The sequence below is a fragment of the Georhizobium profundi genome, from assembly GCF_003952725.1.
In the GTDB taxonomy this organism is placed as follows: domain Bacteria; phylum Pseudomonadota; class Alphaproteobacteria; order Rhizobiales; family Rhizobiaceae; genus Georhizobium; species Georhizobium profundi.
On sequence record NZ_CP032509.1, the window covers coordinates 738,959 to 796,629 of the forward strand.

Annotated in this window: 47 protein-coding genes and 1 pseudogene (2 of these 48 running past the window's edge); 22 read left to right on the forward strand and 26 right to left on the reverse strand. The window is 59.6% G+C overall.

Going from position 1 to position 57,671, the window contains the following annotated elements:
• The 4 genes from D5400_RS03540 to D5400_RS03555 form a co-directional block, all read left to right on the forward strand.
• On the forward strand, nucleotides 1-409 hold the 3' end of the coding sequence (locus D5400_RS03540) for a bifunctional sugar phosphate isomerase/epimerase/4-hydroxyphenylpyruvate dioxygenase family protein (protein WP_126007711.1). 1,481 nt of this gene lie to the left of the window's left edge; the window shows 409 of its 1,890 coding nt (coding positions 1,482-1,890); its start codon lies beyond the left edge, outside the window; it ends in the stop codon at nucleotides 407-409.
• Nucleotides 410-1,208: 799 nt separating this feature from the next.
• Nucleotides 1,209-1,928, forward strand: a complete 720-nt coding sequence (locus D5400_RS03545) for an SDR family NAD(P)-dependent oxidoreductase (protein WP_164527770.1) — start codon at nucleotides 1,209-1,211, stop codon at nucleotides 1,926-1,928.
• The gene (locus tag D5400_RS03550; RefSeq protein WP_126007715.1) at nucleotides 1,925-2,701 is read left to right on the forward strand and encodes an SDR family NAD(P)-dependent oxidoreductase; all 777 of its coding nucleotides are present in this window, start codon (nucleotides 1,925-1,927) and stop codon (nucleotides 2,699-2,701) included. Before D5400_RS03545 ends, D5400_RS03550 begins: the two co-directional genes overlap by 4 nt.
• 54 nt (nucleotides 2,702-2,755) lie before the next feature.
• Complete coding sequence (locus tag D5400_RS03555) at nucleotides 2,756-3,442, forward strand: DUF3047 domain-containing protein (protein WP_126007717.1); 687 nt, start codon at nucleotides 2,756-2,758, stop codon at nucleotides 3,440-3,442.
• A gap of 100 nt (nucleotides 3,443-3,542) precedes the next feature.
• Here D5400_RS03555 and D5400_RS03560 read toward each other — a convergent pair whose 3' ends face one another.
• From D5400_RS03560 to D5400_RS03605, 10 genes are all read right to left on the reverse strand, one after another.
• On the reverse strand, nucleotides 3,543-4,010 hold the full coding sequence (locus tag D5400_RS03560) for a chemotaxis protein CheW (RefSeq protein ID WP_126007719.1): 468 nt from the start codon (nucleotides 4,008-4,010) through the stop codon (nucleotides 3,543-3,545).
• Nucleotides 4,010-5,971, reverse strand: a complete 1,962-nt coding sequence (locus tag D5400_RS03565) for a methyl-accepting chemotaxis protein (RefSeq protein WP_126007721.1) — start codon at nucleotides 5,969-5,971, stop codon at nucleotides 4,010-4,012. The genes D5400_RS03560 and D5400_RS03565 overlap by 1 nt, the downstream gene beginning before the upstream one ends.
• Nucleotides 5,972-7,433: 1,462 nt before the next feature.
• A complete protein-coding gene (locus tag D5400_RS03570; protein ID WP_126007723.1) occupies nucleotides 7,434-8,804 on the reverse strand; it encodes a M20/M25/M40 family metallo-hydrolase in 1,371 nt (456 codons plus the stop codon).
• Nucleotides 8,801-9,766, reverse strand: a complete 966-nt coding sequence (locus D5400_RS03575) for an ABC transporter ATP-binding protein (protein WP_126007726.1) — start codon at nucleotides 9,764-9,766, stop codon at nucleotides 8,801-8,803. The genes D5400_RS03570 and D5400_RS03575 overlap by 4 nt, the downstream gene beginning before the upstream one ends.
• Nucleotides 9,763-10,749 carry an ABC transporter ATP-binding protein gene (locus tag D5400_RS03580; protein ID WP_126007728.1) on the reverse strand — a complete coding sequence of 329 codons (987 nt, stop codon included), beginning with the start codon at nucleotides 10,747-10,749 and terminating at the stop codon, nucleotides 9,763-9,765. The genes D5400_RS03575 and D5400_RS03580 overlap by 4 nt, the downstream gene beginning before the upstream one ends.
• On the reverse strand, nucleotides 10,746-11,645 hold the full coding sequence (locus D5400_RS03585; protein WP_126007730.1) for an ABC transporter permease: 900 nt from the start codon (nucleotides 11,643-11,645) through the stop codon (nucleotides 10,746-10,748). The genes D5400_RS03580 and D5400_RS03585 overlap by 4 nt, the downstream gene beginning before the upstream one ends.
• Complete coding sequence (locus D5400_RS03590; RefSeq protein WP_126007732.1) at nucleotides 11,645-12,616, reverse strand: ABC transporter permease; 972 nt, start codon at nucleotides 12,614-12,616, stop codon at nucleotides 11,645-11,647. Before D5400_RS03590 ends, D5400_RS03585 begins: the two co-directional genes overlap by 1 nt.
• Nucleotides 12,613-13,764: an acetylornithine deacetylase gene (gene argE / locus D5400_RS03595; RefSeq protein WP_126007734.1), complete on the reverse strand. Its 1,152-nt coding sequence runs from the start codon at nucleotides 13,762-13,764 to the stop codon at nucleotides 12,613-12,615. The genes D5400_RS03590 and argE overlap by 4 nt, the downstream gene beginning before the upstream one ends.
• Nucleotides 13,761-15,353 (reverse strand): ABC transporter substrate-binding protein, encoded by a 1,593-nt coding sequence (locus tag D5400_RS03600; protein WP_126007736.1) that lies wholly within the window; start codon nucleotides 15,351-15,353, stop codon nucleotides 13,761-13,763. The genes argE and D5400_RS03600 overlap by 4 nt, the downstream gene beginning before the upstream one ends.
• 138 nt (nucleotides 15,354-15,491) lie before the next feature.
• The gene (locus tag D5400_RS03605) at nucleotides 15,492-16,208 is read right to left on the reverse strand and encodes a GntR family transcriptional regulator (protein WP_126007738.1); all 717 of its coding nucleotides are present in this window, start codon (nucleotides 16,206-16,208) and stop codon (nucleotides 15,492-15,494) included.
• A 271-nt stretch (nucleotides 16,209-16,479) separates the two neighbouring features.
• On the opposite strand from D5400_RS03605, the gene D5400_RS03610 reads away from it, so the two are divergent.
• Entirely contained in the window at nucleotides 16,480-17,667 is a 1,188-nt protein-coding gene (locus D5400_RS03610) for a pyridoxal phosphate-dependent aminotransferase (RefSeq protein WP_245451415.1), read from the forward strand.
• A 538-nt stretch (nucleotides 17,668-18,205) separates the two neighbouring features.
• The gene (locus D5400_RS03615; RefSeq protein WP_126007740.1) at nucleotides 18,206-20,545 is read left to right on the forward strand and encodes an AAA family ATPase; all 2,340 of its coding nucleotides are present in this window, start codon (nucleotides 18,206-18,208) and stop codon (nucleotides 20,543-20,545) included.
• 426 nt (nucleotides 20,546-20,971) lie between these two features.
• Here the strand turns inward: D5400_RS03615 and D5400_RS21455 are convergent.
• A pseudogene (locus D5400_RS21455) lies at nucleotides 20,972-21,145 on the reverse strand (M20 peptidase family dipeptidase); the annotation flags it as partial.
• Between the two features lie 162 nt (nucleotides 21,146-21,307).
• Here D5400_RS21455 and D5400_RS03625 point away from each other — a divergent pair.
• From D5400_RS03625 to D5400_RS03635, 3 genes are all read left to right on the forward strand, one after another.
• Nucleotides 21,308-22,249: a TAXI family TRAP transporter solute-binding subunit gene (locus tag D5400_RS03625; protein ID WP_245451515.1), complete on the forward strand. Its 942-nt coding sequence runs from the start codon at nucleotides 21,308-21,310 to the stop codon at nucleotides 22,247-22,249.
• The gene (locus D5400_RS03630) at nucleotides 22,246-24,156 is read left to right on the forward strand and encodes a TRAP transporter permease (RefSeq protein WP_126007744.1); all 1,911 of its coding nucleotides are present in this window, start codon (nucleotides 22,246-22,248) and stop codon (nucleotides 24,154-24,156) included. The genes D5400_RS03625 and D5400_RS03630 overlap by 4 nt, the downstream gene beginning before the upstream one ends.
• A 97-nt stretch (nucleotides 24,157-24,253) precedes the next feature.
• The gene (locus D5400_RS03635; protein WP_164527771.1) at nucleotides 24,254-25,165 is read left to right on the forward strand and encodes an EamA family transporter; all 912 of its coding nucleotides are present in this window, start codon (nucleotides 24,254-24,256) and stop codon (nucleotides 25,163-25,165) included.
• A gap of 9 nt (nucleotides 25,166-25,174) precedes the next feature.
• Here D5400_RS03635 and D5400_RS03640 read toward each other — a convergent pair whose 3' ends face one another.
• From D5400_RS03640 to D5400_RS03650, 3 genes are all read right to left on the reverse strand, one after another.
• A complete protein-coding gene (locus tag D5400_RS03640) occupies nucleotides 25,175-25,639 on the reverse strand; it encodes a MarR family winged helix-turn-helix transcriptional regulator (protein WP_126007749.1) in 465 nt (154 codons plus the stop codon).
• Between the two features lie 89 nt (nucleotides 25,640-25,728).
• The gene (locus tag D5400_RS03645) at nucleotides 25,729-26,646 is read right to left on the reverse strand and encodes a DMT family transporter (RefSeq protein WP_126007751.1); all 918 of its coding nucleotides are present in this window, start codon (nucleotides 26,644-26,646) and stop codon (nucleotides 25,729-25,731) included.
• A gap of 99 nt (nucleotides 26,647-26,745) precedes the next feature.
• The gene (locus tag D5400_RS03650; RefSeq protein ID WP_126007753.1) at nucleotides 26,746-28,029 is read right to left on the reverse strand and encodes a Rieske 2Fe-2S domain-containing protein; all 1,284 of its coding nucleotides are present in this window, start codon (nucleotides 28,027-28,029) and stop codon (nucleotides 26,746-26,748) included.
• A 180-nt stretch (nucleotides 28,030-28,209) separates the two neighbouring features.
• On the opposite strand from D5400_RS03650, the gene D5400_RS03655 reads away from it, so the two are divergent.
• Genes D5400_RS03655 through D5400_RS03670 form a run of 4 tightly spaced genes read left to right on the forward strand, consistent with a single transcriptional unit; the run spans nucleotide 28,210 to nucleotide 31,762 of the window.
• Nucleotides 28,210-29,133 (forward strand): PDR/VanB family oxidoreductase, encoded by a 924-nt coding sequence (locus D5400_RS03655; protein ID WP_245451416.1) that lies wholly within the window; start codon nucleotides 28,210-28,212, stop codon nucleotides 29,131-29,133.
• The gene (locus D5400_RS03660) at nucleotides 29,123-30,325 is read left to right on the forward strand and encodes a Gfo/Idh/MocA family protein (RefSeq protein ID WP_126007757.1); all 1,203 of its coding nucleotides are present in this window, start codon (nucleotides 29,123-29,125) and stop codon (nucleotides 30,323-30,325) included. The genes D5400_RS03655 and D5400_RS03660 overlap by 11 nt, the downstream gene beginning before the upstream one ends.
• On the forward strand, nucleotides 30,312-31,301 hold the full coding sequence (locus D5400_RS03665) for an ABC transporter substrate-binding protein (RefSeq protein WP_205665510.1): 990 nt from the start codon (nucleotides 30,312-30,314) through the stop codon (nucleotides 31,299-31,301). Before D5400_RS03660 ends, D5400_RS03665 begins: the two co-directional genes overlap by 14 nt.
• Nucleotides 31,302-31,324: 23 nt before the next feature.
• Nucleotides 31,325-31,762, forward strand: coding sequence for a hypothetical protein (locus D5400_RS03670; protein WP_126007760.1), 438 nt, complete (start codon nucleotides 31,325-31,327; stop codon nucleotides 31,760-31,762).
• Between the two features lie 65 nt (nucleotides 31,763-31,827).
• Here D5400_RS03670 and D5400_RS03675 read toward each other — a convergent pair whose 3' ends face one another.
• The 3 genes from D5400_RS03675 to D5400_RS03685 all read right to left on the reverse strand — a co-directional run bounded on the left by D5400_RS03675 (nucleotide 31,828) and on the right by D5400_RS03685 (nucleotide 35,534).
• On the reverse strand, nucleotides 31,828-33,741 hold the full coding sequence (locus D5400_RS03675) for a TRAP transporter permease (RefSeq protein WP_164527772.1): 1,914 nt from the start codon (nucleotides 33,739-33,741) through the stop codon (nucleotides 31,828-31,830).
• 31 nt (nucleotides 33,742-33,772) lie between these two features.
• The gene (locus D5400_RS03680) at nucleotides 33,773-34,669 is read right to left on the reverse strand and encodes a TAXI family TRAP transporter solute-binding subunit (protein ID WP_205665511.1); all 897 of its coding nucleotides are present in this window, start codon (nucleotides 34,667-34,669) and stop codon (nucleotides 33,773-33,775) included.
• Between the two features lie 118 nt (nucleotides 34,670-34,787).
• Nucleotides 34,788-35,534, reverse strand: a complete 747-nt coding sequence (locus D5400_RS03685; protein WP_126007766.1) for a class II aldolase/adducin family protein — start codon at nucleotides 35,532-35,534, stop codon at nucleotides 34,788-34,790.
• A 94-nt stretch (nucleotides 35,535-35,628) separates the two neighbouring features.
• Here D5400_RS03685 and D5400_RS03690 point away from each other — a divergent pair, with 94 nt between their 5' ends.
• Nucleotides 35,629-36,582, forward strand: a complete 954-nt coding sequence (locus D5400_RS03690; protein WP_126007768.1) for a LysR family transcriptional regulator — start codon at nucleotides 35,629-35,631, stop codon at nucleotides 36,580-36,582.
• Here D5400_RS03690 and D5400_RS03695 read toward each other — a convergent pair.
• From D5400_RS03695 to D5400_RS03720, 6 genes are all read right to left on the reverse strand, one after another.
• On the reverse strand, nucleotides 36,540-38,282 hold the full coding sequence (locus D5400_RS03695) for a thiamine pyrophosphate-binding protein (protein WP_126007770.1): 1,743 nt from the start codon (nucleotides 38,280-38,282) through the stop codon (nucleotides 36,540-36,542). The genes D5400_RS03690 and D5400_RS03695 overlap by 43 nt on opposite strands.
• A gap of 10 nt (nucleotides 38,283-38,292) precedes the next feature.
• Nucleotides 38,293-39,747: an aldehyde dehydrogenase family protein gene (locus D5400_RS03700; RefSeq protein WP_126007772.1), complete on the reverse strand. Its 1,455-nt coding sequence runs from the start codon at nucleotides 39,745-39,747 to the stop codon at nucleotides 38,293-38,295.
• 262 nt (nucleotides 39,748-40,009) lie between these two features.
• Nucleotides 40,010-41,308, reverse strand: coding sequence for a TRAP transporter large permease (locus tag D5400_RS03705; protein ID WP_126007774.1), 1,299 nt, complete (start codon nucleotides 41,306-41,308; stop codon nucleotides 40,010-40,012).
• Nucleotides 41,309-41,341: 33 nt separating this feature from the next.
• Nucleotides 41,342-41,872, reverse strand: a complete 531-nt coding sequence (locus D5400_RS03710; RefSeq protein ID WP_126007776.1) for a TRAP transporter small permease — start codon at nucleotides 41,870-41,872, stop codon at nucleotides 41,342-41,344.
• 7 nt (nucleotides 41,873-41,879) lie between these two features.
• Complete coding sequence (locus tag D5400_RS03715) at nucleotides 41,880-42,869, reverse strand: TRAP transporter substrate-binding protein (protein ID WP_164527773.1); 990 nt, start codon at nucleotides 42,867-42,869, stop codon at nucleotides 41,880-41,882.
• A gap of 196 nt (nucleotides 42,870-43,065) precedes the next feature.
• Nucleotides 43,066-43,995 (reverse strand): LysR family transcriptional regulator, encoded by a 930-nt coding sequence (locus D5400_RS03720; protein WP_126007781.1) that lies wholly within the window; start codon nucleotides 43,993-43,995, stop codon nucleotides 43,066-43,068.
• Nucleotides 43,996-44,114: 119 nt separating this feature from the next.
• Between D5400_RS03720 and D5400_RS03725 the strand changes: the two genes are divergently transcribed.
• Genes D5400_RS03725 through D5400_RS03755 form a run of 7 tightly spaced genes read left to right on the forward strand, consistent with a single transcriptional unit; the run spans nucleotide 44,115 to nucleotide 49,866 of the window.
• Complete coding sequence (locus D5400_RS03725; protein ID WP_126007784.1) at nucleotides 44,115-44,600, forward strand: nuclear transport factor 2 family protein; 486 nt, start codon at nucleotides 44,115-44,117, stop codon at nucleotides 44,598-44,600.
• Complete coding sequence (locus tag D5400_RS03730) at nucleotides 44,593-45,318, forward strand: SDR family NAD(P)-dependent oxidoreductase (protein WP_126007786.1); 726 nt, start codon at nucleotides 44,593-44,595, stop codon at nucleotides 45,316-45,318. Before D5400_RS03725 ends, D5400_RS03730 begins: the two co-directional genes overlap by 8 nt.
• A gap of 25 nt (nucleotides 45,319-45,343) precedes the next feature.
• Entirely contained in the window at nucleotides 45,344-45,841 is a 498-nt protein-coding gene (locus tag D5400_RS03735; RefSeq protein ID WP_126007788.1) for a nuclear transport factor 2 family protein, read from the forward strand.
• Complete coding sequence (locus tag D5400_RS03740; protein ID WP_245451417.1) at nucleotides 45,838-46,833, forward strand: thiamine pyrophosphate-dependent dehydrogenase E1 component subunit alpha; 996 nt, start codon at nucleotides 45,838-45,840, stop codon at nucleotides 46,831-46,833. The genes D5400_RS03735 and D5400_RS03740 overlap by 4 nt, the downstream gene beginning before the upstream one ends.
• Entirely contained in the window at nucleotides 46,826-47,848 is a 1,023-nt protein-coding gene (locus D5400_RS03745) for an alpha-ketoacid dehydrogenase subunit beta (protein ID WP_126007790.1), read from the forward strand. The genes D5400_RS03740 and D5400_RS03745 overlap by 8 nt, the downstream gene beginning before the upstream one ends.
• Nucleotides 47,845-48,879, forward strand: a complete 1,035-nt coding sequence (locus tag D5400_RS03750; protein WP_126007792.1) for a thiamine pyrophosphate-dependent dehydrogenase E1 component subunit alpha — start codon at nucleotides 47,845-47,847, stop codon at nucleotides 48,877-48,879. Before D5400_RS03745 ends, D5400_RS03750 begins: the two co-directional genes overlap by 4 nt.
• Nucleotides 48,880-49,866, forward strand: a complete 987-nt coding sequence (locus D5400_RS03755; protein ID WP_126007794.1) for an alpha-ketoacid dehydrogenase subunit beta — start codon at nucleotides 48,880-48,882, stop codon at nucleotides 49,864-49,866.
• A gap of 603 nt (nucleotides 49,867-50,469) precedes the next feature.
• Here D5400_RS03755 and D5400_RS03760 read toward each other — a convergent pair.
• The 3 genes from D5400_RS03760 to D5400_RS03770 form a co-directional block, all read right to left on the reverse strand.
• Nucleotides 50,470-50,715, reverse strand: a complete 246-nt coding sequence (locus tag D5400_RS03760; RefSeq protein ID WP_126007796.1) for a hypothetical protein — start codon at nucleotides 50,713-50,715, stop codon at nucleotides 50,470-50,472.
• 1,192 nt (nucleotides 50,716-51,907) lie between these two features.
• On the reverse strand, nucleotides 51,908-53,899 hold the full coding sequence (locus D5400_RS03765) for an AAA family ATPase (protein ID WP_164527774.1): 1,992 nt from the start codon (nucleotides 53,897-53,899) through the stop codon (nucleotides 51,908-51,910).
• Between the two features lie 524 nt (nucleotides 53,900-54,423).
• On the reverse strand, nucleotides 54,424-55,152 hold the full coding sequence (locus tag D5400_RS03770) for a hypothetical protein (RefSeq protein WP_126007800.1): 729 nt from the start codon (nucleotides 55,150-55,152) through the stop codon (nucleotides 54,424-54,426).
• A 1,620-nt stretch (nucleotides 55,153-56,772) separates the two neighbouring features.
• Between D5400_RS03770 and D5400_RS03775 the strand changes: the two genes are divergently transcribed.
• Nucleotides 56,773-57,671, forward strand: partial view of an alpha/beta fold hydrolase gene (locus D5400_RS03775; protein ID WP_126007802.1) — the 5' portion only. Its footprint extends 703 nt past the window's final position; the window shows 899 of its 1,602 coding nt (coding positions 1-899); it begins with the start codon at nucleotides 56,773-56,775; the stop codon falls past the right edge of the window.

The window sequence follows — 57,671 nt, forward strand, 5'->3', positions numbered from 1 at the left end:
GGCTGAGAACAGCCGAACACTGGCCGGGAAGTTTATCGCTGAAAATTTCGGATCTGCCATTCAGCATCTAGCCTTCAAGAGCGAAAATATTTTCGAAAGCGCCAGGCGGATGGCTGATCTCGGCTTCAAGCCGCTTCAGATACCAGAAAACTATTACAACGATCTGCAAGCGCGCTTCGGGCTGGATGACGGCCTGCTTAGCCAATTAAGAGAAAGCAACATTCTTTATGACCGTGAAGGTGAGGGAGAGTTTTTTCAGTTTTACAGTCACACCTTCGCGGAAGGCTTCTTCTTTGAGATCGTTGAACGACGTGGAGGTTATAATGGCTACGGCGGCACTAATGCGCCTGTTAGAATAGCTGCTCAAAAGCGTGCATTACGGCCAAAGGGCGTTCCAAAACTGGTCTGACCATCGCCGCTTTCAATTCTGAAGTTGCCCCCATGAAGAGCTTCAACGGGCGCTTCAGGCGCAATAGTGTCCCAGCTGCAGTGGCTATGAGCGCCTCACTGCAACAGTGGTTGTTCTGCTCGCCCTCTGGAGCGGTTGATTGACGGCTGGCGTGAAAGAAGCGGTTGGACGACTGGCGTTCCTGTCGCTTGACAAGTCGGCAGACACTGACGTGGTCCCCTGAATGTCACCGCTCATAGGCTAGCTCTGTCCGTATTTAATGTGAGCCCGTTGCCTTGGCGCGGTCCATCGTGTCGTTGAGGTCATCCACCGCGAAATAATGATTAGGAATTGCAGTGCCTGAATACTCATCGCTCGCGATGATAATCTGTGGTGCAGTCATGCCATTTCCAATTCGTCTCCGCCGGTTATTACAGCCGCGTCACGGCGTAACAGAATCGGTCGCGGCTCTTATCCACCCCATCTCAGTCCTTGGCGTCAGTTGAGCTGACCACACTTGAGAAGTGATTTCCCGCCGACGCTTTGGGGCCGATTCCAGACTGTCCGCTTCTGGGCGACGACGCCCGAATAGCCGCCGTCGCGCGCGAGTAGATCTGGACGACGGCTCGCGATCCGATCTTAGCCATTGGTATCCTCTCGCCGACTGCGGTCGGAAAATGAGTTCCTTATTCGCATCTTGCGAAACATCCGCTTCGGCAAACTCACCGGCTTTCAATTCAACGTGAGATGAGCCGACGGCAGTTTACCCGGTCGCGCGCTCATGTTCCTTCGCACGCTGTACTTGGCGAAGGGAAATCGCGTGTCGACATGGCAGGCCCCACAACGGCTTTCGAGAACCTATCTTGTGACCGGCGCAAGTTCCGGTATCGGGCTTGCGGTCGTGAAGCAGCTTTGCGCGCAGGGCCATCGTGTCATCGGGACAGGCCGGAGATCACGCACGTCCTTGCCGGTCGACTATCCCGACATCGAGTATCACGCGGTTGATCTGACCGAGGCGGCTGCAATCGAGCGCTTCATCGATGATCAGATAGACGGCCTGGATCGGGCAATCCTCTGCGCCGGCGCAGGCTTTTATCGAACCATTGAAGAGGAGCGAGCAAGCGAGGTCGAGCACATCGTTTCAATCAATTTCACCGCCCAGATCCGACTTGCACACGCACTTTACGGAAAGCTCGCTGCGCGCCACGGACGTCTGGGCCTGGTGGGCTCTGTCGCCCATAAAGGGGCGGACGCCATGCCGGTCTATGCGGCGACGAAGGCCGCGCTCGATGGGTTCGGGCGTGCGCTTGCTCTGGAATGGCAAGACCGTGTGGCCGTCCGCGTGTTGCACCCCGGTCCCACGAGGACAGGGATGGCCGAGCGGGCCGGGCGGCCGACAGACTGGCTCACGAAGCTGATGCTGCCGCCACAAACCGTTGCGGACATGGTCGTCGACGGGCTCGAAGCTGACAGGGGCTATCGCCAGACGCTTTCATACGGCCGATATCTGACGCGACTGCCGTTGCGAGCCGTGCGATGACGCGCGTGTTCATCACAGGCGGGGCAAAGGGGTTAGGGCATGCCTGCGTGCGCACCGCACTGAAAAACGGTTGCCACGTGACCGTCCTGGATGCCGACGCAAACGGTTTGGCGCAACTGCCCGCCGGCGTTGAGGCAATCCACGCCGATCTTTCGGACGCAGCCGACCTCAAAACGGCCATCGACCGACTAAGCGCTTCAAAACCCTTCGACATCGTCATCCTGAATGCGGGCATCAATGCGACCGGGGCTTTCGAAACGCTTCCGGTGGAACGGCAGGCAAAGCTCATCGCTGTCAACCTCACCGCACCAATGGTGCTCGCCACGGCGTTGATCCAGGCGAATACGCTCGTACGCAGTGGGAGGCTCGTTTTCGTCGGTTCCCTGTCCCATTTCGTCTCTTATCCGGGTGCCAGCACCTACGCAGGCACCAAGGACGGTCTAACTGTCTTCGCGCGCAGCCTGCGGCGGCCTCTGCGTCGGTCTCTCGGCATCCGCGTTCAGGTGGTCGCACCTGGACCCATGGACACCGATCATGCAACGGAGCACTCCCCGACGCCTGACGATCGCGGAACGAGGATGCCTCCCTCCGTCGTGGCCGACACCATCTGGCGGAACCGATCGGGCTTTCTCATCGTACCGGGAATGGCGGCCAGCGGCGCCTCTATCCTCGGCCGGCTGCTACCGGGCGTGGCCGGCAGGATCATGCGGCGAGTGATCTTCGAAAAACTTCAAGCCCGAACGTCGGCGCCGAGCAACCTGTCTTCGCGGTGAAGGGCTTCCCGTAGCGAACTGTGTCCATAACGATTTTTGACGAAGGAGCTGCCTATGACCTCGATAAAGTTTCCCATGACGCGTCGTGCCTTTGGGCTTGGCGCAGCTGCAACCGCCGGAGCGCTGTTTTCCGGCATCGGTGTGGCGCGTGCGGCCGCGGTGCCATTTGACGAGAGCTGGGAGCATCTGACCTTCCGCCGTCTTGAACCCAACCAGTTCACGTTGGGCGACGGACAGCTGCGCGTCGTCGCCGATGGCAGCTCTTCGATCTTTTACCGTATGTTGGAACATTCTTTTCATGGAGCCCAAAGAGCAAGCTGGACATGGCAGGTCGACAGTTCGGTGCCGCCGTCGGATCTGTCCACGATCGGCACAGACGATCGCAATCTCGGACTGTTCTTCGTGAGTGTCGATGCGGCAGGAGCCGAACGCGTTCGTCCGGGAACCAATATCCGCAGTCTCATGACCAACCGGTCGGCCCGGATCCTCATGTACACGTGGGGCGGAAACACACCCCTGGGAAGCGTGGTGCCGAGCCCACATGCGCCGGAGCGTCTTCGCAATCTCATCACGCGTCCGGCAGGAACAGGCCGTTTTACCGAAACCGTCGACCTTGCCGCAGATTTTCCGAAGGTTTTCGGTCAGCCGCTCGAACGCCTTGTCGCCGTTGCGGTCTCCTCAAACAGCGAGAACACACCGGCGCGCGTCGAGGCGACGGTCTCCGGGTTGACGGTAACGTAGCAACCGTCGGACGGCAGCCGCGATATTTCATCAGAGTGCTACCAACAATAGTCAGCGAGGAAGCGCTACGATGGATCGCCATACGCCGCGCTTCTGCTTTTTATGCAGCCAGTTCAGCCGGGTTCTTCGTCAGCAAGCGAGACAGGTTGAGGAAGCAGACCATCCCCGATGGCAATGGGATGATGCCTTCGGCATAGCTTCCGTCGAATTCGGCGGAGACGACAGGTACCGGTTGAATGTCATCCGGACTGACCGAAAGAATGTCCGACACCCGTTCAACGACAAGTCCGACAACCTTCCCGTGGACTTCTGCAACGACGATGGCACTGCGCTCTGTGGGTTGAGCGGCAGGCATGCCAAGGCGCGCAGCCAGATCGATGATCGGGATGACCGAGCCCCGCAGATTCATGACGCCGAGCACATCGCGCGGTGCGTGAGGAAGAGGTGTGCACGGTGCCCACCCCCTGATCTCCCTGATCGCGAGTGTTTCCACGCAGAACTGTTGGTTACCCAGATAGAACGCGATGATTTCCAAAGATGTGTTGGAGCCGATGAGTGAACCGGACATCAGAACTCCTCCCAGCTCTCATGGGACTGAGCGACCGCAGCGGCGCTGGATCCACCACCGAATGCACTCGCGAGTTTCCGGCCGAGCTTCCGGGCGGGTGAGTCCACAGACTTCGCGCGGTCAGTTGCGACAGCAGGCCCCTTCGTCACCGGCTTGTATTGGCTCTGGTAGCCGTCGACGATCTTGAACTGCGTCATCAACTCATTGAGCGCGACTGCCTCTTGAGCCAGGCTATGGCTGGCGGCGGTCGATTGCTCGACCATAGCCGCGTTTTGCTGTGTGCCCTGGTCGATGCTGTTTACGGCTGTGTTGATTTCCTTCAAGCCGAGTGATTGTTCCCGCGCGCTCTCGGCAATCGCTGAGACATGCGTGTTGATCTCCTGGACCTCCTGCACGATCGTTGACAGTGCCCGTCCGGTTTCGCCGACCAAGGTCACACCCGATTTAACCTGCTGACCGGAGGCGTTGATCAGAACCTTGATCTCGGTTGCCGCACGGGCCGAGCGTTGAGCGAGTTCACGGACCTCCTGAGCCACAACCGCAAAGCCTCGACCGGCGTCGCCAGCTCTTGCAGCTTCGACGCCAGCATTCAGTGCCAGCAGATTGGTCTGGAACGCGATGTCATCAATGAGACCAATGATGTTGGAGATTTCGATCGAGGATTTTTCGATCTCGCTCATCGCGACGATCGCCTTGTTGACGACGTCACCCGACCGCTCAGCTTCGACGCGTGTCTTCGCCACAAGCTGGCTGGCTTCTTCAGCACGCTTTGTGCTGTCCGCAACCGTGGTCGTGATCTCTTCGAGCGCAGCAGCTGTTTCCTCGACCGAAGCTGCCTGCTGTTCCGTGCGGCGAGACAAGTCATCCGCTGCGACCCGGATTTCTTCCGAGCCGGAATGGATCGCGCGGGCATTCTCCGTGACTGACACCATTGCTGCATTGAGTTTGCTGACGGCGTTGTTGAAGTCGGCGCGCAGCTTGTCCATCTCGCCGGCGAAGGGGCGATCCAGCTGATGGCTGAGGTCTCCGTCGGCGAGCTTGCCAAGCCCTTCGGCGAGAGCGTCGACCACTGCCTGGATTTCTGCAGCCTCCTTGGCCTTGAGGCGTTCGCGTTCCAGCCGTTCAGTCTCACTCATGCCTCGGGCTTCGATCGCCTCATCTTCAAGACGAACTTTCTCAATGGCAGCCTGCCGGAAAGCCTCGACAGCATCGGCCATTTTGCCGATCTCGTCGGCACGGCTGAGCCCCGGCACCATTGCTTCACGATCACCTTCCGCCAGTGACTGCATACGGCCATTCAACGCCGCGATGGGACGCGTGATGCCCAGTGTGGAAACGATCAAGGAGATGATTGCCATCACCACGGAAAGCGCGATGAGGGCAACAAGACTGATCAGGGCCAGCCGGTCACTATTGGATTTGAGGGCCGTGCTCTTCTCCTTGACGATGTCCGACATGCTTTCGCTCCAGACGCGGAGATCGGTCGTCAGGTCGTCAATGAAGAGATCAGTCTCGATCATGACCGCGCGGGCTGCGCCGTTATCGCCGCCAGCGTCGATATCAATAGCGTTGCCCGTGCCCTCAACGATCTGCGTAGCGCGATCGCGAAGCGACGAAAGCGCTGTTGTTTCCGCGGGCATCAGTTCCATGGCAGTCGAAAGACGTTCCACCATCTGCTCGGCGTTGCCTTGATAGCTTTCCAGCGCGACTGCATGCGCTGGTGAACCAGGTTCGCTATCGAGTGCCTGATAGGAGCGATAAGCGACAGACTGAAGATTTCTTGTCGCGCGGGAGACCATCGACGTCGCTTCGATGTCTGCCTCGATGAATTCTAGGAAAGTGGCGCTCGAGGAATTGGCTTCATAAGCCATGAACGCGGCGCCGCCCACAGAGGTCACGGCCAGCGCGACAACGAGCGTCAGAATTTTTGCTCGAATCGAAGCGTGCGACAGAAATTTCATGAGAGGTCCCCAACCTACAGCGGGGCAGAAGCTGTCATAGGCTCATCTCCGATGAGCAACGCCCAACGTTAGGATAAGAATCGCCACAAGTCAGATCTGCGAGAAAATGATCATCGCGGTCATTGGCGCTCATGGCCTCAAGACTGATCTTGCCCGCAGAAGCGATTACCGCCATGCATGATTGCGGTTTGGTTAAAAGGGCATACGACTTGTCGTAGTCACATTATGCTGGCAGCCATAAATGGCTGTGTCAGATGCGTCGCTCAAATTGCACAGTGACACCCAGCTAAAGACGACCAACCCGACTCGGCGTCGACCTTAATCCGAATTCCGGAGGGTCTTCGAGCCGCTTACAGCGTGCCGGACGTCTGCCGACCGACAAGATCTGTCAATCTATCCGGCCGCGCAACTCGGCACTCTGGATGTTCCGTGCGATCACAGGAATGCCTGCGTTCAAAATCCTGTCTTTCGTTACAAGTCCGATAGCTATCGCGACGCCGAGGCCGGCTGTCGTCAAAGCAACAGCGCGCCCATAGGCACGCCGAGAGCTTCTACGGCTCTCCTTATGCGCAAGCAATTACTCCGTCCAATCTGCTGTCCATGCACACTGTAGGGCGATCGCCCGACTTGAGCATGACGAGAATGGATGGAAGGGTACTTTGCTCCCGGAAAGCGAAGTGCTTGGTGAATTGAGGTTTAATGAAGCAGTCGCTTGCTCCGCCACGCGAGCCGGATGTGGTGTGGATGACGCCGCGAGAATCTTTAACAGATCTAGCATTGGTTGCTGCCGCGCTTTCCAAGGGCATTCTGCAATCGTCATTCGCTGTCGTTTGCGTTAACGACATCTGTCGACCCATGCGGTGGACCAGGCCGCGATCGCACCATGGCAATGATGGCTCAGTGATCGCGGCCGTCAGCCGCTCCAGCGTCCAACAAGCGCACTTGGGAAATGATTTCCTGCCGACGCCTTTGGGGCCGTCTCCGGACGGTCCGGTTCTGGGCGACGACGCCCGAATAGCTGCCATTGAAATGCACGCGGATCTTAATGACAGCTTTCGACCCCATGCCGGCCATTCGTAGCATTACGACAAAATCCCATAACCGGCCATTCGTCATGCAGGTCTCAGGTCAGCTTTGTGCCCCCTAGTCGGACGTTCAGCCAGACCCCCTCTATGCCTCAATACGGACGTTCGAAGCCCTTCGGCTGGTGATTGCAATTTGCCGCAACATCGATATTTAGGTGAAATCATTCCGCCCGTCGGCGAATGTTCGCGTTTGTTTCGATAGACGCAATAGCGCGCTGTGCCCAGCCAAAATGGTAACGCTCGGCTCGAATTCTGAAACTGAAGTGTGTTGCCCGAGATCTCATGATCTTCGGCGAGAGCTCTACGAACTGCGGGTGGGGCGTCCCAAGCCGAATAGGAGGCCATTCCCGACTGCGCTGCTTGTCGTGCCGATCGGTTCAGTGGTTACCGATATCCCAATAGATGCCGGCCATGATCCCGAGACCTTCTTCCACGATGGAAATGGGCAGGTGCTCGTCGGGCGCGTGTTGGAGACAGCCCGGATAGGAATGGGGAATCCAGATCGTTGGCAGGCCTAGGTCGCTCGCAAAGATATCGTTCGGGAGCGAGCCACCAAGGTTCGGCAGTATCGATGGCGAAGTACCCATAGTTGTTTCGATCGACGCAGCTATGCGACGGACCCAATCATGGTCGGGATCGAGCCTTGTAGCGAGAAACACCGCGTCATGTGTGTCATGCACTATGACGCGGTCAAATCCGGCTTTAGCGAGTGTCTTCCGGACTGCCGGAACAACTGCATCGACATCAACGCCCACTGGAAATCTGAGCTGAAGACGGGCCCTGGCGCTGGGTGGGATGGCGTAGAGCGGTTGGGCAAGGTTGCCGCACTCCATCTCCATCACCTCGAAACTGCTCCAGGCGAAGACCTTTTCCTCGGCGGTCAGCCCCGGCTCGCCCCACCATTGCTCGATCTCCGGATCGCCCGGCTGCGGTGTCACTTTCAGGCGCGATAGATGCTCGCGGACATTTTCGGGGATCGCGCCCGGCGTCAGCGTGGGCACCTTGATCTCGCCCGCCGGGCCAATCAGTGCGGTAATGGCGTGGCAGAGCTCCACGCCGGGATTGCTTAAGAGCCCGCCCCAATTCCCGGAATGCTGGAAATTCTCGCGTGCCTTGATCTCGATGTAGAAGGAGATGCCACCGCGCGCGCCGAGGAAGATGGTGGGCTTGTCGGCAGCGAGCCGCGGCCCGTCTGATGCGATCAGGACGTCAGCCTTGAGCGCGTCCGCGTGTTCTCGGCAGATGTCACGCAGTCCGAGCGACCCGGATTCCTCGCCCATCTCGATCAGATATTTCAGGTTGAAGCCGAGCCGGCCCCTCGTCTTTAGAAGCGCTTCAAGGGCGGTAAGGTTGACGTTGAGCTGCCCCTTGTTGTCGGCGGTGCCACGCCCGTACCAGCGTCCTGCGCGCTCGCGGAGATCAAATGGGGCTAGGCCTTCGCTCCATCCGTCCAGCCCGGCGACGACATCGCCATGGCCGTATTGAAGGATGGTCGGCAAGCCGTCGCCTTCGATCCGCTCGGCAAGAAGGCAGGGGCCGGGCGCATCCGGATGCTCCAGAAGCCGCGTCGTGAATCCCATGGATCGAAACAGCGGCACGAGTTCGTCGCTTAAGAACCGGCCGAGTTCCGGCCGAGCGCTAGCGACACGGCTGGCTGACGGAATGGCGACAAAGCGCGCAAGCCGCGCCCGGAAGCTGTCGTCGGCGACGGTGCCCTTGGCCAGCGCGATTGTTGCGGCGCGGCTCATTCCGGCACCGATAGGCTCTGCGGTTGCAGGTCGAAGTGGCAGCGAATTTCCCGGCCATTGCCCTTGCGCAGGGGCGGAGCCTGTTCCGCGCAGAGCGGCTGCGCATAGGGACAGCGTGTGCGGAACGAACATCCAGAAGGCGGGCGGGACGGGTCGGGCAACTCGCCGGGAATCGGGTGTAGCGTCCGGTCGATGGGATCAAGGTCGGGTGCGGCGTCGATCAGAAGCCGTGTGTAAGGATGCTTCGGATCGGTGAAAATGTCGTGCGCTGGAGCGAGTTCGACGAGTTCGCCGAGATACATGACGCCGATCCGGTCGGCCATCAGCCGCACGACGGAGAGGTTGTGGGTGATGAAGAGGCTGGTGAGCCCGAGCCGCGATTGAAGGTCGCGCAAGAGATTGAGGATCTGCGCCTGGACCGAGACGTCGAGCGCGCTGGTCGGCTCGTCGAGAATGAGAAAATCCGGCTCGCCCGCGAGCGCCCGCGCAATCGAGATGCGCTGCCGTTGGCCGCCGGAAAATCCTTGCGGAAACTTCATTCCGTCCGCGGCCGAGAGCCCGACCTGCTCAAGCAGTTCGGCGACCCGGCCCGGTATCTCGGAGGGTTTGCGCAGTTTATGCGTGCGGATGGGCTCGGCGATGATGTCGCGCACCCGCCAGCGGCCGTTCAGGGAAGAGAACGGATCCTGAAACACCATCTGCAGACGCGGCTTTTTGCCGTTGAAGACGATTTCGCCCTCGCTTGGCGCCATCAGGCCGGCGATGAGGCGCGCCAGCGTGGACTTGCCGCAACCGGACTCCCCGACGAAGCCCAGCACTTCGCCGCGATCGATGGAAAAGCTGACGCCACGCACAGCCTTCAGACCACGTGGCTTTCGTCCGAGAAGCTTCTCAATGGTGCTCGCCTTGCCGCCATAGGTCTTGGACAGATCCCTGACGGAAACCACTTCGCCCGGCATCATGAGCGCACCTCTCGCGGCAATGGATGAAGGCAGGCCGCGAGCCCGGCTTCGAGCGCGGCGAGCGGCGGCACGATCTCCCGGCAATCAGGCTGCGCCCTGGTACAGCGTGGATGGAACGCGCAACCGGAGGGCAGGGCGCCGATGCCCGGCATGGCGCCTGGAATAGGCACCACTTGCATTCGGCCTTCGGCATCTGGCGCCGGCGTGGCGCCCATGAGACCCGCCGTATAGGGATGACGCGGCGTCGCGAAGAGATCTGACGTCGCGGCCAGTTCGACCACGCGACCTGCGTAGAAGACGGCGACCCGGTCCGCCATCTTGGCGACGACGCCGAGATCGTGGGTTATCAGCACCATGGCTGTGCCGGTTTCCTTGTGCAGCGTGCGCATCAGATCGAGCATTTGCGCCTGGACGGAAACATCGAGCGCCGTCGTCGGCTCGTCGGCTATGACGATTTCCGGTTCGGCGCAGAGCGCGAGCGCGATCACGATGCGTTGGCGTTGGCCGCCTGACAATTCGTGCGGCGCTGCCTTCAAGATGCGTTCGGGGTTGGGCAATCCGACGCGCTCGACCCATGCGAGGGCACGTCGTTTGATCTCGGCGCGTCCAATCTTCAGATGCGCCTGCATCGTATCTGTTAACTGCTTGCCGATGGAGAGCACCGGATTGAGGCTTGTCATCGGATCCTGGAAGATGAACCCGACCCGCTTGCCGCGCACATTCCGCATCTGGCGCGGCGACATGAGATCCAGCCGGTCGCGCCCGAGCGAAATTTCGCCTGACGAGCGCCGAAGCGGCGGTACGAGCAGGTCGATCAGGGCTGCCCCGGCCACCGATTTGCCAGCCCCGCTTTCGCCAACCACGCCAAGCACTTCACCCGGCGCAACGTCGAAGGACACGTCGTTCAGTACCGGCAGGTGCTTGCCCTCTCGGTGCAGTGTGATCGACAGATTGCGGACGGTGAGCAACGGTGCCTGCATCATGACCTCCCGCGCAGCTTCGGATTGAAATGATCGCGCAGATGGTCGCCGAGCACGTTCACCGCGATGACCAGCGCCACAAGCACCAGGCACGGCCAAGCCGATATCCACCATTCACCGGACTGGAGAAACGCATTGCCGTTGCGGATGAGCGCGCCGAGCGAGGGATGCGTCAGCGGGATGCCGATGCCGAGAAAGCTCAGCGTCGCTTCAGTGATGATCGCGATGCCGAGATTGATGGTGGCGATGACGAGCACCGGCGCCATCACGTTCGGCAGGATATGCCGCAGCACGATCGCGAGCTTGCTTCGCCCGGTGATCTGTGCGGCCGCGACATAATCCTGGTCGCGTTCGACCATGACCGATGAACGAATGGTGCGCGCGAACTGGACCCAGAACGCAATCCCGATGGCGAAGATGACGATGGCGATGGCCAGCCCCGCGCTGCGCTCCCGTCCGATCATTGCGGTGGCGATGCCGTCGATCACCATGGCGAGCAGGAGTGCTGGATAGGCGAGCTGCACATCGGCGACGCGCATGATGATCGCGTCCGTACGTCCGCCGACGAAACCAGCGACAAGACCGAGGGATCCGCCGAGGATCAGCCCGATCAGCACCGCCGAGACACCAACGATGATCGAGGTCCGCAGGCCGTAGGCCATGGCAGTCAGGAGGTTGCGACCTTGATCATCCGCTCCGAGCGGGAAGTTCGGATTGCCGCCGACCATCCACATCGGCGGCGTGAAGGAATCCATGATCGACATTCCGGCGAGACGGAATGGATCGGCGGTGAAGAGCGGTACGAGAAACGCGTAGAGGAAGAGTGCCAGAATGGCGAAGGCTGCGAATGTCGGCCCAGGTGCGCTGCGTGCATTGTGGAGGATCGCTTTCGTCGTCATCAAGCGTTCCTCCGCTTCAGCCTCGGGTCGATCAGCGGGTAGGAGAGTTCGACCAGGAGGTTGATCACCATGTAAACCGCGCCGACGAAGATCAGGTAGATCGCAATGACTGGAATGTCGGCTGCCTGAACCGATTGCAGGAACAGCGAACCCAGACCCGGCCAAGCGAACACGCTTTCCGTCACGACCGAGAATGCGATGATGTTGCCGAGTTGCAGGCCGAGCATCGTCACGGTCGGAAGCAGGGCGTTGCGGATTGCATAGACGAACCAGATGCGTGTCTCGCTCAGGCCGCGGGCGCGGGCGAAGCGGATGTGCTCGCTCTGGCCGACCTCCATCAATTGCGTGCGCAGCATGCGGATGACGAACGTCATCTGGAACGTCGCCAACGTGATGGCGGGCAGGATGATCGCCTGCCAACCGGACGCGGTCAAAAGCCCTGTGGTCCAGCCGCCAAGGTTGACTGTGCTGCCGCGGCCGAAGGAGGGAAACCAGCCGAGTTGCACAGAGAAGATCGCGATCAGCAGAATGCCGACCACGAAGTTTGGCAGCGTGATGCCGGCGATCGAGAAGAACATGATGGCGCGCGAGACCAACGCCTTCGGTTTGACGCCACAGAGGATGCCGGCGGGCACGGCGACGACAATGGTGACGAGGAGGCTCACCAACGCAAGCTCTGCCGTGGCCGGCAGGCGTTCCAGGATCATCGAGCCAACATCCTGCTGGGTGCGGTAGGAAAGCCCGAAATCGCCTTGCAGAATTCCGCCGACGAAGGACAGGAACCGCTGCATGACTGGCTGGTCGAGATTGAGACGGGCGATCAGTGCGTTGCGCTCAGCCATCGTCGCGTCCGGCGGCAGCAGCAGCCCGATCGGATCGCCAAGCGTGGTGATCAGCATGAACGCGATAAAGCTGATCACCAGCAGAACGACCAGCGTCTGCAGGATGCGCTCGATGGCGTGGATGATCATCGCGTCGCCGTTTCCGCCAGTTCGGTAAGAAACTTGGTGCAGGCAGCAAGCTGGTCGATCGCGACGCTTTCGTCCGGTTGATGCGCGTCGGCGATCGCGCCTGGGCCGATAACGACAGATGGGACGCCGGCCGCCTGGAAGATGCCTGCCTCCGTGCCGTAGGAGACGGCCCGTGTGCTGTCGCAGCCGAGAAGCCGGAGAAGTTCCGCTTCCAGCGCCGCGTCACCCGTTGGAGCGAGCGGCGGGATCTTCGCCTGAATCTCGATCCGAACGCCGGCAGCCGGGTCGACAGCCTTCATCGAGCGTTCGAGATCGCGGGCTGCTCCGTGCATTCGGTTGAGAACCACGTCGAAGCTCTCGCCGGGCACGAGCCGCATTTCCCAGAAGAACTTGCAATGCTCGGCAAGAATATTGCCGTGACTGCCGCCTTCGACCTGATTGACCTGGATCGTCGAATAAGGCGGATCGAGTGCCTCGAAAAACGGTCCGTTGCGCATGTCGGCATAGATCGCCGAGACTTCGTCGATGAGCTTTGCCCCGATCATCACAGCGTTGATGCCGCGCTCTGGTTGCGAGGAATGCCCTGGCTTGCCGAGGATATATGTCCAGCCGATGCAGCCACCTTTATGAGCGTTCACCAACTCCATGGATGTCGCCTCGCCAATCACGGCAAGACGTGGCTTGGCGTTGGCACCCACCCACTCAGCCATGGGGCCAACGCCGGTGCAGCCGACTTCCTCGTCATAGGAAAAGGCAAGATGAATCGGCTTCTTCAGGTTCATTCGAGCGATTTGCGGCATGGCTGCGAGGCAGCAGCCGAGGAAGCCCTTCATGTCCGTGGCCCCGCGACCGATCAGCCGACCATCGCGCTCCCGCAACGTCCAAGGGTCGCCCGACCATTCCTGACCGGTCACCGGCACGACGTCGGTATGGCCGCTATAGACGATGCCGCCTTCCGCCTCAGGACCGATTGAGATCAAAACATTGGTCTTTTCACCCGACGGGTCGGCGAAGCGGCGCAGACGCGCCCCTTCAGCCAGTGCGAGCTTTTCCACATGCTCGACCAGCGCCAAGTTGGAAACGGAGCTGACCGTCGGAAAGGCGATGAGCTCCGCCAGCCGGCGCGCGAAATCAGCGTCGCCGCTCATTCCGGCACCGTGAACCAGGCGAGAGGATAGGCGAGATCCGCCAGTTGAACCACTTCAACGCCTTCCTGCAGCCCCCACAGGATCTGCAACTGGTGGATCGGGATGAAGGAATGGTCGTTCTTGAGGATGGTGAGCGCTTCTGCAAGCAGCGCGCTGCGCGCCTCCTGGTCGGTCTCCGCACCAATCTCTGTGGTCAGCCGGTCGAGCTCAGGATTGGAATAGCCGCCGATGTTGAAGGCGCCGCGGCCGCCGTCTGCGTCACGCGTGACGGCAAGTCCTGTCAGGAATTGGTGCGCGTCGTAGGTGTACGGCGAGTAGCTGAGCATCGCGAAGGACGTGTCGTAGCCGGGCGGATTGATCTGCTGCGCCCAGCGGGCCGTGGCCTGCGTGCGCGGCGTGACCGCAATGTTGATCTGGGCCAGGAACGATCCCACGGCGAGGCATGTCGCCTCGTCGTTCATGAAGCGATCGTTTGTGCAGTCGAGCGTTACCTGGAAGCCGTCCGCATAGCCGGCTTCTTCCATAAGCTGCTGTGCTCGCTCAAGGTCAGGTGTCACAGGCGTATTCAGTTCTTCAGTCGATCCTTCGATCTCCTTGGCGATCGGCAGGCCGACAGGAGTCGAATAGCCACGCATGATCCGCTGCTGGATCGCCTGGGTATCGATGACGAGGCTCATAGCCTCGCGCACCTTGGGATCCTTGAAGGGATTGCCTTCAACGCCGCCGCCGTGGATCAGCTCGTCGCGCAGCATGTCCGGCTGCAGATAGACCGTCCGCAAATCGGGCGTGGCCACGATCTCGATGCCGTTCGTTTCTTCGATACGCTGGGCATCCTGGGGCGGCACGCCGTCGATCATCTGGACTTCGCCGGAGATCAACGCCGAAACACGGGTTGACGGGTTCGCGATCACAAAGAAGGTGGCGCTATCAACATTGCCGGTGATCTCGCCCCACCAGTCGGCATTGGCGGCAAAATCGGTGCGCACGCCCGGATCGCGCGAGGAAATTACGTAAGGACCGGTGCCCATCGCATTGCGGTTGGCGAAGCCTTCAGTGGAATTGTCCGCTTGGCCGGGTTCCTGTGCGCCATTTTCGTCGGCCCATTCCTGGTCGACCATGAACCAGTTGACGATCTGGTTCGGCAGGACGGGGTTCGGCTCGTCGGAAATCAGCCGGATGGTCAGGTCGTCGACCTTCTCGATGCTCGCCACGTCTGCGAGATGGGATGACATTCCACCCTTCTTGGCACGCTCGAACGAGAAGACGACGTCATCGGCGTTGAAGTCATTTCCGTTGGAATATTTGACGCCTTCGCGCAGCTTGAATTCCCAGGTGAGATCATCGAGCTGCGTCCACTCGGTCGCGAGCACCGGCTGCAGCGAAAGATCCGGGCCGCGCTGCACGAGAGGCTCGTAGACATTGCGCAACACGGCGAAGACGAGCGTGTTTGAAACCGCGTGCGGATCAAGTGTGTAGGCGTCGAGCGGACCGGCAAAGCGGAATTCTGCAGCCCCTGCGGTGACAGCTGTTCCTGCGGCGAGGGCGGCGGCCAGAGTCGAAAGCCCGATCGCCGAGCGAATGCGTTTCATTATCGAGTTCCCCTTTGTTTCGGTCCGGCAAGTTTGGGCCGGCCGGCTTCGCCTCTGTCGGGCGACAGGCTCACGATAGGGGAACGAAATCGGGATGCAAGGAAAATTTGATCAAATGCGCAGTTGAGCGATTACAGCTCAACGGCAGAACTTGTGGAGCAGTGCCTGCGTCGCAAGAATGTCCGCTTTAAGCGCCTCTTCAGCACCCGCTCCGTCCTGCGCCCGGAGCGCATCCATGATCTCCACGTGATGCCGGGAGTAATCGCCGCCATCGTCGTGGATGAGGAGGTCGGTCATTCGATCCGACAACATCCGCACGTAGGGGCCGTAGCGCAGCCACAGGTTCTGGATCAGATTGACCATCACCGGATTGCCTGCCGCCTCATAGATCATGAAGTGGAATTCGCGGTTAGAGGCGAGCATCCGGTCGGACGCTCCGTCACGTAGCGCATTCACATGGACGTCGGTAATCGCTTTCAGCCGGTCAATGGAAGCCGGGTCGATGCGTTCAGCCGCAAGCCGCGCAGCGGCACCTTCCAGAACGCAACGGGCCTGCCCAAGATAGTCGAGCCCGGCGGTCGACGTCAGCGGCACCATTGCCGTACCCGAGGTTCCGATTGAGAGAGCATTTTCTGCCGCGAGTCGCCTTAGCGCTTCGCGTACCGGCATGTGCGAGGTACCGAACTGCTCAGCGAGCGCAGCAATAGTGAACCCTTGTCCAGCCTCAAATTTCCCTGCGATGAGTGCATCGCGCAACTGTTCGTAAACCAGATCCTGCGTCGTCATACGCCGCTTCACCGCGTGAAGTCCCGCAGTATCGTTACGGATTTTTGAGCCGAACGTTACGACCGTCATGTGCATTGCCTCTATCGTCCCGATCTCTCTGAGAGATCAGGTGCCTCCCAGATTGTGTGTTCCGTTGCTCCGTATATGAAAATCCGAACGCTCGTCTATCCGTGCGTTGGTCACACCCATCAATCCCATTGGGATTAGTCTGGCCTCCGATCGTCGCGCACTTGCGAGATGATATCCATCATCCAGTGGCATTGATTTGATCATACGATCATGTGAGAAGCGTAACGTCAATTCGAACAAGCCGAACGCTAGCGTGAGAAGGATCGAGAACATGACCGCACCGGCCCGAAATCAGAAATCGCGGTTTGCGCGCCGGATCACGCAATCGAGCGAGAAGAACTTTGGCATGTTCGCGAAGGCTTACGGCAAGCCGGGCGATCTCATTCATTTGGAGCTTGGCAAGCCACTGGAAGACACGCCAAACCACATCAAACAAGCGGCAATTCAGGCTCTGTGGGACGGTAAAGTTCACTACAGCGACCTGAAAGGCATCCCTGAGCTCCGGAATGCCATCGCGACGAAGCTGCGCACCGACAATAACTTGGATTTTACAGCAGACGAGATCATCGTCACGAATGGTCTGACTCAGGCATCCTTTGCGGCGTTCATGGCGCTGCTTGACGAGGGCGACGAGGCAATCCTGTTGGAGCCCTTTTATCCGCAACACATCGGCAAAATCGAACTTGCGGGCGCCCGGGTTGTGACCGCACCGCTTGATGCAGGCGACGGTTTCTCAATTCGTCGCGAATTGATCGAACCAAAAATCACGGATCGCACGCGCATGATTGTGCTGATCAATCCTTGCAATCCGACGGGTCGGGTCTATCGCCGAGAGGAACTTCAAGCCGTGGCCGACCTGGCAATCGAACACGATCTTATCGTTGTCGCCGACGAGGTATACGAACAGATCGTTTTCGATGGCGCTCAACACATCTCGATCGCGTCATTGCCGGGGATGCGGGAGCGCACCATCACCATGTTTGCCTTCACCAAGGCTTACGCCATGGATGGCTGGCGCCTAGGTTGGATCGCGGCGGACGCTTCGTTCATTGGGCCGCTAATGAAGATCACCACCAATGAAGTGACGCATGTGAACACTTTCATCCAGTACGGCGCAGTCGCCGCACTCACTGGACCTGCCGGCGAACTGCATCGCATGGTCGAAGGCGATCGCCGCCGCCGCGACCTCGTCGTTCAGCGCCTGAACCAGATGCCAGGTGTAGTGTGCGACCTGCCGCAAGGCACGATCTATGCCTTTGCCAATATTTCCGACACTGGCCTCAAGTCGCAGGATCTCGCGAGCCAACTCATGGAGCGCGAAGGCGTCGTGGTTGAAGCTGGCGGATTTTACGGCGAAGCTGGTGACAGTCATATCCGGGTATGCTTTGGAGCGGAGAGCGAAGCGCGGTTGTCGGAGGCGATGAACCGGATGCAGCGGTTCCTAAATTCGCGACCTTAAAACGTACGAGCCGTTCTTGAGTGCGGATCAAAGCAGCCTTTCGGACCTATTAGCCAGCCGTCGGTAGTTTTCGTTTCTCAAGGAGCGTGGCCGTCTGCAGCGCTTTAAAAAATCACGCTCAAGAGCAACCGGATGGGCGGACGTTAGAGACCAAGTCGCGGGCATAAGCTGTCCTCGAGACCAACCAATATCCTAGCGGCAGCTATTTGGCCCGCGGCACCCAAAAGCTGACTGTCCGCAAACCACCCCATTTCAGTCTTTGTCGTCAGCTTAACCAGTCGCACTTGGGAAATGATTTCCTGCCGACGCCTTAGGGGCCGAAAGCCGACCGACTGCTCTGGGGGAGTGGACTGAAATAAGCTGCCGGATAGGTCGGAGCACGCCCTATCCGAAGACGAGGCCGCCCGCCGCCGTGCCATCGCTTCCACAGCGCCGCGCCCGCATCCCGGCCGAGGGTACGCACTATAGCTGGACCAATAGAGAACAGTTCTGGCGAACACCTTTGACTCTCAGGTGTTTCCGAGTCAGCTATTTGTTCATGTTCAGCAAGTTCGTCATTCGCAACGTGGGGGTATTGCGCGCGTTCGATACGCCCGGGTCCCCGAAGCTTTCGCAGCTCACGCTGTTCTATGGAGGAAACGGGAGGGGCAAATCGACCCTAACGTCAGTCCTCCGAGCGGCACGGGATGGTTGCTCCAACACCGTCCTCGCTCGCCAGTCCTTGGGCAACGGGGGTGCCGCGCCGGACATTACCCTTATCGCTGACGCCGGGAACATCCGCTTTGACAACGGCAAGTGGAAGTCGAAGGGCGCGCCAATCGAGGTTTTCGATACCTCGTTCATTGCCGACAACATCTATGCGGGAGAGCTAACCGAGCTCGCCCATGATCGTGGCCTCTTCTCCGTCATCATCGGTAAGGAGGGCGTGCGACTGGCAACCCACCTCGAACGCTTCAATGAGATCAACCGGAAGACAGCAGCGGAATTGAAGGCGGCCGAGACTGCACTTGTCGAGGACAAACCCGCCGACATGGGATTGGACGAGTTCTTCGCGCTGGTGCCCGACCCCGACTACGATAAGCGCCTCGAGGATGCCGAGCGCGCCGTGAAGGCGGTGCAACAGGCGGACAAGATTGCCGCTCTTAAGCAGCTCGAGGCGCTTCCCGCCCTCGCTCTCCCGGCCGGCATGGGGGCCGTCCTCGCCAGCACTGTCGCTGACATCGACACCTCGGCACGGGACCGCTTGCTCGAGCACTTCGCCCGCTTCCACCTCGACAAGAAGGCCGAGGAGTGGATCGGCTATGGCTTGGACCACATCCACGAGGATTCCTGCCCCTTCTGTGGGCGCGAGGACGTGGATCAGGCGGGCATGGTGACGCTGTACGGCCAAATCTTCGGCGACACCTACAAGGCCCACCTAGCGACGGTCCGGGAGCTCGGCGTCGAGGTCGAGACTGCATTGGGCGAGGACACCCGCACCGGCCAGACTGCGAAGGTCGAGACGAATGCCGAGGCGGCCCGCAAGTGGGGCGAATACGTCCGGCTGGATAAGCCACTCCCGGAGATGGCCGAGTTCGGGCCCGTGATCGCGGACGCCCACAAAGCGGCCAAGGCGCTGTGCGACAAGAAGCGCGCGTCACCGCTGGACAAGCTCGAGGCCGAGGCTGACCTCTCCGAGATCGCCGCCAAGCTGGCAACCGCGACCGGACTCATCAACGCCTACAACGAGGCCGTCGTCGCCATCAATGAAGCTGCTGCCAAGGTCTCGACCGCCGCACCGACCAACTTGGCGGCCGCACAGGCGACCCGCGACAACGTGAAGAAGCGCATCGCCCGGCATGACGCGGGAGTCCAGAAGCGGGTCGACGCCTACTTCCGCGCGAAGAAGCGGGACGCGCGGGCGCGCAAGTCCCGGACTTACATTCAGAAAAAGCTCAAGGATGTGAACGAGGCCTCGGCCGCGCAGTACCACAGCCACGTTAATCACTACCTCGGCCGCTTTGGCGCCAGTTTCACCATCTCGAAGATCACCAACAGTATGCAGGGCAACTCGGGTCAAGTGGACTACGGGTTACTCATCAAGGGCGAGACCGTCGCGCGCGGCCGGGGACGGCAGGCGGACGCAATCCCCTCATTCCGCAACACGCTGTCAGCCGGGGACAAGACCACGCTCGCCTTCGCCTTCTTCCTCGCCATGCTAGACAGCGACACGGACCTCGCTGGTAAGACAGTCGTGGTCGATGACCCGCTGAGCAGCCACGACAGCCATCGCCGTTACATGACGGTCGAGGTCATTAAGGAGCTTTGCGGCCGATGCCGCCAAATGATCGTGCTGTCTCACGACGAGCATCTGCTCCTCGACATCGAGGCTCGCTGCGTGGGCACGCCCTGCGCGGCCTTCAAAATCGACTTCGCCGCCGGGGGCCAGTGGTCAGAGGCCTCGGTCGTGAACTTGGACCTTCTCTGTCGGGCTCGGCACATCGAGATGATTGATGAGCTGACCGCCTACGTTGATCGGAACGAGGGCGATCATGGCAAGGTGGCCCTCACGGTGCGCCGGGTCCTCGAGACGCACTACAGGCGATACCGGGCCTACTTCATCCCCGATCAAAACCTCGGATCCATCGTCAAGGCAATTGCGAGCGAGGGATCGTCGCACCCTTGCCATCGGGAGCTCATGCAGCTCGACCGCTGCAACAATGCAACGTGTGACGATCATCATGGCGAAAATGCCAATACGGGAAGCGCCCGAACCCTCGGCCCCGAAGAGGTGAAGGTGGTTGCTACCGACGCCCTCGAGCTTATCGGCGCGCGGCGGCCTGCTTCGAGCTCGCCTGCCTCGGCTGGGGCCGCTGCGACGGCCGCTCACATGTCGTGAAAACTCGAGGGGTAGCGAGCAAATCGCTACCCCGAGGATACCCCGGTATGGAATGGTGAGACCATCCTTCCAGCTAAGTGCTTGAAAGATGGTGGGCGCGGCAGGGATTGAACCTGCGACCCCACCCGTGTGAAGTGCAGGATCGATAGCAAGGTAAGAATGACCGCTTTCGGCTGCGAATGGAGAGTTCGCGAACGTCCGACTTGGGGGCGCAAAGCTGACGCTGAACGGAGGCTCGCCCTTCTTTCGACAGACGTAATCAGCGCGCTTTACCCAGCTAAAATGGCAACGCTCAGCTCGACTTCTAAAATGAAGCGCGTTGCACGAGATCCCCTAGTGTGGGGCGCGTTAGGCGAGTTGTATGTGAATCGTTGCTAGCCGAGTAACGCGCCATTCCAAGCTACGCTGCCTGTCGTGGCGATAGATTCAGTCGTTACCGATTTCCCAATAGATGCCGGCCATGATGCTGAGCCCTTCTTCCACGATGGTAATAGGCAGGTGTTCGTTGGGCGCGTGCTGTAGACAGCCCGGATAGGAATGGGGAATCCAGATCGTTGGCAGGCCGCGGTTGCTCCCAGAGATATCGTTCGGTAGCGAGCCAAGATTGACGCGACGAAATTTTTAGGCATAAAGTTAGTTACCAAACTAATCAATCTAGGGCTTTGAGGAGCTGGGCCTTGGATTGAGCAATCTGAATGGGAGGATATCATGAGTTTTTCACGGAAGATCGCATCCGCCGTTGCAATGGCATGCCTGCTGGGAATGCAGGTGCCTGCCTCTGCGCAATCGCTCAATCTCACGCTTGCTGGTGCAAGCCCGGGCGGGCTTTGGACGTTGATGGGCGCTGGTCTCGATTCAGCGTTGAAAAAGGGAGCACCTGGATCTTCCGTCACCTATCAAACCACGGGTGGAGGCTTCGCTAATGCCGCCATGGTCAGCCAAGGGCGCGCAGAAATCGGCCTCATTCACGACGCTGAGCTGGCCATAGCGGTTGCGGGCGGCGAGCCATTCCAGCAGCCGATCGAGAATCTGCGAACTATCGGTTACCTTTATGATTGGGCGCCGATGCAGTTTGTCGTCAACAAGAGCTTCAGCGACCGATACGGAATTTCGTCACTTGCCGATCTGGTCGAGAAGGAGGCGCCGGTCCGGATCACGATTAACCGCGCTGGCAATATTACGGGGCAGGTTGCATCTGCCATGATGGCGGCGGCTGGTGCCGACGACGAAGCAATCGCTTCCTGGGGTGGAAGCGTCGTCCAGGCTGGCTCTTCAGAGCAAAGCGGCTTGCTCCTAAACGGACGCGTCGACGTCTACACCAACGGTGTTTTCGTTGGGCACAGCTCGATCCGCGAAATTGAAAACAGCCTGGACATCAAGATCCTCGATATTCCCGAAGATGTGCGCAGAAGCGTGGCGGAAGAGTTTTCGATCGGCGAATTCACAATTCCTGCGGAAACCTACGAGAACCAGCCTGAAGATATCGAGACTGTGGCACTTGGAGCCGTGCTGGTTGCCAGCGAAAACATGTCAGAAGAAGATGCCTATACGCTTACCAAGGCAATTCTCGAAAATGTCGCGGAAATCCAGACCGTGCATCCTGCCATGGCTGATCTAACCACGGAACTCCTCGTGCGCGAGACCGCGGTACCATTTCACGATGGGGCACTGCGCGCTTACCGCGAAGCAGGCCTGATGCAATGATTGGCCGACTGTTTGACACCGGGAGGCGCCGCCAATTCGACGGCGTCTTCCGGTTCTGGTTGTTTGCGGCCTCAGCGGTGTTTGCCGCTGGGGTCGTCTATGCAAACATTTTTGCGCTGCCCGATGCGCTGCTTATCGGGATCCTGTTCGTCTGTGGAATCTATTCGCTGCTTTTCTTGGCGGTCGGAGCGTCGCGGCACTCGCCTGCCATGCCAAGCGCCTTCGACTGGATACTGTCGGCCGCGAGCGTCGCCTGCGGCATCTATTTTTTCATGATCCGCGGTTACCTCGCCAATCACATTACGCTGCTGAACCCGCTTGGCGCGGACCAACTGTTCTTCGGTGCATTGCTGCTTGGCCTGACGCTTGAAGCGACCCGTCGAACGACTGGACCGGGTCTGACGATCGTGGTTCTCATCTTCCTCGCTTACAATCTCTACGGCCATGTCCTGCCGCCGCCTTTTGGGCACGGCTATATCGATTTCGGCTCGTTCATTGACACGCTCATGTACACAACCGACGGCGTGTTCGGCGTCCCGATCCAGGTCGCGGCGAGCTATGTCTTCCTCTTCGTGATGTTCGGCGCGTTGCTGTCCAAGGCCGGTGGCGCCGATTTCATGTTCCAGATTGCTGCCGCGCTAACAGGCAAATCGCCCGGTGGCCCGGCCAAGATCGCGGTCGTTTCATCCGGGATGTACGGCATGATCTCGGGAAGTCCCACATCTGACGTGGCGACGACCGGTGCGGTGACGATTCCCATCATGAAGCGTTTGGGCTATTCGGCGCGCTTTGCGGGTGCCGTTGAAGTTGCTGCGTCCACTGGTGGTTCTGCCATGCCACCGGTAATGGGGTCGGCGGCCTTCATCCTCGCTGAATACACCGGCATCGACTACAGAGACGTGGTCATTGCCGCGCTTATCCCGGCGCTGCTCTATTATCTTGCGGTTTATCTCCAAGTGCATTTTCGAGCAGTACGCCAGGGCCTGCGGGGCATCGACCAAGCCGATCCCATCTTGGAAACGCTGAAGTCGGGCTGGGTCTTCGTTCTGCCGCTCGCCGTAATCGTCTGGGCGTTGCTCGTCGGCTATACACCGACTTATGTGGCGGTCTACGCAACGGTCGCTCTTGTGATCGCTTCTTTCTTCACCAAGCGTACGCGCATGACCCCGCGCGACGTCATGGAAGGTCTGGGCGAAACCACGCTGCGCATGCTGCCGGTCGCCGGTGCTTGTGCTGCGGCGGGTCTGGTCATCGGTGGGCTGACGATGACCGGCTTGGCGATGAAAGCGTCAAACATTGTCATGCTGGTCGCTGGCTCAGGGACGCTTCCGCTCCTTTTGTTCGGCGCGGCTATCGCCATTCTGCTCGGCATGGGCATGCCTACACCCAGCGCCTACATCCTTGGTGCAGTGCTGGTGGGGCCAGCGTTTGTCGCAGCAGATATTCCCGTACTGCCAGCCAACATGTTCCTGCTTTACTACGCCGTGCTCTCTGCACTGACCCCACCCATTGCGGTGGCCGCCTTTGCCGCTGCCGCGATTGCCGACGAGGATGCGCTAAAAATTGCGGTCACGTCGGTAAAGCTTGCAGCATTTGGCTTTTTGGTTCCGTTCTTCTTCGTCTGGAACGAGGCACTGCTGTGGCAGGGGCCGGGCCTCAATATCGCGCTCGCTGCACTCGGAGGCGTCGTCGCAGTTGTGATTCTGGCATTAGCACTGGAAAGCGAAATGCCAAACTGGCTGCGTCTCATATGCTTTGTCGCTTCCGGCGCTGCTATGGCGCCATATCTCGAATTGTCGGTCCCCATCATTGTCGGCGCAGGTGTGCTCGGCATCATTTGGTGGCGAAAAGGTACCTTGCCGCTCGTCCGCACTCCGCGAGAAATCGCGGTCCGGTCCGACAGTTGAGCAAAACGATCCCCGCCGTCGCAACGCGACGGCGGGAGTTGTTATACCGATTGCACCTGCTCTCCGCCGGGACGAGCCGCAGGAGAAACAGAGCGTCTTGATAATCGGTCCCCTTTTCGCCCTCTTTGGTGCACTGGCCTTCGCACTGGCCAATGTCGCCATCGCCAAGGGCGCGCACGAGGGTGAGAGAAACAATGGCGCCTTTCTCTCCATCCTCATGACGGCCTGCCTGTCCGGCAGCCTCTGGCTGCTGCTTGGACCGCCTTTGCCCGCAATGACCACCGAAGTCCTTGCCGGTCTCGGCTTTTTCGCGGCGAGCGGCATGCTCGCGACAGTCGTAGGCAGATTGACGCTTTTCCGCTCGGTTATCCTCGCAGGAGCGATCAATGCCGGTCTGTTCCGTCGCCTGATCCCAATATTTGCCACGCTTTTTGCCTTCATCATCCTCGGGGAGACGGTAGGGTGGCTGGCTGGCGCCGGCATGGCAATCATCCTCGCCAGCCTTCTAGGGGTCACGTCGGCGCGGGATGATGCGCGGAGAAGCGGACAGACAGCCAAGCGGAGATTGAGCGAGCTTGGTCGCGGCAGGATGTTCGGCGCTTTATCGGCTGCGTCCTATGGCGCCTCTTATAGTGCGCGCAAGCTCGGTATGTCGGCCGTTCCGGATCCGATATTGGGCACCTTTATCGGCGCTCTGACGGGCATCATCTGGTACGCAGGCGGCAGCCTTGCTAGCCGCAACTACAGAAAGGTTGTGGCAACGTCGTTCAACGGTATGGAGAGGTGGCAGTTTGTTGCTGCATTGTCGATGTCGTTCGGGCAGATGGCGCAGTTCTTCGCGCTTCTCCACACCGATGTTGCCGTCGTCGCGATCATCGGATCGCTCGAGGTGTTTCTGGGCATCTATCTTGCAGCCTACGTCTTTCGGACGGAGGCGCCGCCAGACCGTAATATTGTCGTCGCTTCGTTCGTCGCGACGATCGGCGTTGTTCTCGTCGCTTTGCCGTGAACCCTCGGCTTACCGCTCGGTTTTCGCGGAAAGATTCAGTTGCACCTTCGCGAGCAATTCCAGCATGGCCTCCTTGTCGCTTCGCGTGAGCGTGGAGGCGGCATCCTCGACGACTTCGCGCGCCAGAGGTAACAGCTTCTCTTGAAGCGCACGCCCTTCCTCCGTCAAAAAGACGTTGATCTTGCGACCGTCGTCGGCGTTTCGCTCGCGGCGGATGAAGCCGCTGCGCTCCATCGACCGAAGAGCCGTCAACGTTGTAGGTTCCATTGTTCCAACGCGCTGTGAAAGCTCGCGCTGGGTCAATCCGTCCTCTTCCCAAAGCACACGCAGGAAATACCACATGCCGAGAGAGACGCCGAATGGCTCAATTTTGCCTTGCAGATAGCGCTGGAAAAGTCGGTGGGTTGCCCGGATCTGATAACCAAGGCTCGTTTCTAACGGCAGCACGGTTCCAGTCGATCGGCTTTTGGTCATGCTGCAAATCCTCGATCTTCCCTGGCACCTGCACACGCGCAGCAATACCCGCTGGCCGACGAATATCAAGTCGCGGGTCAGCGCGTCGTTTACCTTTGTGCCGCTGGTCGCGTGACGAGTGCAATTCCAATGAAAATCAGCAGCATGCCGACAAGGTGATAAGACCGGAATGTCTCATCAAGCACGAGTACTGCGAGGACAGTGGAGAATATCGGCATCAGGTACATGAAAAGACCCGTCTTGCCCGGACCGAGCGCAGCGACCGCACGGTTCCAGAAATTGTAGGCAAGAAGCGATGGAAAGATCGCGAGATATATAAGGGCCGAGATGTTTGCTCCGTTGGCAACGAAAGTTCCGCGCTGGCTCACTTCCCAGATCATGAACGGCAAGTGAATGACGACGCCAAAGGCAATGGTCACAGTCAGGAACACGCTCGTCGGCAGCGCGGTTTTGCGCCAGCGGATCAGCACCGTATAGAGTACCCAAAAGGTCAGACCAGCGAGTACAAGAATGTCGCCGACATTGATAACCAGGTCCGCGAGATTCGCGATCTGCCCGCGCAGTAAGATGAAGAGCGCTCCGAAAGCACAGCCCGCTACGCCGACTATTTGACGTGGTGTCAGCCGGTCGCCAATGAAGATCAGCGCCAGCAAGAACGTCACCACCGGCATCAGCGAATTGATCAGCGCCGCATTGACGACGGTAGTGTATTGAAGTGCCACGTAAATGAAGCAGTTGAACGCTGCGATTCCTATGCCGCCAAGGAGAAAGAGGAAGCCAAGTTCCTGTCTGATCATCGGGCGCGATGCGATCACCGCGCGCAGCGAGAATGGAAGAATGATCACGAGGGCCAGCAGCCAGCGCCAGAATGACATCTGAAAGGGCGGAATTTCCTCGTGAAACAGACGTGCAACGAGGAAATTTCCCGCCCAGAAGAGCGGTGGAAGGACGGCGAAGACATAGATTGCGGTTCGTGGTTGGTTTGAGGGCGCGACCGCCATGCGCATCACCGTCACTTTCGAAGGGATTTCGGCCAATCGGCTTGAGCAGAAGATGAATGATCCCGCTCAAGAGGGGATCATTCATCCCAATCCTTGTTTGGTTTGCTATTCAGCCGCTTCGCGGCTTTCCGAGGTGTCAACCAGCGTCCGCCAATCGACGGTTTTCGGGTAGACGCCTTCGCGCGATGCGATGCGGGCATGGGGCGTACGCGGCTGTTGGGTGCCGATCGCTTCGCCGCCCTCTGCGACCTTGCGGGCCGCGTCCACCATGAGGCGCCGGAATTCAACGATCGCGAGATCGGAAGCACCGAGAATGTCATCGGTCCGATTGACGATCTTGCCCATCGACACCCACATGATGATGTCCTGATTCGGGATGCCCGGCACACCGGTAAAGCTACCTTGCTTCATGGCTTCACGGTCCTGCAGGAAATTGTTTTCCAGGGTCCGCCGCGATCTCCACTTGTCGTCCAGGTCGATGCCAGGTTGAGCGTGGTTGAACCGTCGCCATTCCTCCGTCGACGGACACTTTTGACCACCCCAAGCGACAAAGTGAAACGCTGTCGTTTCGTCGTCGATCGGAACGATGACGCTTGCGACGTTGTAGTTGTTGTTCGGTGGAATCAGCGACATGTAAGGCGCGATGAATTCGGTGATGCGCAGGTAGTTGTGTGTGGCAGCATTCTTGATCGGCTTGCGGATCGCGGCATAGTGAAAGCCGTAGCTCGTCGTCTGTGTCTGCATGCGCGGCGACTTATCGGTGGAAGGCCGATACCACGCCTGCTCGTCGGCGGAAGCGCCTTCAACGCGGGCTGGTTTCATGTCGGAAGAATGCAGCGACGACGAATGAGCGCTGTCGATCTGGCCCTCGTGGATTTGCGCCCAGTTGCAGGGAATGCGTATCTTGACGATCGCAACCTGCGTGTCTTCCGTAGGCGCGAAAGCAGGCGGGTCGAATTCCGGGACCTTTCCCTCTTCGCCGAGCCAGGCCCAGACAAAGCCTCCCCATTCCTTCACTGGATAGGAGCGATGCTTGACCTTGTTCAGCAGCGGACTTCCTTCAGGTTCGGAAGACATGGCGACCACGTTGCCGTCCACGTCCATTTTCCACCCGTGATAAAGACAACGCAGTCCGCACTCCTCGTTGCGACCGAAAACCAGCGAGGCCCTTCGATGCGGGCACAACTCGTCAAGCAGGCCAAGGCGTCCGTCGGTATCGCGGAATGCCACATAGCGCTCGCCGAGGACCTCAACGAGGAGTGGCGTACCATCGCGCTCCTCCACCTCTTCAACCAAGCAGACCGGTGTCCAATGTTGGCGCATCAACCTGCCCATGGGTGCATCACCGGTTACCCGGGTCAGCAGTTCGTTTTCCTCATGCGTAAGCATCAGATGGCTCCATGAATTAGTTTGCTAACTGAACATATCGTGCGCCACTATCAGCGTCCAGACGTTGACACCATATAATTAGGTTACTAAGTAAATCGCCCCTGGGCGAGGGAAACCGCGTCCTGAGAAAAGCCTGAGGAAAAGGGCCGCGCCATGGAACAGAGCGAACAGAAACTATCCGTGAAGGTCGTCGATCGACGGGATTTGACGGCCACGATCACCGAATTCACTCTCCAACACGCGGATGGTGAAGCTCTGCCGTCGTTTGGAGCAGGAGCGCACGTAACAGTCGAAACGCCCGCTGGGGCGATGCGGCGGTATTCGCTGCTTGGTTCAGGGTCGTCGCCGGACTGTTATCGAATTGCAGTGAAGAGGGAGCCGCAATCACGTGGCGGATCTCACTCGATGCACGAAGATGCCCAGATAGGCACCGCCCTTACCATCGGATCGCCGGAGAACGATTTCCCGCTCAAAGAAGCGCCGAGCTATCTGCTGATTGCTGGAGGCATAGGCGTCACTCCGATCTATGCGATGGCGACGGAGCTTGCGGAGAAGGGCAAGGACTTCCAGATCATCTATTGCACGCGAAGTGCCGACGAGACCGCCTATCTCGAAGAGATGCGCTCAGCTTTCGGCAATCGCCTCCAAATCCATCATGACGACGGCGATCCGGAGAAGATTTACGATTTCTGGGATCATTTCGAGGAGGCCCGCAACATGCATGTCTATTGCTGCGGGCCCCAGCCCCTCATGGAAGAGATCAAGGCTATCTCCGGCCACTGGCCTGAAGGGCGGGTGAACTTCGAGGACTTCAAGCCGGTCGAGATTGTACGCGCCGACGATCTGCCATTTGAGGTCGAACTGGCCAAAAGCGGCAAGACGGTCCGGGTGCCTGCGGATCGGTCGATCCTTGAAGCCGTGCGCGACGCCGGCATCCCGACCGTCAGCTCCTGCGAAAGTGGAACGTGCGGCACTTGCAAATGCGGGTTAGTCGCCGGCGATCCCGATCATCGCGACATGGTTCTGATGGATGACGAAAAGGATGATTTCATCATGATCTGCGTGTCGCGGGCCAAAGACGGGAATCTCGTTCTTGACCTCTGATCCGATCCGCCTCGGTGTCGTCGGGCTCGGCCGCGCTTTCATGCTCATGCTGCCGACGTTTCGCGCTGACCCGCGTGTTGCCCTAGTTGCGGCGGCAGCGCCGCGCGCCGCGTCGCGGAAAGCCTTCGAGAAGGAGTTCGGCGGCTACACCTATGAAACGATCGAAGATCTATGCGCCGACACCAGCGTGGAAGCGATCTACGTGGCAACGCCGCACCAGATGCATCGTGATCACGTCGTCGCTGCCGCTCGCGCCGGCAAACATATCTTGGTCGACAAGCCGCTCGCCATTTCCCTCGATGATGGTACGGCGATGGTGAAGGCGTGCCGTGACGCCGGTGTTCATCTCATCGTGGGGCCAAGCCACAGTTTCGATGGCCCCGTCGTTCAGGCCAAGTGCTTGATAGATGAAGGCGCAATCGGCGCGGTGCACATGATCAATACATGGAACTTCACCGATTTCCTCTACCGTCCTCGACGCCTGGAAGAACTCGATACGAAGCAGGGCGGAGGCGTCGTGTTTTCGCAGGGCGCTCATCAGATCGATATCGTTCGGCTTCTAGCTGGGGGACGTGGAAGAAACGTCACGGCCATGACAGGACAATGGGATCCTCGACGGCCGACCGAGGGAGCCTATGCAGCGCTGATGTCATTCGAAAGCGGCGCCTTCGCCGCGTTCACCTATTCCGGTTATGCGCATTTCGACAGCGACGAATGGATGGAATGGATCGGCGAGTTGGGTCATCTCAAAGATCCCGCCCAATATGGTGGCGCCAGACGAGCGCTCGCGACCATCGCTTCCGCACGGGAAGAGGCAGCGCTCAAGACGGCGCGGACATTTGGAGCCGGTGCCGAGCCGTCCATGCCGGATCACCATGAGCATTTCGGCCCCATTATCGTAAGCGGGGACCGCGGGGACCTGCGCCTGACGCCACAGGGTGTTCATGTCTATGGCGACGAGGCACGCACTTTTCATCCGGCCGCGCCCGTAGACGTACCGCGCTCCGAAGTTGCCAAGGCGTTGTTCGACGCCGTTCGCTGTGGCCGTTCACCGGCTCAAACCGGCGCCTGGGGGCTCGCCAGCCTGGAGGTATGCCACGCCATTCTGCAATCGGCGGAGACCGGGCTGCCGGTCAACTTGCGCCACCAAGTTTCAGTTACAGGGGAAGAGGGACCAGATGACCGATCTTAAGTTATCACTCGCCATGGGCGACTATGACCGCACACGACCGATCGCGGACGGACGCGTGAAGATCGATGGCGTCGATCCCACCTGCATGCTGCTCTCGCCCGAGGAAATGTTCTTCCGCGCTTTCCGCCACCAGGCTTTCGATGTCAGTGAATTGTCGCTGTCATCTTACTCGATCTCGGTTGCTCGTGGTGATCCGCACTATGTGGCGATTCCGGTCTTCCTCTCGCGCGCATTCCGCCATACCTCGGTGTACATCCGCACCGACAAGGGGATTAAGAAACCGGCAGACCTCAAGGGCAAGAAGATCGGCATTGCCGAGTATCAGCTCTCCGCCAATGTCTGGGTACGCGGCATCCTAGAGGATGCCTATGGTGTCAAGCCATCCGATATTGCCTGGGTGCGCGGGGGTATGAATACGCCGGGCCGGCCCGAAAAAATCAAGGTCGACCTGCCTGCCGACATCCGCATCGAAGCAGCCCCGGAAGGCGCCACCCTCAATCAGATGCTGATTGACGGCACCATCGAGGGCTTCATCGGCCCGCGCGCGCCGATGTGCTTCGACGAGGGCTTTGAAAAGGTCGATCGGCTGTTTCCCGATACCCATGCGGCCGAGGAATGGTACCGCGAAACGCGCGTATTTCCCATCATGCATGTTCTTGGCATGCGCCGCTCGCTCGCCGATGCCTATCCGTTCTTGCCGGGGGCGTTGCTGAAGGCCTTCTCGGAAGCGAAGGCCATGGCCCAGAAAGCGCTGTCGGATACATCTGCGACCAAGGTGACGATGCCCTTCGTGGAAGACAATCTGCGCCGCGCTGGTGTGCTGATGGGGTCCGATATCTGGACCTATGGCCTTAACGGCAACCGCGAAACGCTCGCCACCTTTCTCGACTATCATTATCGCCAAGGCCTATCCCCACGGAAGGTCGAGGTCGAGGAGCTTTTTCATCCAGCCACGCTGGAAGCCTACAGCCTTTAGGCCCGAGCATGGAGCGAATACAAATGGGATTGAGCCCCGGCGACATCGTCGAAATCAAAACTGACAAGGGCCTTGCCTATGTGCAGGTGACGCACGACCATCGGTCTTATCCGCACGTCGTGCGGGTCCTTGAAGGCCTTCACGAGGAGCGGCCTGCAAATATCGAGGAAATCGCTGCCACAGCCACGCTTTTCAGTGCGCTTCTGCCCTTGGAGAACATGCTCGAACGTGGTGCAGTTTCCGGCGAACGGGTTGGCCATGCCGCAATTCCGGAAGGCGACAGGGACTTTCCGACATTCAAGACGCCGATCCGGGATAAGGCCGGTGCCATCGCCTACTGGTGGTACTGGGACGGGGAGGGCCTGCGCTACGACGTCGACCCGCGGGAGGCGACTGACCGTATGCCAATGCGTGAAGTCATGACCGCGCGCACTTTGCTGGAGCGGCTGGTCGAGGCCTGAGCGTTTAGGCGGTCTATAAGAAAATGGCCCGCCGGTTACCGGCGGGCCATTTTTTGTTCGTTCAGTCAGCCTGCGCTTGCTTCCGCCGGCTGCGCTCGCGCGATGGGGCGGATCATTGCCCAAAGGACCCCGAAGGCGAGGACGCCGACCACGTCGGTCCAGATAAATCCTGGGAGGATGCTCGCTGGCAAGAGGGCAAGAATGCCCGCCACAACCAACATTACTCGCTCGGCTGGGCTGACCGACCGTCGGAAGAAGCCGACGATGCCTGCCGTCACGAGATAGATGCCGAGGATGGCGGTGGACAAGGTCCAGATCACCTCCAGCCAAGTGCCGTCGAAGATCAGCGCAGGCGTAAAGATAAACAGGAACGGTACGATATAAGCCGGCCAGGCAAGCTTCATGGATTCGATGCTGGTCGCCCAGGACGAAGCGCCGGCGATGTTTGCCGCTGCGAAAGAGGCAAGCGCCACGGGTGGCGTCACCATCGACAGAAGGCCGAAATAGAAGACGAACAAATGCGCGGCGATGACCGGCACGCCGACTTCCACCAGGGCGGGTGCGACGAGGGTTGCCAGGAGGATGTAGACGCCGACCGTCGGCATGCCCATGCCTAGCACCACGCTGATCAGCGCGGTGATGACCGCGAGCACGATGACGTTGCTGCCTGCAGCCGCGACGATGTTCATCGTCAGGTTGAAGGCAAGGCCAGAGATGTTGAGAACGCCGATGATGATGCCTGCCGCGGCGCAGACAATTATCAGATCGAGCGCTGACCGTCCGGTATCGGCGATGAGCGGCAGGATATCGCGCGCCTTCATGCGCTGACCCTTGTAGCCCATCACGAAACTGACCACGAGCAGCACGATCGTCGCCAGAACTGCCGCCCGTTCCGGCCGCATGTTGAGCTCAAAGAGCGCATAAAAGAGAACCGCGAAGGGAATGATGAAGTGCCAGCCGGCCTTTAATGCGCCCCAGCCGCTCGGGATGGCGTCTGCTGGTACGGCCAGCAGGTTACGCTTTCCAGCCCGGAGGTCCACGTTGATGAAGATCGCAACGTAATAAAGGATGGCGGCAGGCAGCGCGGCTAGCATGATGTCGACATAGTCGACCTGAATCATGTCGGCCATGATGAAGGCGGCCGCGCCCATGACCGGCGGCACCAATTGTCCGCCGGTGGAGGCCGTCGCTTCAACGGCTCCGGCATAGGCAGGCGAGAAGCCCGCGCGCTTCATCATAGGGATAGTGACGACGCCGGTTCCGACAACGTTTCCGACCGCATTGCCCGAGATCGAGCCGAACAGCGATGAAGCTGTAACAGCGACTTTGGCGGGTCCCCCGCGATATCGTCCCATAAGCGCGAGCGCACCGTCGTTGAAGAAGTTGGCAGCACCACAAGCCGAGAGTAGCTTGCCGAACAGCAGGTAAGGGACGACGATGACCACGGCGACCTTGAGTGCCTGACCAAGCATGCCATTGGCGTCCGTTGCCAAATAGATTGCGAGCTCAGAAAACATCGTCTCCCGGCTGCGAAACTCGCCCGGCATCAGATGTCCGAATAGGCCATATGCCATGAAAAGGAGTACGACGACGAAGATGCCCATGCCGACTGATGGCACGACGTTGAGCATGAGCGCCGCCAACACGACACCAGAGAGCGCGACCAGCCAGAAAGGCAGGTAGGGCGCTTCCATTGTGATGTTGATGTAGTCGATGGCGAGATAGAAGCCGACGCCGAGTGTCACGGCGGCGGCGAGCAGGCTTGCCACTTTCAACAAGCTGCCCACCGACGTCCTGGCGATCGCCAGGAAGCCGGTGGTCAGTGCCAATGTCAGACCTGCCGCCAGAAGCTGTGCATCATAGATAGAGACGCCAAGATAGCGATGCAGGTCGCCTGCATACCCGATCGAAAGGAGGACGATGAGCGTGCCGCTCAAGCGTTCCAGCCAGAGAAGCGGTCCACGATGTGGCGCTTCCACGTTGCTCTCTTCCAGCGACATCGCCTAAGCCTCAGTCCACCAAGCCGATTTCTTGGTAATAAGCAGACGCTGCCGGATGATATTCGATGCCCTCGAATTGCGGTGCCATCTCAGCCGGTTCGAACTCGGCAAATGTATTGAGGATTCCACGCACCTTGTCAGGGTTGTCATGCAGAAGCTCAACAATCTGGCGCACCACGTCGTCGTCGAGATGGGCCCCGCCGGTCAGCACGTAATCGTAGCCCATCATGGGTGTGTCTTCTTCGACCCCTGGTGCAGATCCACCTGGCACAACCTTGATGTATGACGTCGGGACGAACTTCTGCATCGCGGCTTCAGCTTCAGGCGTTTCCTCCACGGCAAGCCAGCGAATGCCGATTGCTGCGTCGGCTTCACGGGTTTTTCCCCCTTGGAGTGCGAAGAATGCAACATCCACATTCCCCGAGATCAAGTCGTCGACGCCATTTGGCACCGAGGGTACATTGCTTGCACTCATGTCGTCGATCGAGAGACCGCCAGCGGCGAGAATGCCGTCGACCTGTAGGCGAAGTGTCGGTTGCGCAGCGAAGCCATAGGTGATCGTCAGCCCCTCGATGTCGGAGACTGTTCTGTAGTCGGAATCAGCGCGTACCATGAAGCCATATGCCGAAGAGCTCAGCGACCCAATCGCTCGGATGTTTTCGAGTGGACGGCCTTCGAAGGGCTCATCACCGAACGCTGCAGCAGCGAAGTCGGGGCTGGGGACCAGTTGAAGATCCAGGCGGCCGGCATCGATGAGCGGCATGGACTGACCTGAACCCCCATACGCTTGCACGCGCACGTCCAGACCGAGTTCCTGTGACAGGAACTCGGCGAAGCCAGCATTCACTGCATAATTCTGCGAGCCCTGGGTACCCGCTCCGATGCCCAGCGACTGTGCGTTTGCCAAGCCGGTCAGCGTAAGGCTTGCGGCTACGCAAGCACTCGAAAGAATGTGATAGTTCATGTTGGTCTCCTCCTTGTTTGTAGACTAGCCGGCGAATCTCCCATCCGCCGGCTCTCATCTTTTAAAGTCCGCTGAAGCCGGCGCGGCCGACCCAGTAATCCCAGGCACGTGCCAAAGGCATTTCGCTGAGCAGCATCTTGCTGGCCATGTCGATTTCGCCATCGGTCAGGTACGTAACCTCACCGAGCTGCCGCGTCTGCTGGATGAGTGCGGCATTGTCCTTGAGCGCGATCGAAATCATGATGACCGAGCGGATGTCGTCGGCCGCACAGATGCAGCCATGGCCACGCAGCAGCGCAACGCGGTTGTTGCCGAGCGTGCGCGCGAGCGAGTGGCCCATCTCCATGCTGTCTACCAGCATGTTGGTATCGCCGAACTCGTCCTGGCTGTCCCAGGTGTGGATGTCCTTGCCGATGACCGACGCCATATGGAACATCGGTCGCAGTGAGATGTCGACCATCGTGAAAGGCAGAACCGAACGGGCATGGTGGTGCGTCACCGAATTGACGTCTGGGCGATCCTTGTAGATCGCGCCATGGATGTGACGCTCCGCATATGGCCGGCGATGATCGTCGCCGACAAGGTCGCCGTCCAGCGTAAATTCCATGATATCCCCGCGGGTTACGACAGCGGGGCTGCGAGACCGCGATAGAAAATATGTGTTCGGATTGAGCGGGTTGCGGACGCTGATATGTCCGAAATCGTCGATGACGTCCTCTCGCGCGAGAATCCGGTTTGCGATGACCAGTGCGGTCAATGTCGCGTCTAAAACTGCTGCGTCGCCCTGTCGTGTAATTTGCTGGTTCATGCTTATGGCCCTCCATCTGCTGAAGTGAGCCTAGCTTGCCGCATGCCCGGCATCGAATATATAGTTCCGATCTCACTATAGCTCGGAAGCTATCATGCGCTCATTGATCTCGCAGATCTCGATCCATAAACTTGAGGTGTTCTGTCTCGTTGTGGAACTCGGCAGCTTCTCGCGTACCGCGGAGCGTATGGGCATCGCTCAGCCGGTCGTCTCGGCGCATGTGAAGGCGCTTGCTGAGAAGTTTGGCGCGCCCCTAACGGGAAGGACAGGACGTAAAGTCACCCTTACGGAGGAGGGGCAACGGGTCTATAGCTGGGCACGTGAGATCGTGAGCCGCACACGCGAAATGGAACGCGAAATGGCCGATTTTCAGCGCGGATTCGTCGGCAAAGCAACCGTAGGCGCATCCATGACGCTCGGCTCCTATGTTCTGCCGGGTTTGATCTCGCAGTTCCACGAAATCTATCCGAAGGGAGAGATCTCGGTGCGTGTGGCGACGCCGGTGTCGGTAACGGACGCCGTCCATATCGGTGACTGCGATTTCGCCTATACTATTCTGGATCCACGCCACGAGACTGCGGGTCTTGAGGTCGACAAGGTCATGGACGAGGAACTCATCCTCGTCGCATCCAGCAAATCGAATATCGGTGGCAGCAACCTCAGTTCATCCCAACTGACCAAGCTGCCCTTCATCACCGCGCAATCCGGTACGCCTCGACGCGAGATCGAAGAGCATTGTCTTGCGCGCTACGGCGTGAAACGTGAGCACATCGCCATGGAATTCGGGCACGCCGAGTCCATCAAGCAGGCGGTGCGCGCCGGCGCTGGCGCCGCCTTTCTGTTTCGTTCATCCGTATCTGACGAGTTGGACGCGGGTACGCTGCGCGTGATCATGACGCCGGGAATGGAACTGCGGGTCCCCGTCTATCTCGTCAAGAGACGGGGCAAGCAGCTCTCCCATTTCCAGGTATCGCTGATGGAAGAGCTGAGCCGCGGGTTAAAGGGTCAGGAACCGCTGCGCAGAGCCCCGACCATGGAAGGCGCATAACCCTTTGCTGTGTCGATTTCTATGACTGCGGTTCCGCCATCGGCTACGACGGCGAGCGCCTCGTCCAGCGTCCGAAGCAGCGCATCGGCACCACGTACCAATCCAGGACTGAAGGCGCCGAACCCGCGAGCGATGGCGCTAATGTCGATATCTGGATCATTCATGACGATGCCCACGTGCTTGTTTTCGGGTGGGCGACTCCTGTGCTTGGCGACGGTCTCCTGGTGCACTTCGTCATTGTAGAAGGAGCGGTTGTTGAGAACGATAACGAGAAGCGGAACGTTCTTGTTGATGCCGGTCCAGAGAGCGGATGCATTCATCAGGAAGTCGCCATCGCCGAGTACCGCCAACGGCAGCCGGTCGCTTTCTGTATCGCGCAGCGCGAGCGCCGCGCCGACGGCCATGCCGCAGCCTGAGCCGATACCGCCACCACCGTCGTAGCCGAGTGCGCCGAGCGGATGGTCGACCGGCCAGTCCGCTCCTGTCCAGCTCAATGGTCCACGGATGAGGCAGGGCCTGTGAGCATCAAGCTTTGAACGCAGGAGAGCGGCAATGTCCTGTGGCGTCAGTATATCGCCAGTCGGCAGTTCCGGCTGCTCAGGCAGACCGGGCGAGGTGGCTTCCGGAAGGCCCAGAGCCGCAGCGAGCGCCGCAATCACGCGGTCCGGCTCGTTCATGAAGGCGATGTCTGCCGGAAACGGCGCGCCGCCATCCTTCGACCAGCCGCGATGGGCGTAACTGTCGAGCGATGCCGAGATGATCTTCGCAGGCACGACCCCATCGATGAAGACCGACCGCAATGTTCCGCCGAAATCCAGCCAGTCCAGATTGATGATCAGATCGGTGGCAGCAATCGCAGCCTTTGCATCGGCATCGGGAAAGTAACCTGCTTTGCCAACAGTCGCAGGGTGAACTGTCGGAAAGGTCGATCCGGTCTTAAAATCCGTGATCACGCGGGCGCCAAGATGTTCGGCCAATGCGATGCGGCGGGTCCAGTCGTCTAAGTCGCGCGACATCCGGCCCATCAGCATCACGATGTTCTTTGCATCTCCAAGCATTGCGACAGCTGACGCAACGAGTTCTGCAGCCGGGTCTGTTGAAACTGGTGCGCCGCGACGGCGAACATCGATCGGAGCCAGTGCCGTCACGACTTTCTCTTCCTGAAGCGCCGCATCAACGTTGACGTACACGGGGCCGCGCGGGGCGGTTTCCGCGATAGCAGTGCCCTGAAGCAAGGCCTCACGTGCTGCCGCGACGCTGCCGGGTTGATCGTCCCACTTGATGAAGTCGCGTACCAATGCGCCTTGGTCCTGCGCGGTATGGATCCACTCGATCCAAGGCCGCCGCTTGGCAGCATCGAGTGGTCCCGTCGCCCCGATCACCATCATTGGCACCCGGTCACAGAACGCGTTGAAGATGCCCATCGAACCGTGCATCAGCCCGACATTTGAATGAAGCGCTACGGCCATTGCCCGGCCGGTGATCTTGGCCCAGCCGTGGGCGATTGCGACGGCCGCTTCCTCATGGATGCAAAGGAGAATTTCCGGGTCGTCATTGGTGAAATTCACCAGGCTGTCATGGATGCCGCGATAACTGGCGCCCGGGTTGAGTGCGATGTAGCGCAGGCCGAGCGCGCTTAGCGTCTCAGCGATAACGTCGGAGCCCCATTCAGGCGTCTGGTTCTGTGTCTTGTCCTGCATGGCGATCCCGTCAGAGCATGATGTTGATGGTTTTGGTCTCGGTGTAGCTGTAGAGTTCTTCGCGGCCTTCCTCGCGGCCGACGCCGCTGGTCTTCATCCCGCCGAATGGGACGCCGAGGAAGTGCATGCTGGCTCCGTTGATCCACAAATGACCCGAGCGGACCTTGCGCGCCATGCGGAGCGCATCGCGGATATCGTTCGTCCAGATCGCCCCGGTCAGTCCGTATTCGGTGGAATTGGCCATTTCCACAGCCTGGTCGAAGGACTTCCATTTGCTGACGGCGAGCACCGGGCCGAACACTTCGTTTTGCCAAAGCCTATGCGCTGGCGTGATGTCGGCATAGACGGTGGGTGCGACCCAATACCCCTTTTCGAATTGCTTGCCGGCCGGCCTTCCGCCGCCGAGCATCTTGCGCGCTCCGTCGGCGTCCGCGGCGGCGCAATGCTCGAGGATGCGCTTCATGTGCACCTCGGAATTGACCGGCCCGACATCTGTGGTTTCGCTCAACGGATCACCGAGCTTTAGGGCGGATACCCGTTCGACAACTGCCTTGAGCACACGATCATGGATGTCTTCGTGCAGAAGAAGCCGGCTCAGCGATCCGCAGCTTTGACCCTGCCAGGAGAAGTTCATGCCGGCGACGGCCGCATCGGCGATCTTCTCCGGATCGCAGTCGGGAAAGACGATCATCGGGTTCTTGCCGCCGAGCTCCAGCGAGATGTGCTTGACCGTTACCTCGGCTGCGGCGCGCTGGATGGCGCGGCCGGTGACCGGTGAACCAATGAAGGCGATGCGCTTGATGCGCGGATGTCGAACGATGGCATCGCCGGCGCCGCGCCCGTCGCCGGTGACGATGTTGAATAGACCGGCCGGAAGAACTTCCTTGGCGATCTCAGCAAGGATCATGGCCGACAGTGGCGACGTCTCCGGAGGCTTGACAATCACTGCATTGCCGGCTGCCAACGCTGCGGCAGTTCGCGCGACAGCAAACATCACCGGATGATTGAATGGGGCAATGCGCGCCACCACCCCATAGGGCTCATGCATCGTCATATGGATATGATCGCGCGTGGCGGGTATCGTTTCGCCGCGGAGATCCGGACCAAGGCCGGCATAGTAGCGCAGGGACTCGACCGCAGTCGGAACGTCGATCATCCGCATCGGACGGATCGTGTTGCCGGTGTCCGTCACCTCCACGCGCAAAATCTCGTCCGCCCGCGCCGCGATCGCGTCGGCAAACCTGTTCATGACTTGAGCGCGTTCCATCGGTGTGCGCGCCGCCCACTCGGGCCACGCCTGCTCTGAGGCGACCACGGCGCGCTCCACGTCATCACGCGTAGCAACTGGTACGCGACCGATAGGTTCTTCGGTGGCCGGGTTGACCGAAGTGGACCATTCACCGCTCCCGCCCTCAACCAGTTCCCCGCCGATGAGCATTCGCTCAGCCTGAGTAATCCGCTCCATAAGACTGCCTCCCTGACAACAGGAGAGGAATCGCGTGTCGAGAACGATCAGTCAAATATATAGATGTATCCCTCTCTATAGTGTTGAGGGTATCGCGCGCACATCATTGACGGGCGTCTTCGCCGTCGCATCAAACCGCATTGATCGATTGACTAGAGGGACATGAAAAGCGGCGAGTTGTGGGGAGACATGCTGGTTAGGGATTGGCGACCACGAGCTCAATCTTGTGAGCAGTGGCCCGTGGGGCCATCCTGAAGCTAAGTTAGATCAGGCCCGGCAGGAATAGTGCGATCTGGGGGAAGGCCATCAATAGGGCTATGCCAATGAGCAACGGGATAACAAAGATTAATGATCCACCAACAATGTCGGAGAAAACGCCATCAGGGACCACGCGCTTCAAAACAAATAGGTTGAAGCCGAGTGGTGGGGTAATAGCAGCGATCTCGATCTGAATGGTGATGATGATGCCGAACCATATCGGATCGTAGCCGAGCGCGACGACTGCCTTCAGGAAGATTGGCACGACAATCACAAGGATGCTTAGCGGGTCCAGAAACATGCCAAGGATCAGCAGGAAGACGTTAATGACGACGATGATGATCCAAGGCGCAACGTCTAGCGAAGTCAGAAAATTAGACATCTCTTGCGGTACGCCAAGGCGTGTCAGCGCAAAGGACGAGAATAGGCCCCCAATTAGAAGGAGCATGAACATTGCGGTTGTACGCACCGTGTTGTCGAGTGCGCGGGCCAGCAGGCTGATCCTTAGTTTCCGCATTGCCAACGCAGTGACAATGGCGGCAGCCGCGCCAACAGCTCCGGCCTCGGTAGGGGTTGCAAATCCGAAGTAGATCGAAACGATTACTGCGAGCGCAATCAGAACAACGGGGGCTGCCTCGCCGGATGCACGCATCTTCTCCACGATTGGCACTCGTCTTGTGACACGTGGCGCGATCTCTGGTTTCAGCATCACCTGGATGACGATGAGTGCACAAAGAAGACATGCCATCATGATGCCAGGCAGGATGCCAGCGACGAATAGTTTGCCGATCGATGTTTCGGTGATCACGCCATAGAGGATCATAGGCACCGAGGGCGGGATAAGGATGCCGAGAGTGCCGCCGGCCGCCGTCGCTCCAAAGGCGAGCCGCCGACTGTAGCCATTTCGGATCATCTCAGGTACCGAGATGGCGCCGATCGTTGCCGCCGTGACAGGGCTAGACCCGCAAACAGAGGCAAAGCCCGCACAGGCGCCGATGGTCCCCACCGCAAGTCCGCCTGGCAGGCGTCTTGTCCAAATTGCAGCGGCCCTGAAAAGCGAGGTTCCGAGGCCGCTGAGGGCGATCACTTCACCCATCAGGATGAAAAGTGGCACTACGACGAGAATGAAGCTTGCTGACTGAGAGTAAGCGATATTGGCCAGTTGGCTGACAGCGCCGCCGGACACGAAAATCCATGTTGCGGCGATCCCGATCAGGCCCATTCCCACGGCGACTGGCACCCTCACGGCCATCAGCAATATCAAAGAAGCGACAAAACTCGCAAACCAAACGATCGCTTCCATGGGTCTCTCCGCTACCTCAGCGTCCAGTTGGCTTCAATGATCGGGACGCGCGGTAAACGCAGCAGCGGACGGCCAGGTCGCCCGTCCGAAGCCCATCAGCGCCGTCAGGATGAATTGCGCAATGCCGATCGGGCCGATCAGATAGACCCATTTCAAGGGGATCGGGATCGCCGCGACCGCTAGCCGGTCGTCGTCGAAAGCACGCGCCGTCACCCGGTAGAGGTGCCAGAGAAAGATCGCGCCGAAGAGGATCACGAGCGCCATGGCGACGTGGCCGACGAATGGTCGGATCGTGCCCGGCACCAAGCCGTCGAAGAGTTCGACGACGACATGATGGCCGCTCTCCAGCGCCGGCGCCATGGCCAAAAACACGACATAGACAAGCGTGAACTGGGCAACGTCGTAAGGCCAGAGCGCTGGCGATCCGCCGATGCGGGTCGCAACGGCTAGAAGAACCAGCATCACGATGATCAGAGTCAGCAGGGAAGCGGCGGCGGCGAAAGCGCGATTGACCGACTTCACCGCCCGCTCATAGTGCTTGAACCATTCCGGCGCACCGTTCATCGTCGTGCTACCAGTAGACGCTCAGCTTCTCTTCCAGTGAAATGCCTACATCGCCGCTCGCCGCTCCGATCTCCTCGAAGATCGGAAGCGAAGCATCGAGAAACGCCTGGGTTTCTTTCTGGGTACCCACGTGAACCTGACCCCCACCCGCTTCGATGGCGGCGATCTGCTCGTCCATCTTTTCCATGATGTAGGGTACAGCACGGACCGTCGCCTCGGCCGAGACCTCCTCAATGATCGCGCGATCTTCCTCCGAAAGATCGTTCCAGATATCCCGGTTGATCATGTAGGTGACGATGTTCGACGGCAGGTTGAGGTTGGTGTAATAAGGAGCCACCTCGTAGAGGCGCAAAGCTGCGGTCACGGTCGGGTTCATCAGGGCGCAGTTTACGGTGCCGTTCTGCAGGGCGACATAGATCTCACCGGTGTCGATTGGCACCGGGCTCGCGCCCATCGCTTCCACCTGCTTGGACTGCCAGCGGCCTGCGGCACGCACCGTTTGCCCCTGCCAGTCTTCCGCTGACTGCAGGAACCCGTCGCGGCAGATCACGCCGGTTCCGAACGCCGTCTGGCCCCACAATGGCACGACGCCCTGGGGTTCCAATGCTGCTGTGACGTCCGGCCAGATTTCGACAAAGGCCGCGCTGGCATCCTCTGCGGTCGCCGGCAGCCCGCCGATCATCTCGGCATAGCCGAGCGCCGGCACCGCGCCGGACATGAAGGAGGCGAGACCGATGCCCATCGGCACAACGCCGTCGCGAACTGCGTCGAGGGTTTCGGTGACCTTGGCTAGCGCGCCGTTATAGACCGGCTCGATGACAATCCGGCCCTCGGTGCGGGCGGCGATCTCGTCGATCCACCAGCGCATCGTGTCGCCAAAATTGTCCTGTTCGTTGTGATAGACGCTGATCTCCAGCGTCGTCTGGGCGCTGGCCGGCAAGGCGAGCGACATGGCACAGGCAGCGCTGAGCGCCGCGACGGAAATACGGATACTCACGGGCATGATCCTCCCAAGCTTGTCAGCCGGAAACGCACGCGCGAAAGGCCGGCTTCCTCCAAGATCCCACCGAAGCGATGTCTCCTCCACGGCGACGGACGGATCGAAGCGGATGGTGAGGATTTCTGCCATGTCAGGCAAATTGCAATAGCGAATAAATCCCATTCACAGCGTGAATACTGGTTTCCGCAACGCATTATCTGGTGTCGATGCGAATGGCCTCGGCGGTGAAGGAGCGAAGCCAGCGGTGTCCGGCATCGTAGTCTTGGCGCTTGTGCCACCACTGATAGACCATGTTAGGCTCGAGCGAGATCGGAATGTGCGCCCAAGTTAACCGCCTGTCGCGGCAGAGGAAAGCGACGCAGCGATCGGGCACGGTCGCGACGAGGTCCGTGCCGGGCAGAATGTTCATCAATGATGTCGCATGCGGCACATCGAGCACGATGCGTGGGTCCGGCCGGCGCTGATAAAGCGCCCGCTCAACGAGATTGCCCGTCGCGCCCCGCGGGCTAACAATGACGTGAGGCGCTGAAACATATGCTTCTTCCGTCAGCTCCGGCCTGACGCCGCGACGTCGGCGTAATGCCGGATGATCGCTACGGAGAACCGCGACATACACGCTCTTGACCAGATATTCCGAGCAGAAGCTGCTCGACAGCATCACCCGGCCGATCGCCAGATCCGCCTCGCCCCGATCGAGACTATCCTCGTAATCGGCATGGTCGAGTTCCGTTACGCGCATGTTTACCCGCGGCGCGGCTAGCGCCAGCTTGCGCATCACTTCAGGCAGGAAGGCGGCGGCGCCAACGTCGTTCATCAACAGGGTGAAGGTGCGCTCCGATGTCATCGGATCAAAGGTGACGACCTGGGAAAGTCCCGATCGTATCTGTGACAATCCCTGTTGGACGGGATCACAAAGCCGCAGCGCAAACGCAGTTGGCTCCATGCCGCGACGAGTGCGGACGAACAGCGGGTCTCCTAAGATCATGCGCAGGCGCTGCAGCGCGTTGCTCACCGCCGGCTGCGAGAGGCCGACGCGGTTTGCTGCGGCCGAAACGCTGCCTTCACGCAGCAGTGCATCAAACACCCTCAATAAGTTCAGGTCGAACGTGTTGGGATTATGCATCGTACGGCCTCATCTGTCGCAACCGATTTATATTCGCCACGTCAATACGGACAATTCCTTTTTTGAATTTGCTGAAACTTTGCTCTCGGCCATAGCCTCTGCGCGGGAGGACATATCCGATGGTAACCTTCACCGCTGATGACGTGCGGCTTGAGCGCTGGGTGCGTGGCAGCTTCTTCATCGCGAACACTGAGGCTGCGCGCAGCAACAAAATGATGATGGAGCGCCATTTCCTCGTGGAGTGGAACGGCGACATCGAAGCAACAATGGCGACCATCCACCCAAAGAATCCGTGGCAGCGTATTCCGGCGTTTGGGGTCGACGTGAACGGTCGCGAAGCGGTGCGGGAATATTACCTAAGCCGCTTTAGCAGTTGGCCAGGACCCGCAATGAAGCATTTCGATCGCGTTATCGTGACGGAGGACTGCATTCATGTGGAAGGAACGCTCACGGTCGAACCTCGCGGCAGCTTCGGTCAGGTCAAAATAACTGCCAAATTGCTTTCAGCGCCGGCCATTATTGTCGTCGATTTTCGTGATGGTCTGATCCTTGGAGAGACGGTTTATGTGGATGGCCAGACCCTGACGGGCGAAATCAATGGCTGATCTGCCGAGAGTCGCACTCGTTGCAGGTGGTGCCGGATCAATTGGGCTTGAGACCTGCCGCATCCTGGCCGCCGAAGGTTGGTCGTGCCTCTCCTGCGACATCGAGGCGCCGTCCGAGGATCTGGATGGAGTGATCTACCGGCAGATCGACGTCACATCGGTTGCGAGTGTCGCGGAAGCCGTGGAAACAGCTGCTGGCATGGGCCGCCTCACTGCACTAATCAATGCTCACGGGGTCATGGTCGAAACGGCTTTCCCCGATTTCGACACCGCAGCTTTTTCCAAGATCGTCGACATCAATCTGTTGAGCGTCGCGCGTCTTTGCGCTGAAGCGGGCCCAAAAATTGTCGATGGCGGCGCCATCGTAAACCTGTCCAGCGTGACGGCATCAATGGGCCGCACCCGTAATGCCTTTGCCTATCAAGCAACAAAGGGCGGCATCGAGGCGATGACCAGGTCTTTTGCCATTGCGCTCGCCGAACGCGAAGTTCGCGTGAATTGTGTGCAGCCCGGTTATCTGAGCACGCCCATGCGCGGTGCCGGCATTGAAGCAAGAGCGAGGCAAGGTGGCAATCAGGCTTTGGAAAAGCTGACTCCTTTCGGGCGGCTGGTGACGCCGGCGGAGGTGGCCGCGGTGGTCGCCTTTCTCTGTTCACGCGCTGCCTCCGGCATTTCAGGTGCCGTCATCCCGGTCGATGGCGGCCAGCGTGCCTACTGAACGAAGACAGTCAAGGAGAACGACGATGGTTGATACCGGCCCCTTCGATTTTTCCGCCGAACGCATTATGGCGGGCGGTGCCAAGGCTGACGCGAACTGGCGACGCCTCGAAGAGCACACGGTAGCGGAATGGTCGGGTGATCTTGACGCGACCATGGCAACAATGACGCGCAACGATCCGTTTCAGATCATGTATGCAACCGGTTTGAACGTGCGCGGCTTCGACGAAGTTCGAGCATTCTACAAGCGGCGTATGGAAACTTTTTCCGGCCAGGGCTTTTTCGCCAAGCGATGGGTGATCTCCGACGATGTGATCGTGGGCAACGGCTATTTTTCAGGCGCACCCACCGGCGAATTCTTCGGCGCGCCAGCAACCGGAAAGACGCTGCTCATTCCCATGAGCCTCTGGATTTATTTCGAAGATACGCTCTTGAGAGGCGAGGCCACTTATCTCGACGGCCACGAGCTGCGGCTCCAGCTTCGCGAGGGTACATCCGGCGACATTTCGGAGCCGGTCTGGTGATCACGTCTTCCGCTCCACCGGCTGATGAGCATGACCATCTGCGGCGTAAATTCCTGGTCGAAACCTATCGGATGATGTTGCTGATCAGGTATTTTGAGGAACAGGTTCGCTCATTGTCGCAGGGTGGCCTCGTCCCGGGCCTCGTCCATCTTTGCGCAGGACAGGAAGCCACCAATGCGGGCACCTGCATGCATCTTCGCAAGGACGACTACATCGCCAGTCACCACCGCGGGCACGGACATTGCCTTGCCAAGGGCGCGCGGCCCCATCTGCTAATGGCCGAAATACTGGGTCGACAAACCGGCTATTGCGGCGGCCGGTCGGGCTCCATGCACATCTTTGATCGGGAGAACGGCAATCTCGGCACAAACGGCATCGTCGGCGGCGGCATCCCACTTGCCGCCGGCGCCGCGCTGTCAGCCAAGGCCCGGGGCACGGAGCAGATCGCAGTCGCATATTTCGGGGATGGCGCTCTCAATCAAGGCCTCGTTCCCGAATGCATGAACATGGCTGCTATCTGGTCGCTGCCAGTCGTCTTCGTTTGTGAGAACAACGGCTTCGGTGAATTCACGGCAACAGAGGATGTGACCGCCGGTCAGAGCCTTCTATCGCGCGGGCAAGTCTACGACATCCCCTCGGTCGAGGTCGACGGAATGGATGTTCTTGCGGTCAGTGCCGCTTTTGTTGAAGCCCGCGACCGCGCCCGCCGAGGCGGCGGCCCATCGTTTCTTCTCTGCAACACTTACAGGTTCGGCGGACACCACGCCGGCGACAGGCAGGATTACAAGAGCGAGGAAGATGCGCGGCTCTGGCGCGATCGCGATCCCATCCCGAAGCTCGCCATGCACTTAAAAGCGGCTGAAATCGCCTCGCCCGCGGTGCTTCAGGACATCGAGGCGTCCGTCGAGGAGGAGATTCAGGCGGCAGTTCAGTTCGCGAAGGCCTCTCCTGCACCGGAAAGCCTCGACCTGAGGGTTCAGCTTCATGGCTGAGACGTCCATCAGCACCTATCGCAGCGCGATCATCGACGCATTGGCGGAAGAGATGCGAAACGATGCCGGCGTCTTTCTCATGGGCGAAGACATCGGCAAGGCCGGCGGCGTCTTCAAGCAGACCGAGGGCCTTTTCATCGAATTCGGCGCCGAGCGGGTCATCGATACACCGATATCAGAGCCGGGAGCGTTCGGGATGGCTGTCGGCGCCGCGATGACCGGCATGCGGCCGGTCTTTGAGGTGATGTTCGGCGACTTCATGACGCTGATCATGGATCAGCTCGTCAATCAGGCGGCCAAGGTAGCATATATGTCGAATGGCCAGTTCACCGTACCGCTCGTCGTGCGCACGACGATGGGCACGGGCTCCAGCCTGGGGCCGCAGCACTCGCAGTCGCTGTACGCTTGGGCATGCCACGTTCCAGGGTTGAAGGTTGCCGTACCTTCCACCCCTGCGGACGCGAAGGGTCTCTACAAATCGGCGATCCGCGACGCAAACCCGGTGCTCATCTTCGAGGACCGCATGCTCTACGGTCTCAAAGGCCCGGTAGCAGTGGGCGAGACCTCGCTCGTTCCTCTTGGCCAGGCGGTCGTCGCGCGTGGAGGCCGAGACCTCACCGTCGTCGCTGTCGGGCGGATGGTACAACATGCGCTGAAGGCCGCCGAGCGCCTATCAGAGGATGGTATCGAGATTGAGGTTGTCGATCCGCGCACGCTTCTGCCGCTCGACGTCGAGACCATCGCGTGCTCGGTCAGGCGCACCAACCGCGCGCTGGTTGTCGATGGCGGTGCGCAGCAATACGGCGCCGGCGCGGAAATCGCCCAAAGCATCAACGAAGCCGCATTTGATTGGCTCGACGCCCCAGTGATGCGGCTTTGCGCTGAGAACATCCCCGTACCGATCAGCCGAACGCTCGAGCCGCTGGTTCAGCCCGACGAGAGCCGGATCGTGGCAAAGGTCAAAGAACTGCTGGTCGGTCATCGCTGGCCGGATCGAGAGGACGACAGCCCATGAATGATGAAATCCGACAGCGCCGCTGGACGTTCCTGAAGCAGATGATGTTGATCCGCCGCTTCGAGGAAGCGGTCGCTACTGCCGGCGCCGAAAAGGCCTTTCCCGGGCACTACCATCTTTATATCGGCCAAGAGGCGACGGGCGTCGGCGCTATGGCGGCCCTTGGTCCGAGCGATAAGATTGCAACGACGCACCGCAACCACGGCCATGTATTAGCGCGAGGCGCAGATCCGGAAGCATGTCTGGCTGAAATCATGGGGAGGGCCAATGGCATCAATCGCGGCCGAGGCGGCACGATACATCTGTGCGATCCCGAGCTCGGCTTTCTGCAGACCTCCGGTGTGGTCGGCAGTGTAGTCGGGCTTGCGGCCGGCGGCGGATATGCTTGTAAGCTGAAGGGAGATGGCAGTCTGACTGCTGCGTTTTTCGGTGACGGGGCGCTGGAGGAGGGTATCGCGTTCGAGTGCCTCAATATCGCCGCTCTCTGGGGCTTGCCAGTGATCTTCATCTGCGAGAACAACAGCGCCGATGCGCTTGGCATGGCCAAAGGCGGCTATCCAACGCTGGTGCACGCTGCCAATGATCTGCGCAGCATCCCTGGGTCGCTCGGCATCGAAGCTATCAGAGTTGATGGAACCGAAGTCGAAGAGGTGCATCGTGTAGTTGCTCATGCGGCGGCGCATTGCCGTGCGGGCAAGGGGCCCCTTTTTATCGAAACGGTGACCCGCCGCTGGGCTGGCAGCGCGCCGCTCTGGCCTGAGCTTGCCACCGGCATCACCGACATCGGCATGGCAACGGGACGAACCAAGATCGATGACGGTCCACATTCATACTGGTATCGCCATAACGATCCTGTGCTCAAACTTGCGCGGCAAATTTTGCAGGACGATCACTCAGCTCGGATGCAGATCGAACTGCTTGACGAGCAGACCCAAGCCCACATGAGAGCAGTCGTGGAGCGGGTCCACCAGTCGCCTTACCCCGAACTCGCTACAGCCACAGATTTCGTGTTCGCGCAGGGAGCCGCCTGAATGCCGCACCAGAAGACTTATGCCGCCGCTTTCGTGGATGCGCTCCTAGATAGTATGTCCGACGACCGGATGGTGACACTGATCGGAAGTGCGCCTTTGGGTCTTGGACCAGAGCGGCATCTGACGGAGGAACTTCGCCATCAGTATCCGGACCGCGTGCTAGACCCACCGACAGCCGAAGGCGGCGTCGCCTCTGTTGGCGCAGGTGCTGCAATGGCGGGAGCCCGACCTTTTGTTGATTTGCTGACCGGCAGCTTTGTCTATCTTGCGTGGACTCAGATCGTGAACGAAGCCGCTAACGGGCATTACATGTCCGGTGGCAAACTTCAGGTTCCGGTTACCTACCACTGCCTTGAAGGCGTTCGTGGTGCAGGCGCGCCTCAGCATAGTCAGAGCCCTCACGCCATGCTTTGGAATGCTCCTGGTGTGGAGATTGTCATTCCCTCGATGGCCTCCGATGTCTACGGCCTGATCCGAACAGCTATTGCGAGTCCCAATCCCACAATGATCTTTTCTCACGCGAAGATACTGGGCATTGAGTCTGACGTGCCACCGTCTCGCACCCCAATCCCGTTTGGTAAAGCAGATATCAAACGACATGGTCGTGACGTTACCATCGTGGCTCTGTCAATTTGTGTGCATCATGCGTTGGCGGCCGCGGTAGAACTCGCTGAAGAGGGCATCGAGGCCGAGGTCATAGATCCAAGGACGTTGGTGCCGTTCGATGAGGAAACGATCCTTGCATCAGTGAAGCGGACCGGGCGCCTGGTCATTGCGGACGAAGTACCACAACGAGCAAGTGCGGCATCTGAAATCGCGGCGACCATCGCCGAGCGGGGGTTTGATTATCTGAAGGCCCCGATCTCGCGCGTCACGCGCCCGGATACTCCAATCCCTTTCAGTCCCGCCCTGGAGCAATCTTTGATACCCTCAGCTCGGAAAATTGCTGAAGCTTCGCGGGCATTGTGCATGTACCGCAATCAATAGGAACTGCGCTCAGCGAGCGCACGGCCAAAGCTCTTCGCATTGTCAGAACGCGCCCGGGCGTCCTGGCAAATCTGTTTGACCTCACGCGATTCGATCTTAAGGAGGCGTGCCGGCCATTGGGCCAGTGTGAAGTTGAGCGGGCTCCTGCCCCCGACATGGCCAGCCTGTTGGGCAACTGCCAGCCGTGCTCGAGATAGAGTTCTTTGGAAAGTTTCGCTTGAAGTGCGGATGATTGACCGACTTCATCTGATCGGTATCGCTCCGGCTCCAAACCGCATGGGCGATGCAATCGGAATGGTCTGACAGATGACGCCATTGCTGGAATGGCAACTCGACCCGAGCGCCGCAGCACCTGGATCACCTGATATCTCTGATTCACATCTGGAGAATCGCGTTTCTAAAGCAGGGAGTAACGGGGGGAATGCGGGGATTGGTGTTGCACGACGTTTATAAGGTCGTCTCGTAATCCTTGGGCGCGGTGGGCAACCCCGGCTGCTCATGTCAGTCAGCCATATCGCTCAGGTGTCGCTTTCTGCGAAACGGGGGCTTGGCAGCCTGGCCATAGCGCTCGATCAGCTCGTCCAGGGCTATCTGGCTTTGGCGCTAATCGAAACCCTGGCCAGCCAGCGTTTCCAAGATCGTCTCGTACATCCAGTCTCGGTGTTCCTGTTTGGCTTTCTTCGCCATTCGGATCGATCGCCAAAGCCAGACACGTGCGACGTCGTCCCGATCGGGGCGTCGCATCTCCCGCATCTCGTCACGGTAAGCCTGCTGCCGTTCGCGCTGCTGCCGACGTCGGATGGCCGCCTGGCGGGTGCCAGTCGGCCGTGCTCCGGGAGGTCTCGTCATGTGGGCAGTCCACCCTTGCCAATGTTGACACGGGGGCAGACGGAAATTGGAGTGCGCCGATCATAGCAGGCACGTGCGGTTCGGCAGTGGTGGGAGCTGAAAGCGGTCGCGATCAGGATGAGTGGGTTGGTCATTGTCAAGCACAGGGGCGGGATGCCCCTGCAAAAATGGTGTGCCGAAAATCCCATCGGCGCAATGCCGAGAGCCATCGATTTGAATCAGGGACTGCGCTTGCCAAAAGATCCGTCGAGGGCCCTCGCGGTGCTGCAACAGCCACTCGCAGCAAACCGCGTTTATTCCGTGAATCGGTTTTCTCGAGGCCGGAATCAAAAATAGCGACATCGATGCAAATCGTACGAAATCAGATTGATGTGTCTGGATGTGCCCGCAAATCGAAATGCATTCCGGCAACACGACCTGCAGGAGCTGCTGTCGTCGGTCGGCTCAGGCCGCGAGCGACCAAAAATGGCTTTCGGTCCCAGGAGCCGTGATCCTCAGGACGCGAATATTCGGCCGTGATGTCAACACTGACGCCGCTAGGCGAAGCCGTCGGTCAGCCTGTAAACGGCGTTCATCGAAGAATCACCAAAGTCACGTCGTGAATCATCGCTGTCGGGAGCGGCAACAGCCGGTATCCCGTCACTGACGTCCTGGCTCGGGCATGCCGGTTGGACGGCGTCCGAAACGGACCATCCAAACGAACGGACGCATCCATTTGCCCTTCGACCGAACGGACTTGCTTGGCGTCCTTCGGGCAGCTTCCCGCCGCACGTCAATGCCGGGGCATGAGCAAACGCCGTTCGCCTGTGAATCGGATTTGTCGCGTCGAGAATCGCGGATATCGATCTTTGAATCGCCGAAGCACGCATCGAGAAGATGTGCGGAGACATCATCTCAATTGAGCCTGCCCCGCACCCAAATCGAAACGCCTTCATAGCCATGCTGTGTGGGACAAGCCTTCGCGTTGGTAGAGGCATCGGGCAGGGAGCCGACGTGTCGGATAAAGGCCCCTCGGCAAAGGTCGGCTGTGCCTTCATGTCAACACTTGGCATTCTTGCGGTCGACTTTGCCGGGCCTGTAAACGTCGTTTAGAGATGAATCAAAAATCTCAAGGCGCTGCCTATGGACAGGGCGGCGAGGGGCAACCAAAGAGCAGTGATATGCTGTCGATGCCTTGCTCCTCGGGTCACGATCATGCTGCGTTTACAGCTTTGATCGCCGCCCTTCGCTTTCCGGCCTTCCGTTGCCGTTCGATGAGCGGCCTCACTTCATGACCTTGCATCGATCCACGGCGGATCAGATGCCTTGCGATCGACTTTACGAACTGCCGATCACCAGCGATCAAATCCGTTGCGGTCTTCAGGCTGTTCTTCAGGACGGCATCCACGCGCTCTTTGAGTTTGAGGTCGGAGCGACGAAGTCTATCCAAAGAGAACGCGTCTTGTGCGTCATGGAAGACCAAAGATGGCCCAAATCCCAGACACGCTTCCATCATCGTGGCGAGGTCAGTTGCCCGCTGCAAATCGCTGCCGGGCACGGCACCCGCGCCATCTGCATGTTCGCCGTAAAACACGGTCTCCGCTGCGATGCCTGCCATCAGGATGGTGACTTCTTCTAGATAACTTGCACGTGATCGCCGCTTCAGCGGCTGCTGCTGAATCGTGACATGGCCGCCTGGCCCAGCATGTTTGCGTCTGAGGGTGCGGTTGATCTCAATCAACTCGACGCCGCGCCCGAGTGCAGACGCCACCACAGCATGTCCGGCTTCATGGATCGCCATGACTTCTACGAGCTCGTCGGGCACGATGATCTCTTCGGGGAGCTCCGCCATGAAATCGCCGACGACAACGGCCCGGCGTTCTTTCCGCGCACGTCGCCTCGCTCGGCGACAGAGCGCTTCGAGGTCAGCACCCGACCAGCCATCGGTCACGGACGCGATCTTCTCGACGACGTCATCTGCCAGCCCATCCGGCTGATGGACACGCAAGATCACTCGTCTTGCAGTCTCATCAGGGAGTGGGATGTCGATCTGCCGATCTAGGCGTCCAGGGCGCAGAAGCGCGGGGTCGATCCCGTCGCTGTGATTACATGCCCCGACAATGACAACGCCTTCGCGATCATCAAGCCCGTCGATGCATTCAAGCAAACCGTTGACGACCTGGATCGAATAGCTGGCGTGATGGTCACTGAACCTTGCGCGGTCACCGATCGAGTCGAACTCGTCGATGAGCAGAATGCTCGGTGCATGTTTGCGGGCCTCCGCAAAATCCTTGCGCATGGCCTTGAGGAGATCACCGAGATGACCGGTCGCTTGCCATCGTGCAACAGACGCCGCGACGAGATGCGCCTCGCAGCTCTTCGACAGTGCCGCTGCAAAAGTCGTTTTGCCTGTCCCGGGAGGTCCACACAGAAGGACGCCACGATCGACATCTGCCCAGGCGAGCTCTCCGGCTTTCCATGCAGTCAGGTCAGACGCGAGGTCGAGGCCCCATGTTTGCGCAGGTCCATAGCCAGAAAGTTCCTGAAGGCTCATCAAGCGGGGCTGCCGTGATGATGCGTTGGGCTCCTTTGACTGAGCCTCTTTCGCATCGTCTTCCGCGATGGCTGCTTCGACTTCATCGATGATCTCGCTGACCGATCGCCGCCGCCCCGTTGCAAGGGCGACGAGATCAATCGGCAGGCGCGCAATACGATCGATCTCCGCGTTTGTGGCGGCCAGGCCGAGACACACTTTCAGCGCCGCCCGCCAGTGCGCCGGTGTCGGAGGCTGCATCTGCAGCACAGCGTCGAAACCCAGGCGGCACCTGTGGGGGATGAAATCTAGACTATGCGTCAGGAGCAGATACCTCGGCATCTCCATCAGCCGGACGGGCAGATCCTCAAGCCAAATGGAAGACGTCTCGGCATCCACTGGGTCGACGTCATACTCGAATAAATCCTGGAGATCGCGCTGACACTCAGACAGAGCGCGCCTTGCAGCGCTGACCATTGTTTTGGGCTCAAAACTCGGCGGCACGAGCAGGATGAACCGTCCCGGTTGGCCAGAGCGAAATTCGCGCTCGTTCCGGAGAGCGCGGACGATCATCGCCCGGCGCAGGAAACGGGAAAGGCTCATGAAACCTTTGTGCTCCTGCCGCTGCGACTGATCGGTGATGTGTCGAGGAAACGTCGCGTACGCTTTCATGCTGCACCTCCGATCGCGTTGTTGGTGTTTGGCTGGAGCCGAACGCGTCCGTCTGGATCGGTGATGTACAGAAGCGCCCGACTGTGGATGTGCCTGAGAACCAGAAGGGCGGCGTGATCTCCGGCGAGCCCGTGCCATCCGAGCTGCGTCAGGATGACGTTCGGAACAGAGCCTGGGCGGAAATTACCCAACCGTGCAAATTGCATGGCAAGCCCGATGAGCACTGCAGCATCCGGCAACGCAGAAACGAGACGGGTCTTGCCGGATGCAAGACGTGCTTGCCCGACGACTTGATCGCTAGCTCCACATGGCTGTTGAGCGCGAGCGGTTGACGGATCGGATGTCGGACGGACGCGACGGGAAAGGCGTTTCTCGGACGCCGCTTCGAGGGTGGGTTTGACTGGGAGTTTAATTGGATTTTGCATGACACAGCTCCGCTGCTGCCGCTGCTCGCTTTGGGCGCGGCGCAGTTCAAAGGATGATGAGGGATGAGTAGCGGAGGGCAGGGGCCGAGCCCCTGCGCCTCAGGCGCTGATGCTGACGCTGGCTGGGTGCAGTCGCGCGAGCCCGACCGGGGCCATGGTCGCGGCCCGGCGGTGTGGTGGTATTCGCTTCGTGCCGTCACCGAGATCGTCTTCGTCATCAACGTCGGTCGATGCGACGTCGGTAGAGGACGGATCTGAACCGACCGTCGGTCTGAGCCGAGACAGGCTGAAGGTGCCGACAGCGATCTCTCGCACAAGGGCGTCGACCGCTGCCCGATAGACAACGCGGCATTGCTGCAGATCAGCCGCGAGGCCGGGCATGCCGAGCAGAGCATCCAAGTGGCACATGCCGAAAATGCCGTCTCCGTACGAAGCACGGCTGTCGGCCAGATCGAGGATCGCGATCTCGGTGCGCGTCACCATAGTTCGCTGATGCTCGGTGTATAGGATCTGCGGCGCGACCAAGGCCGCCGCCAACATTCGGTTCTTCAGGTGATTGAGCTGTCTGTTGCCGGAGTAAGACGAGAGAGACCGCATGACGTCGACAATGATCGCACGGCTGGTCGCTCTCTCAATGACGATCAGGTCGGGACGATAATGACGCGTCGCCCTTCGATCCGGATCAACCGCCAAGCTCGACAGTGACGACCATTCGTTCAACGCAAGCATGCGCTCAGCCTCATCGAGCAAGGGCAAATCGATGCCGCTATCGAGCACTTTGAACCGAGCTTCAGAGGATACCTTCTCCCGGAGAAGCTGTTCGAGCATCCGCCCTTCGGCTGCCAAGACTTGCGCAGAAAGGGCAATGAAACCTGCCGACTGCCAGTGCACATCGGTACTCGCCGAGTGGCAGGATCGAAGCTGCCGAATGGCGTCATCGACGACCAGCCGATGCTGTTGGTCGACGGCATGAGATGACGCTGTCGATGACGGTGTTGACGATGAAGCTTGGTTTGCGGACGCGGCAAGGCGCACGCCATCTGAAATTGACATGAAGGATTCCATCCTGGAACTGGCGCATCGGAAGCGAAGACGAGCGCAGGTCAGGCGGCATCGAACCGGCGCAAAGGGAAGCGCTGGAAAAGATGACGCGACTGATCAACAGCCCGGGCGACTGGATGCGGAAAATGAAATGAACTGAGGGAGCTGTCGCGGCCGGGTTTAAAGCGAACGACCGGCTATGCCGGGATCGCGCAAGCCAGAGCGGCGCGGAGGCGCTGTCGGCGAAACGATACCGAGGCTGGTTCTCAGTTCTAGGCAGGATGGGGGAATATGGATATTGGTGTTCATAGCCTGTTGGACCTTCCTAAGAGGTTTGGCGGGTCAGGCCTTCGGCAGTGTTACAGCACTGGCGGAGGCCGTCTCTCACGAAGAGAGAGAGTTGGAGTATACGATAGGTCTGATAATTCAATTGGATATCACGCACCACCTAGCTGTATAGTTAACGCTGTCTAGATCCACGCGACCAAACCAAGTGATGAAGACACGCTGAAAAAGGCTTCAATTGGGATGGTTGAGTAGCCTTAACTTTAGGTTTTCGGATTAAGCCGATAAGAACCACCCGAACGAGAGTGCACGCGTCCTGCGAGGCGGATTTGTGTCGCTACGGAAATGACGCTTGGTTCTGCCACCCCTTAGTCGTTGCCTCCCTCGGCCAAGATGCTCTCCCAAGGTGGGCAAGCGCGCCCCATTTTGATGCTGGACTACGGCCGCGTCGCTCCATCAAACCACCTCCTCAGTTCGAGTGCGGACATGAAGCTCTCCGATCCAAAGCTTTTGGTAGCGAAGCCGGAGAGGTTGATTCCTTAGCCGACAAGTGAATAATTGGGTTCAAGATTTTCAGTCTTGCTCTGTCGAATGAAGCGATCTCGCAGCCATCTTGTGGTCTTTGATGTATCGCACTATGTACCGACTGCAGTATCGCAACAGCGCCATTACAGCGGCGATTGCTCGGTAGAGCCCTGACTCGGGCAGTTTTGGCATAGAGTCCCCCCTCTCCGTCAGCTCGAACTGTCCCGCTCTGTCCGCAGTTGTCTACGTGAAGGCCGTTCAGGAGCCTTCTCGATGGCCAAACATTCGTCCGATTCGGCTCACGTCCATGCCGACGTATCGCGGCATGGATCGCAATCCTTGGCGGCCGATCCAGCGGTTGTTCATGCTCGCAAGCGTGCTGCCAAGCAGGGATCATTTGGCCGCTATTTGGTTAGGGCGGGGGCTGCTTTCCGATTAGCCTTATGTGGCGAACGGCAGCCTTGACTTCGATCATGCGAGACGCAAATTCGGTGGGGTCGGCAGCGTGGATCGTATCGAGGCGCGCCGCTGCGATTGCTTGCCTTGGTGCCCTCGACGACGACTATCGCCCTGATCCACAAAAGCCGGTGACGCGCAGTGCCAAGATCGGAGATCGATGCCAAATATCGCGCCTTGGTGGATGAGGTCGAGGCGACGATGAGCGATCCGGGTGGTGCCGCTGTTTTGGCGCGGAACCTGCAGGATTTGCCTGAGCTTCTGGCAGGCCTGGATCGCAAGACACCGGAGATCGGACCGATCGAAGTGCTGGTCGATCGTGGTGGTCGGCTCGTCGGCCAGAACGCCGCAGCCGAACAGCGCCTGGGCCTCATGCTTGGGGATCGCCTGCAGGATATCGCCATGTCTCCGCAGGCGGCGCAACGATTTCTCGTAAACCGGGACAAGGGCGCTGTACCGCTGCTGGTCGCCGACCCGGCCGGAGGCAGGATCCTGCTTTTTGGCCAGCAGCCTGCGGACGCTGACAGTCCGATGTTGCTGACCGAAGTGCAGCGTGGCATCGATGCCGCGATCCGCGCGCGGCTTGCCGATGCTGCGGGGCTCGCCGCTTCTGAGAGGCAGCTTCTCAAGGGACTGATGCAAGGCCAGTCGGTTCAGGGCATCGCGCGCGAACTCGGGCGTACCGAAGGCACCGTGCGCCAGCAGTTGAAATCGATCATGGCCAAGATGGGGGTGAATTCGCAGCAGCAGTTGATCTCTTCGGCCTATGCCTTGACGCTCATGTACCGGCAGACCGGCTCGGTTCCTGCCGAAACGTCCCCGCGGCTGCAGGGTGCAACGCTGCACAATGGCAGGCATGGCGTGGTTGCCCGACATGATTTCGGGTTGCCAGACGGCGTGCCTGTTCTTTTCTTTCATGGAGCGCTCTTCGGTATCACCGCCGTGCCGGGCATGATCGCGGCGGCGCAGACGCTTGGCCTGCGGCTCATCGCGCCGGAGCGTCCCGGATACGGGCATACCGTCCTTGGGGATCATCAGGA

Excerpts from the sequence above, each read along its gene's own strand:
- D5400_RS03550 (WP_126007715.1), top strand. The coding sequence starts at position 1,925 with ATGACGCGCGTGTTCATCACAGGCGGGGCAAAGGGGTTAGGGCATGCC.
- D5400_RS03555 (WP_126007717.1), top strand. The coding sequence starts at position 2,756 with ATGACCTCGATAAAGTTTCCCATGACGCGTCGTGCCTTTGGGCTTGGC.
- D5400_RS03560 (WP_126007719.1), bottom strand. The coding sequence starts at position 4,010 with ATGTCCGGTTCACTCATCGGCTCCAACACATCTTTGGAAATCATCGCG.
- D5400_RS03565 (WP_126007721.1), bottom strand. The coding sequence starts at position 5,971 with ATGAAATTTCTGTCGCACGCTTCGATTCGAGCAAAAATTCTGACGCTC.
- D5400_RS03570 (WP_126007723.1), bottom strand. The coding sequence starts at position 8,804 with ATGAGCCGCGCCGCAACAATCGCGCTGGCCAAGGGCACCGTCGCCGAC.
- D5400_RS03575 (WP_126007726.1), bottom strand. The coding sequence starts at position 9,766 with ATGATGCCGGGCGAAGTGGTTTCCGTCAGGGATCTGTCCAAGACCTAT.
- D5400_RS03580 (WP_126007728.1), bottom strand. The coding sequence starts at position 10,749 with ATGATGCAGGCACCGTTGCTCACCGTCCGCAATCTGTCGATCACACTG.
- D5400_RS03585 (WP_126007730.1), bottom strand. The coding sequence starts at position 11,645 with ATGACGACGAAAGCGATCCTCCACAATGCACGCAGCGCACCTGGGCCG.
- D5400_RS03590 (WP_126007732.1), bottom strand. The coding sequence starts at position 12,616 with ATGATCATCCACGCCATCGAGCGCATCCTGCAGACGCTGGTCGTTCTG.
- argE (WP_126007734.1), bottom strand. The coding sequence starts at position 13,764 with ATGAGCGGCGACGCTGATTTCGCGCGCCGGCTGGCGGAGCTCATCGCC.
- D5400_RS03600 (WP_126007736.1), bottom strand. The coding sequence starts at position 15,353 with ATGAAACGCATTCGCTCGGCGATCGGGCTTTCGACTCTGGCCGCCGCC.
- D5400_RS03605 (WP_126007738.1), bottom strand. The coding sequence starts at position 16,208 with ATGACGGTCGTAACGTTCGGCTCAAAAATCCGTAACGATACTGCGGGA.
- D5400_RS03610 (WP_245451415.1), top strand. The coding sequence starts at position 16,480 with ATGACCGCACCGGCCCGAAATCAGAAATCGCGGTTTGCGCGCCGGATC.
- D5400_RS03615 (WP_126007740.1), top strand. The coding sequence starts at position 18,206 with ATGTTCAGCAAGTTCGTCATTCGCAACGTGGGGGTATTGCGCGCGTTC.
- D5400_RS03625 (WP_245451515.1), top strand. The coding sequence starts at position 21,308 with ATGCAGGTGCCTGCCTCTGCGCAATCGCTCAATCTCACGCTTGCTGGT.
- D5400_RS03630 (WP_126007744.1), top strand. The coding sequence starts at position 22,246 with ATGATTGGCCGACTGTTTGACACCGGGAGGCGCCGCCAATTCGACGGC.
- D5400_RS03640 (WP_126007749.1), bottom strand. The coding sequence starts at position 25,639 with ATGACCAAAAGCCGATCGACTGGAACCGTGCTGCCGTTAGAAACGAGC.
- D5400_RS03645 (WP_126007751.1), bottom strand. The coding sequence starts at position 26,646 with ATGCGCATGGCGGTCGCGCCCTCAAACCAACCACGAACCGCAATCTAT.
- D5400_RS03650 (WP_126007753.1), bottom strand. The coding sequence starts at position 28,029 with ATGCTTACGCATGAGGAAAACGAACTGCTGACCCGGGTAACCGGTGAT.
- D5400_RS03665 (WP_205665510.1), top strand. The coding sequence starts at position 30,312 with ATGACCGATCTTAAGTTATCACTCGCCATGGGCGACTATGACCGCACA.
- D5400_RS03670 (WP_126007760.1), top strand. The coding sequence starts at position 31,325 with ATGGGATTGAGCCCCGGCGACATCGTCGAAATCAAAACTGACAAGGGC.
- D5400_RS03685 (WP_126007766.1), bottom strand. The coding sequence starts at position 35,534 with ATGAACCAGCAAATTACACGACAGGGCGACGCAGCAGTTTTAGACGCG.
- D5400_RS03690 (WP_126007768.1), top strand. The coding sequence starts at position 35,629 with ATGCGCTCATTGATCTCGCAGATCTCGATCCATAAACTTGAGGTGTTC.
- D5400_RS03695 (WP_126007770.1), bottom strand. The coding sequence starts at position 38,282 with ATGCAGGACAAGACACAGAACCAGACGCCTGAATGGGGCTCCGACGTT.
- D5400_RS03700 (WP_126007772.1), bottom strand. The coding sequence starts at position 39,747 with ATGGAGCGGATTACTCAGGCTGAGCGAATGCTCATCGGCGGGGAACTG.
- D5400_RS03705 (WP_126007774.1), bottom strand. The coding sequence starts at position 41,308 with ATGGAAGCGATCGTTTGGTTTGCGAGTTTTGTCGCTTCTTTGATATTG.
- D5400_RS03710 (WP_126007776.1), bottom strand. The coding sequence starts at position 41,872 with ATGAACGGTGCGCCGGAATGGTTCAAGCACTATGAGCGGGCGGTGAAG.
- D5400_RS03720 (WP_126007781.1), bottom strand. The coding sequence starts at position 43,995 with ATGCATAATCCCAACACGTTCGACCTGAACTTATTGAGGGTGTTTGAT.
- D5400_RS03725 (WP_126007784.1), top strand. The coding sequence starts at position 44,115 with ATGGTAACCTTCACCGCTGATGACGTGCGGCTTGAGCGCTGGGTGCGT.
- D5400_RS03730 (WP_126007786.1), top strand. The coding sequence starts at position 44,593 with ATGGCTGATCTGCCGAGAGTCGCACTCGTTGCAGGTGGTGCCGGATCA.
- D5400_RS03735 (WP_126007788.1), top strand. The coding sequence starts at position 45,344 with ATGGTTGATACCGGCCCCTTCGATTTTTCCGCCGAACGCATTATGGCG.
- D5400_RS03745 (WP_126007790.1), top strand. The coding sequence starts at position 46,826 with ATGGCTGAGACGTCCATCAGCACCTATCGCAGCGCGATCATCGACGCA.
- D5400_RS03750 (WP_126007792.1), top strand. The coding sequence starts at position 47,845 with ATGAATGATGAAATCCGACAGCGCCGCTGGACGTTCCTGAAGCAGATG.
- D5400_RS03755 (WP_126007794.1), top strand. The coding sequence starts at position 48,880 with ATGCCGCACCAGAAGACTTATGCCGCCGCTTTCGTGGATGCGCTCCTA.
- D5400_RS03760 (WP_126007796.1), bottom strand. The coding sequence starts at position 50,715 with ATGACGAGACCTCCCGGAGCACGGCCGACTGGCACCCGCCAGGCGGCC.
- D5400_RS03765 (WP_164527774.1), bottom strand. The coding sequence starts at position 53,899 with ATGAAAGCGTACGCGACGTTTCCTCGACACATCACCGATCAGTCGCAG.
- D5400_RS03770 (WP_126007800.1), bottom strand. The coding sequence starts at position 55,152 with ATGCTCGAACAGCTTCTCCGGGAGAAGGTATCCTCTGAAGCTCGGTTC.